The 57,671-nt window shown below is 53.0% G+C and carries 42 protein-coding genes (1 of these 42 only partly in view); 11 read left to right on the top strand and 31 right to left on the bottom strand.

Going from position 1 to position 57,671, the window contains the following annotated elements:
* The 7 genes from BLT02_RS02080 to BLT02_RS02110 form a co-directional block, all read right to left on the bottom strand.
* A protein-coding gene (locus tag BLT02_RS02080) for a DUF1934 family protein (RefSeq protein ID WP_175453646.1) crosses the window boundary here: on the bottom strand, positions 1 to 351 show its 5' portion. Its footprint begins 105 nt before the window's first position; 351 of the gene's 456 nt are visible here — the first part of the coding sequence; the start codon lies at positions 349 to 351; its stop codon lies off the left edge, out of view.
* 189 nt (positions 352 to 540) lie between these two features.
* Entirely contained in the window at positions 541 to 1,416 is an 876-nt protein-coding gene (gene murI, locus BLT02_RS02085) for a glutamate racemase (protein WP_175453647.1), read from the bottom strand.
* 72 nt (positions 1,417 to 1,488) lie between these two features.
* The gene (locus tag BLT02_RS02090; RefSeq protein WP_175453648.1) at positions 1,489 to 2,220 is read right to left on the bottom strand and encodes a GntR family transcriptional regulator; all 732 of its coding nucleotides are present in this window, start codon (positions 2,218 to 2,220) and stop codon (positions 1,489 to 1,491) included.
* A gap of 36 nt (positions 2,221 to 2,256) precedes the next feature.
* Positions 2,257 to 3,147, bottom strand: coding sequence for a 4-(cytidine 5'-diphospho)-2-C-methyl-D-erythritol kinase (ispE, locus tag BLT02_RS02095; protein WP_092991212.1), 891 nt, complete (start codon positions 3,145 to 3,147; stop codon positions 2,257 to 2,259).
* 220 nt (positions 3,148 to 3,367) lie between these two features.
* Positions 3,368 to 4,282: a dihydroorotate dehydrogenase gene (locus BLT02_RS02100; RefSeq protein ID WP_242869675.1), complete on the bottom strand. Its 915-nt coding sequence runs from the start codon at positions 4,280 to 4,282 to the stop codon at positions 3,368 to 3,370.
* Positions 4,283 to 4,347: 65 nt separating this feature from the next.
* Positions 4,348 to 5,151: a dihydroorotate dehydrogenase electron transfer subunit gene (locus BLT02_RS02105; RefSeq protein ID WP_092991213.1), complete on the bottom strand. Its 804-nt coding sequence runs from the start codon at positions 5,149 to 5,151 to the stop codon at positions 4,348 to 4,350.
* 103 nt (positions 5,152 to 5,254) lie between these two features.
* A complete protein-coding gene (locus BLT02_RS02110) occupies positions 5,255 to 5,995 on the bottom strand; it encodes a lysophospholipid acyltransferase family protein (protein WP_092991214.1) in 741 nt (246 codons plus the stop codon).
* 506 nt (positions 5,996 to 6,501) lie between these two features.
* Between BLT02_RS02110 and BLT02_RS02115 the strand changes: the two genes are divergently transcribed.
* Positions 6,502 to 7,833, top strand: a complete 1,332-nt coding sequence (locus BLT02_RS02115; protein ID WP_092991215.1) for a dihydroorotase — start codon at positions 6,502 to 6,504, stop codon at positions 7,831 to 7,833.
* Positions 7,834 to 8,095: 262 nt separating this feature from the next.
* Here BLT02_RS02115 and mfd read toward each other — a convergent pair whose 3' ends face one another.
* From mfd to BLT02_RS02140, 5 genes are all read right to left on the bottom strand, one after another.
* The gene (gene mfd, locus BLT02_RS02120) at positions 8,096 to 11,749 is read right to left on the bottom strand and encodes a transcription-repair coupling factor (protein ID WP_092991216.1); all 3,654 of its coding nucleotides are present in this window, start codon (positions 11,747 to 11,749) and stop codon (positions 8,096 to 8,098) included.
* A 1-nt stretch (position 11,750) separates the two neighbouring features.
* On the bottom strand, positions 11,751 to 12,368 hold the full coding sequence (gene pth / locus BLT02_RS02125) for an aminoacyl-tRNA hydrolase (RefSeq protein ID WP_092991217.1): 618 nt from the start codon (positions 12,366 to 12,368) through the stop codon (positions 11,751 to 11,753).
* 212 nt (positions 12,369 to 12,580) lie between these two features.
* The gene (gene spoVG / locus BLT02_RS02130; protein ID WP_092991315.1) at positions 12,581 to 12,862 is read right to left on the bottom strand and encodes a septation regulator SpoVG; all 282 of its coding nucleotides are present in this window, start codon (positions 12,860 to 12,862) and stop codon (positions 12,581 to 12,583) included.
* Between the two features lie 14 nt (positions 12,863 to 12,876).
* Entirely contained in the window at positions 12,877 to 13,995 is a 1,119-nt protein-coding gene (gene glgD, locus BLT02_RS02135) for a glucose-1-phosphate adenylyltransferase subunit GlgD (protein WP_092991218.1), read from the bottom strand.
* A 100-nt stretch (positions 13,996 to 14,095) separates the two neighbouring features.
* A complete protein-coding gene (locus BLT02_RS02140; RefSeq protein WP_092991219.1) occupies positions 14,096 to 15,373 on the bottom strand; it encodes a glucose-1-phosphate adenylyltransferase in 1,278 nt (425 codons plus the stop codon).
* 610 nt (positions 15,374 to 15,983) lie between these two features.
* Here BLT02_RS02140 and murC point away from each other — a divergent pair.
* From murC to BLT02_RS02165, 4 genes are all read left to right on the top strand, one after another.
* Positions 15,984 to 17,387: a UDP-N-acetylmuramate--L-alanine ligase gene (murC, locus tag BLT02_RS02145; protein WP_092991220.1), complete on the top strand. Its 1,404-nt coding sequence runs from the start codon at positions 15,984 to 15,986 to the stop codon at positions 17,385 to 17,387.
* 468 nt (positions 17,388 to 17,855) lie between these two features.
* Positions 17,856 to 19,010 (top strand): DnaD domain-containing protein, encoded by a 1,155-nt coding sequence (locus BLT02_RS16725; RefSeq protein WP_242869676.1) that lies wholly within the window; start codon positions 17,856 to 17,858, stop codon positions 19,008 to 19,010.
* Positions 19,011 to 19,147: 137 nt separating this feature from the next.
* Entirely contained in the window at positions 19,148 to 20,179 is a 1,032-nt protein-coding gene (locus BLT02_RS02160) for an ATP-binding protein (RefSeq protein ID WP_092991222.1), read from the top strand.
* 295 nt (positions 20,180 to 20,474) lie between these two features.
* Positions 20,475 to 21,671 carry a ribose-phosphate pyrophosphokinase gene (locus BLT02_RS02165; protein ID WP_092991223.1) on the top strand — a complete coding sequence of 399 codons (1,197 nt, stop codon included), beginning with the start codon at positions 20,475 to 20,477 and terminating at the stop codon, positions 21,669 to 21,671.
* Positions 21,672 to 22,148: 477 nt separating this feature from the next.
* On the opposite strand, the gene BLT02_RS02170 is transcribed toward BLT02_RS02165, so the two are convergent.
* The 4 genes from BLT02_RS02170 to BLT02_RS02185 all read right to left on the bottom strand — a co-directional run bounded on the left by BLT02_RS02170 (position 22,149) and on the right by BLT02_RS02185 (position 26,236).
* The gene (locus tag BLT02_RS02170) at positions 22,149 to 22,634 is read right to left on the bottom strand and encodes a deoxycytidylate deaminase (RefSeq protein WP_092991224.1); all 486 of its coding nucleotides are present in this window, start codon (positions 22,632 to 22,634) and stop codon (positions 22,149 to 22,151) included.
* 88 nt (positions 22,635 to 22,722) lie between these two features.
* The gene (gene upp, locus BLT02_RS02175; protein WP_092991225.1) at positions 22,723 to 23,352 is read right to left on the bottom strand and encodes a uracil phosphoribosyltransferase; all 630 of its coding nucleotides are present in this window, start codon (positions 23,350 to 23,352) and stop codon (positions 22,723 to 22,725) included.
* Positions 23,353 to 23,378: 26 nt separating this feature from the next.
* Complete coding sequence (locus BLT02_RS02180) at positions 23,379 to 24,428, bottom strand: L-threonylcarbamoyladenylate synthase (protein ID WP_092991226.1); 1,050 nt, start codon at positions 24,426 to 24,428, stop codon at positions 23,379 to 23,381.
* A 113-nt stretch (positions 24,429 to 24,541) separates the two neighbouring features.
* On the bottom strand, positions 24,542 to 26,236 hold the full coding sequence (locus BLT02_RS02185) for a glycosyl hydrolase family 18 protein (RefSeq protein WP_092991227.1): 1,695 nt from the start codon (positions 26,234 to 26,236) through the stop codon (positions 24,542 to 24,544).
* Between the two features lie 1,111 nt (positions 26,237 to 27,347).
* Between BLT02_RS02185 and BLT02_RS02190 the strand changes: the two genes are divergently transcribed.
* The 3 genes from BLT02_RS02190 (at position 27,348) to BLT02_RS02205 (ending at position 32,749) form a co-directional block, all read left to right on the top strand.
* Complete coding sequence (locus BLT02_RS02190; protein ID WP_092991228.1) at positions 27,348 to 28,163, top strand: adaptor protein MecA; 816 nt, start codon at positions 27,348 to 27,350, stop codon at positions 28,161 to 28,163.
* A gap of 551 nt (positions 28,164 to 28,714) precedes the next feature.
* A complete protein-coding gene (gene nifJ, locus BLT02_RS02200) occupies positions 28,715 to 32,254 on the top strand; it encodes a pyruvate:ferredoxin (flavodoxin) oxidoreductase (RefSeq protein ID WP_092991230.1) in 3,540 nt (1,179 codons plus the stop codon).
* Between the two features lie 324 nt (positions 32,255 to 32,578).
* Positions 32,579 to 32,749: a DUF362 domain-containing protein gene (locus BLT02_RS02205; protein ID WP_092991231.1), complete on the top strand. Its 171-nt coding sequence runs from the start codon at positions 32,579 to 32,581 to the stop codon at positions 32,747 to 32,749.
* 116 nt (positions 32,750 to 32,865) lie between these two features.
* On the opposite strand, the gene dnaB is transcribed toward BLT02_RS02205, so the two are convergent.
* The 7 genes from dnaB to BLT02_RS02240 all read right to left on the bottom strand — a co-directional run bounded on the left by dnaB (position 32,866) and on the right by BLT02_RS02240 (position 43,080).
* Positions 32,866 to 34,200, bottom strand: coding sequence for a replicative DNA helicase (gene dnaB, locus BLT02_RS02210; RefSeq protein ID WP_092991232.1), 1,335 nt, complete (start codon positions 34,198 to 34,200; stop codon positions 32,866 to 32,868).
* A gap of 85 nt (positions 34,201 to 34,285) precedes the next feature.
* Entirely contained in the window at positions 34,286 to 34,732 is a 447-nt protein-coding gene (gene rplI / locus BLT02_RS02215; RefSeq protein WP_092991233.1) for a 50S ribosomal protein L9, read from the bottom strand.
* 194 nt (positions 34,733 to 34,926) lie between these two features.
* A complete protein-coding gene (locus tag BLT02_RS02220) occupies positions 34,927 to 37,050 on the bottom strand; it encodes a DHH family phosphoesterase (protein WP_092991234.1) in 2,124 nt (707 codons plus the stop codon).
* A gap of 126 nt (positions 37,051 to 37,176) precedes the next feature.
* A complete protein-coding gene (locus tag BLT02_RS02225; protein ID WP_242869677.1) occupies positions 37,177 to 37,569 on the bottom strand; it encodes a hypothetical protein in 393 nt (130 codons plus the stop codon).
* Between the two features lie 112 nt (positions 37,570 to 37,681).
* Positions 37,682 to 39,634 carry an ABC transporter ATP-binding protein gene (locus BLT02_RS02230; RefSeq protein WP_092991235.1) on the bottom strand — a complete coding sequence of 651 codons (1,953 nt, stop codon included), beginning with the start codon at positions 39,632 to 39,634 and terminating at the stop codon, positions 37,682 to 37,684.
* Positions 39,635 to 39,741: 107 nt separating this feature from the next.
* The gene (locus tag BLT02_RS02235; RefSeq protein ID WP_092991236.1) at positions 39,742 to 41,490 is read right to left on the bottom strand and encodes an ABC transporter ATP-binding protein; all 1,749 of its coding nucleotides are present in this window, start codon (positions 41,488 to 41,490) and stop codon (positions 39,742 to 39,744) included.
* Between the two features lie 36 nt (positions 41,491 to 41,526).
* Positions 41,527 to 43,080 carry a leucine-rich repeat domain-containing protein gene (locus BLT02_RS02240; RefSeq protein ID WP_092991237.1) on the bottom strand — a complete coding sequence of 518 codons (1,554 nt, stop codon included), beginning with the start codon at positions 43,078 to 43,080 and terminating at the stop codon, positions 41,527 to 41,529.
* Between the two features lie 564 nt (positions 43,081 to 43,644).
* Here BLT02_RS02240 and BLT02_RS02245 point away from each other — a divergent pair.
* The gene (locus BLT02_RS02245) at positions 43,645 to 44,496 is read left to right on the top strand and encodes an AraC family transcriptional regulator (protein WP_092991238.1); all 852 of its coding nucleotides are present in this window, start codon (positions 43,645 to 43,647) and stop codon (positions 44,494 to 44,496) included.
* Positions 44,497 to 44,590: 94 nt separating this feature from the next.
* Here the strand turns inward: BLT02_RS02245 and BLT02_RS02250 are convergent, their stop codons facing one another.
* The 5 genes from BLT02_RS02250 to BLT02_RS02270 form a co-directional block, all read right to left on the bottom strand.
* Positions 44,591 to 45,598, bottom strand: a complete 1,008-nt coding sequence (locus BLT02_RS02250; RefSeq protein ID WP_092991239.1) for an ABC transporter ATP-binding protein — start codon at positions 45,596 to 45,598, stop codon at positions 44,591 to 44,593.
* Between the two features lie 11 nt (positions 45,599 to 45,609).
* Positions 45,610 to 46,599, bottom strand: a complete 990-nt coding sequence (locus BLT02_RS02255; RefSeq protein WP_092991240.1) for an ABC transporter ATP-binding protein — start codon at positions 46,597 to 46,599, stop codon at positions 45,610 to 45,612.
* 95 nt (positions 46,600 to 46,694) lie between these two features.
* A complete protein-coding gene (locus BLT02_RS02260; protein ID WP_242869678.1) occupies positions 46,695 to 47,648 on the bottom strand; it encodes an ABC transporter permease in 954 nt (317 codons plus the stop codon).
* A gap of 18 nt (positions 47,649 to 47,666) precedes the next feature.
* Positions 47,667 to 48,611 (bottom strand): ABC transporter permease, encoded by a 945-nt coding sequence (locus BLT02_RS02265; RefSeq protein ID WP_092991241.1) that lies wholly within the window; start codon positions 48,609 to 48,611, stop codon positions 47,667 to 47,669.
* Between the two features lie 217 nt (positions 48,612 to 48,828).
* Positions 48,829 to 50,508, bottom strand: coding sequence for an ABC transporter substrate-binding protein (locus BLT02_RS02270; RefSeq protein ID WP_175453649.1), 1,680 nt, complete (start codon positions 50,506 to 50,508; stop codon positions 48,829 to 48,831).
* A gap of 920 nt (positions 50,509 to 51,428) precedes the next feature.
* On the opposite strand from BLT02_RS02270, the gene BLT02_RS02275 reads away from it, so the two are divergent.
* Entirely contained in the window at positions 51,429 to 52,919 is a 1,491-nt protein-coding gene (locus tag BLT02_RS02275) for a DUF1846 domain-containing protein (RefSeq protein ID WP_092991243.1), read from the top strand.
* 225 nt (positions 52,920 to 53,144) lie between these two features.
* On the opposite strand, the gene BLT02_RS02280 is transcribed toward BLT02_RS02275, so the two are convergent.
* Positions 53,145 to 53,699, bottom strand: coding sequence for a TetR/AcrR family transcriptional regulator (locus BLT02_RS02280; protein ID WP_092991244.1), 555 nt, complete (start codon positions 53,697 to 53,699; stop codon positions 53,145 to 53,147).
* 442 nt (positions 53,700 to 54,141) lie between these two features.
* Here BLT02_RS02280 and BLT02_RS02285 point away from each other — a divergent pair, with 442 nt between their 5' ends.
* Complete coding sequence (locus tag BLT02_RS02285) at positions 54,142 to 55,221, top strand: iron-containing alcohol dehydrogenase family protein (protein WP_092991245.1); 1,080 nt, start codon at positions 54,142 to 54,144, stop codon at positions 55,219 to 55,221.
* Between the two features lie 227 nt (positions 55,222 to 55,448).
* On the opposite strand, the gene BLT02_RS02290 is transcribed toward BLT02_RS02285, so the two are convergent.
* Positions 55,449 to 56,801 carry a PrsW family glutamic-type intramembrane protease gene (locus tag BLT02_RS02290; protein ID WP_092991246.1) on the bottom strand — a complete coding sequence of 451 codons (1,353 nt, stop codon included), beginning with the start codon at positions 56,799 to 56,801 and terminating at the stop codon, positions 55,449 to 55,451.
* Entirely contained in the window at positions 56,798 to 57,520 is a 723-nt protein-coding gene (locus BLT02_RS02295) for a helix-turn-helix transcriptional regulator (RefSeq protein ID WP_092991247.1), read from the bottom strand. The genes BLT02_RS02290 and BLT02_RS02295 overlap by 4 nt, the downstream gene beginning before the upstream one ends.
* Positions 57,521 to 57,671: the final 151 nt, after the last annotated feature.

Here is a 57,671-nt window from a genome sequence, read left to right on the forward strand (position 1 = left end):
TCTCTCAAGAAGAGCGATCTTCTCCGTCCGGATCACCATAGGGATCCGGCCAAAAGGAGTAGCATAATCGCATTTCACTGCAGGCAGGGAAGGGTCAAATATCATCCTGGTCCTGACAGGGCCGCTGCGTTCCAGCTCGAGCAGTGTCCGCGACAGAAACAGGCTGATCTCTTCTTCCGGGTCTTCAAGGCTGCAGCAGCGGAATTCATAACCGTCCCCGCTGACAATCTGCACTCCCCTGTAAACAGAGATCATCTCCTGCGTATTCCCGTCCGGATCCGTCTGTCTCCCCTGAATGGTCAAAAGGACCTGACAGGAATCCGTTTTTTTATCAGAACCATCGGCTTTCATTCTGCTCCCCTGAACCAGACGCACATCCAGCGGGCACACTTCACGTCTTACACTCTGAAAACAAACGCATATCCCGCGGACACATTCCTCCGTCTTACACTCTGAAAACAGACGCATATCCCGCGGACATTTTCCCCCATCCCGCACTCTGAAACCAGACGCGTATCCTGCGGACATGCCGTCTCTGTTTCATCTTTTGTCCGCGCCAAAGCCCGGCTCCGGAGAATACTTGTAGATATCTATTTTTTCGGCGGAGAGAATCCCGTACTTAATGATGGAGTTGGCAAACTGTCTGAACTGGCCTGCCATGTCACTGACATAAAAACGATACTGGGGTTCGGAACTGCCCAGAGCAGGGCGTTCTCCTGCCAGCAGGGAGTGCTCTTCGAGAAGGCGGCGGAGCTCCACCGCAGTCTCATAGGCAGGGTTGATCAGCGTGACCCCTTCACCTGCCGCCCGCCCGATCGTTTTTCGGATCAGGGGATAATGTGTGCAGCCCATGATAAGGGTATCGATCTCCTGATCAAGGAGCGAAGCCAGGTAGCGGCGGGCGATCTCATCCGTCACGGGATCTTCCCACAGGCCCTCTTCCACAAGAGGCACAAAGAGGGGGCAGGGTTGTCCGAAGACCTTTGCTTCAGGCATGATCTGCCGGATATACTCCGTATATGTACCGCTCAGGACAGTGGCCTTGGTGCCGATAACACCGATCCGGCCGTTCCTGGTGCTGGAGACGGCTGTCTTGGCCCCCGGGCGGATCACTCCGATCACCGGGACCGGGCATTCCGGCTCTATTTCCGGAAGAGCATACGCGCTCGCCGTGTTGCAGGCGATAACAATCGCCTTGACATTCTGTTCAAGCAGAAAACGGACGATCTGACGGGAATAACGGGTAACAGTTTCCCTGGACTTGCTGCCGTAGGGCACCCTGGCCGTGTCCCCGAAATATACGATCTTCTCTTTGGGCATCTGGCGCATGATCTCTCTGGCCACTGTCAGCCCTCCGATCCCGGAATCAAACACGCCGATGGGCATTTCTGCATTCAGTTTTCTGTCTTTTTCCATATACGAACACTACTCTTCCAACTACGGAGATCCAGGTGCAGAAGCCTCCTGGCGGATTACTCTTTCATCTCCTTATTGCTGCATTTTGCGGATCTGGCTGAGGATGTAATCGCGCTGCCGGTCAATATGATCCCTGGCAGCTCTGGAGGCAGTCTCCGAGTCTCCCTCGAGGACGGCCTGACAAATCACCCGGTGTTCTTCGATAAGCTCTTCGTAATGAAGATCGTCCCGGATATACTCATAACGGAATCTGTAAATCGTATCGGCCAGACCTGTCATCACCTGATCGAGCCTCCTGTTTCTGGCGGCCGCTGCGATGACATCGTGAAAATGGACATCGTTCTCGGCGATTTCCTGCTGGTCTCCAAACCTGGTACTGGCTTCAAATGCGTCTCTGGACCGGATAAGCTCCTTTTTTTCCTCTTCCGTGATCCTCTGACTCGCCAGAGAAGCACACAGCTGGTCAAGAGCACTGCGCACTTCCATCACATCCTGCAGGTCCTCTTCCGTTATTCTTGCAACGCGGGCCCCGCTTCCCGGCGTGATCGCCACCAGTCCTTCCAGTTCCAGTTTGCGTATCGCTTCCCGGATCGGCGTTCTGCTCGTCCCCAGGATCTTTCCCAGACGTACCTCGGTCAGCCTCTCACCCGGATGCAGTTTCCCCGTCAGGATCAGTTTTCTCAAGGTCAGAAAAGCCGTCTCCCGTAAAGGTATGGACTGCTGATCATCCAGCGTCGGCATCGCGTCGGGAATCACAGCCAGAAATTCCTTTTCACTACTTCTCCTCTTTTTCTGCTCTGGCATAAGCACCTCCATCAGCAGCTCTTGCACAGCACAATATCACCGGACCGGCCTGCATACAAAGGTCCGGCATCCAGCTGCCATTTCTGTCTGCAGAAAGGCTCCCCTTGCCACTTCTGCCATCTGTTCTGTCTCAAAAATGGAATAGACTGTCGGTCCGCTCCCGCTCATACGAGATGCAAGAGCTCCGGCATTTATAAAATAGTCTTCAATCCTGCCAATGATTGGAAGACTCCCCCCTGTAATTATCTCCAGTACATTTTCACAGCGGCGCGCAAGCCCCCCCAGGTCGCCCGCTGCAAGGGCCTCGATCTGGCCGTCGATATCCGGATGCGGATAGCTCTCCAGGGCATCCAGAGCCCTGTAAACCTGAGCAGTCGAGGCGCCCGCTTCAGGCTTGACCAGTACAATGGCACATTCCGGCATGGGCGGCAGCGGTGTGAGGATCTCCCCGATCCCTTCCGCCAGCCTGGTCCCTCCGGCAATACAATATGGAATATCCGCTCCCAGCTTTACCGCCAGCTGCATCAGTTCCCGGTCTGTCACCTCCGGAAGAAGGAGGTCACGGACAGCACAAAAAGCCGCTGCGGCATCAGTGCTGCCTCCGGCTAGCCCTGCCGCCATGGGGATCCTTTTTGTCAGACGGATCTCCACATCTGCACACAGGTCATAGGTCTCCTTCATCATCCTGACGGCCCGGCAGATCAGATTGTCTCCGCCGGCAGGTGTAAGCCCGCTCTCATCACAAAGAACGATCACGCCGCCGCTGCCCGGGTCAACGGGTTCTTTCACAGTAAAGGTAAGGGTATCGTGCAGATCGATCTGCTGCATGATCATCCGAAGCAGATGATATCCATCCTCTCTGGTTCCTGTCACATCCAGACCGAGATTGATCTTCGCAAAGGCGTCCCTGGTCACTGTTTTTATCATGCAAACACCCCTTGTCTGCCGCGCAGCGGGCACTTATAGAAAGTTCATAAATACTTATACTTACAAATACTTATACTTACAAATACTTATAAATGCGTTTACATAAATGCTTTTAAAATGATTATAGAAAACTTATAAATAAATTTATAAATAACCTTTATAAAAAAGCTTATAAAAAGCTTGTGAAAAGCCTTGGAAGCCTGGAATCGATGGTACCCGCTCAGGAATGAACGATCCCTGTCAGATCTGCGGCGCGCTCTATACCATGGGAGGCGCACCATTCCTCCATCCCTTTTACGATCCTGACCGTCGTGCAGGGATCGTGGAAATTCATGGCTCCCACAGCGATCGCAGAGGCACCCGCCATCATAAACTCGATGGCATCCTCAGCCGTAGCGATCCCTCCCATGCCGATGACGGGGATCGATACCGCCTGGGCTGCCTGCCATACCATACGCACCGCGACCGGTTTGATCGCGGGTCCCGACAGCCCTCCTGTCTTATTGGCCAGGACAAAAGACTGCCTCTCAATATCTATTTTTATCCCGGTGATCGTATTGATCAGGGAAATCGCGTCCGCACCGCCGGCTTCCGCTGCTTTTGCCATCTGTGCGATGTCCGTCACATTGGGAGTCAGCTTCATGATCACGGGCTGCGCCGCCTCTTTTTTTATCCTCTGCGTGATGTCATACAGCATATCCGGATTCTGACCAAAAGCGATCGCTCCCTCGCGGACATTGGGACAGGACACATTGATCTCAAGCATGTCGACAGCTTCATTCCGGAGCCTGCGGACCACATCCAGATAGTCCTCGACGCTCCTGCCGCAGACATTGACGATCACCTTCGTGTCCACAGTGCTCAGAAAAGCGAGGTCGCGCTCCACAAATACCTCGACACCGGGATTCTGCAGTCCGATGGCATTGAGCATACCGGCACTCACCTCAGCGACACGCGGAGTGGGGTTTCCCGGCCAGGGGACATTGGAGACGCCCTTGGTCACGACCGCCCCCAGACACCCGAGATCGATAAATTCCGAATATTCCAGGCCGGAGCCAAAGGTCCCCGAAGCTGTGAGGACAGGGTTTTTAAAAGTGACGCCCGCAATGGTCACAGACATATCAGGTGCCTTCATTCTTGCTCCTCTCTCGGAAACTGTAAAAACGTGTATGTAATGAGGTTTTTTTTGTCAAAATCTCCTCAGTCCAGATCTACATCGTCCGCCATAAAGACAGGTCCCTCGACGCAGACTCTCGCATTATTCACGCGGGAATGGGCGTCTGTGCGGGTCGTCTTTGTCACACAGCCCAGACATACACCGACTCCGCAGGCCATTCTCTCTTCCAGGGACAGGTAAGCGGGGATTCCCTTTTCTCCGGCATATTTTTTGACAGCCCGAAGCATGGGAAGCGGACCGCAGGCACAGATCACATCCGCTGCAGTACCGTCCGCCCGGACCGCGTCCAGTACATTACCCTTTGTCCCGGCGCTGCCGTCCTCTGTGGCGATCAGGACACGGGCATAGCGTTCCATCTCCTCCCTGAGGAAGAAACTGCTGTCCCTGTATCCCAGTGCCGCGGTGACTTCTGTCCCTGTTCCTTCCCGGTCCCCGCTCAGACGGGCAGCCAGTTCCAGCATCGGAGGGATCCCGATGCCGCCTCCCAGAAGGAGCACCCGTTTTCCCTGAAGTGCGGAGAGATCATATCCGTTCCCCAGGATGCCGAGCATGTCGATCCGGTCTCCTTTCCTGAGATCCGTAAAGGTCCGGGTCCCTTTTCCTGCGGCGCGGTATACAAAGCGCAGAGCTCCCTTCTCCCCGTCCCACCTGCAGATGCTGATGGGGCGCATGAGCAGCAGGTCCCCGGCTGCGGGGTACAGCCCCGCAAACTGGCCCGGCAGGATCTTTTCAGGTATATCTTCAGGCGCATAGGCCAATTCAAGTGACCAGATCTCCCCGGTCAGCCTGCGGCTGTCCAGGACTGTCATCTCAGTCTTTTTTTTCATATGCAATCACTCCAGGATCTGTTCGATTCAGCACGGAACCCGGGGATCCTTCGCGGTTCCCTGTGCAAAAGTCTGAACGTGACACAGTCGGTCTTATACCTGTCTAAATCAATTCTTTATTGCGCGCATAGGTCTCCATCATGAGATTCCGGACCCTCTCTGAAAGCTCCTTCTGCTCATCCCGGCTCAGCGAGTCCGTCTCGATGGGAGCGCCGAATTCGATCACGACACGCGCCGCTTTTATTTTGGGGAAATGGTCTTCCAGAACATCCCCCATGCCCACGATCGTAACGGGAACGATCGGAGCCTTTGGCTTTGTAGCTATCTTAAAGCTGCCCGCATGGAAGGGAAGGAACTCCCCTTCTGTTTTAGAGCGGGTCCCCTCCGGGAAGACAAACATCGAATGCCCTTCCTTCATCAGCTCGATCGCGCGCAGGATCACCTTCAGGGCCTGGCGGTTATCCGTTCTGTCCAGAAAAAGACAGTCGATATCGGTCATCAGAAAGCCCAGCAGCGGGATCTTTTCCAGTTCGATCTTGGCGATAAACCCCACGGGAACCGGAATCAGGGATCCCGCCAGGATCACGTCGAGCAGGCTCCTGTGATTGCCCACAAAGAGGGCCGCTCTGTCTGTCGGGATATTCTCCGTCCCGATCACAGTCGCTTTGGCCCCGGTCATGAGCCAGGCCAGCTTCATCCCGCCCCTGACATAACCGCTGATCAGCTTTGTCGGTCTGCTCCCGCTGATCTTTTCTATGATCCATACGATCACATGCATAACAACGCCGAACAACAGCACCAAAAACACAACCGCCAGTGTCAGCACATCACGGATCACCCACATATTATTATTTCTCCATATACAATGTCCTGCCCCCGGGGCAGGAAAAGCTCAAATTTCAGTTAATTTCGGAAAAAGGATTGTGCGTAAAAACGCTTTTATTCATCAAAATAGTATACCACATGGACACATGATTTAAAACCAACAAAAATATCCTTCCATATTTGCTCAAATAGATTCAATTGTATATTCCATGTATATTCAATTTTCCTTTCCGGAAACAGGCGCCTCGTTCAGGACACTGGGCACCCGGATCCGGGGCTTTTTACAGGAAGCCGGGTCTCCACACCAACACGTTTATCTGCAGGTCCTTACGTTTTTCCAAACCTGGAAACCCGGGTGATTCATCTCACAAAAAAATGCAGGCCAGACCAGTTGTGGTATACTGGAAAAAACCTCTTTGACAGCCGGAAAGCGGCTGTGTTATTGACGCTGTTATTGACAATATTATTGACTATGCTATTTCAGTACAGTTCCTGACGAAAACAATACCGTGGAAAGGATTTGCCATGCTTGTGATCAAAAACGTGTATCTGTATGACCCCGCCTCCGGAATCGAGCAGGAGACCGACCTGTTTATCGAAGGAGGCAGATTCCAAAAAATCATAAAAAGCCCTGCGCCCGGCAGTGTTCCGGCTCAGGACAGCGATGCGGAAGCAGACCCCCGTTTCCGTTTGATCGACGGGCGGGGGCTGTGTGCGGCGCCCGGTCTGATCGACACCCACGCTCATTTCCGGGACCCCGGCTTCACTTATAAGGAAGATCTGCACACTGGTTCTCTGGCTGCTGCCCGGGGCGGCTATACCAGCGTCATTCTGATGGCCAACACAAAGCCTGCCGTGGACTGCGTCCCCGTCCTTCAGGATATTCTGGAGAGGGGAAAAAAGGAACAGATCCATCTCTACAGCTGCGCCAATGTCACCGTCGGAATGCAGGGAAAAGAAGTGGTCGATTTCGACGCTCTCGCCCGGGCCGGGGCGGCGGGCTTCACAGACGACGGCGTTCCCGTCATGGATGCGGCCATTCTGGAAAAAGCCCTGAAGCAGACTGCAGAACTGGGACTTCCGGTAAGCCTGCACGAAGAGGACAAGACCCTGATCTCCCAGAACGGGATCAACGGAGGCGGCACAGCGGCGCAGGCCCTGGGGCTTGCCGGCTCACCGCGCGAAGCGGAGATCTCCCTGATCCGCCGCGATCTGGAGATTGCCTTAAAGACCGGCGCGCCGCTCTGCATTCAGCACATATCGACCGCCGAGGGCGTGGAGCTTGTCAGGAAGGCCCGCAGGCTGAGTCCCCTCATCCACGCAGAGGCGACTCCCCATCATTTTTCCCTGACGGAGGAGGCGGTTCTGAAGTGCGGGACTCTGGCCAAGGTCAATCCGCCTCTCCGGACAGAAGAAGACCGGGAGGCGATCATCGACGGGCTTGCGGACGGTACGATCGACCTGATCGCCACGGACCACGCGCCGCATGCGGACGAGGAAAAGGCAAAGCCCTTTGTCAGCGCGCCCAGCGGAATGATCGGCCTGGAGACGGCGTTCTCCCTGGGCCTGAAAAACCTGGTACAGACAGGCCGCCTTGACATGCTGCGGTTTCTTGCCTGCCTGACCTGCCATCCTGCATCTTTTTATCATCTGGATGCCGGCAGAGTGACAGAGGGAGCTCCCGCAGACCTCATCCTCTTTGACCCGAAGGCATCGTGGACAGTGCAGAAACCCTTTGCCTCCCGGTCCTCCAACTCTCCTTTCCTGGGAGAGAAGCTCCCCGGTGTCATCCGGTATACGATCGCCGGCGGAGAGATCATCTATGAGGGCATTCCCGGGAATCAGGGTACCCTATAAACAGAGCTGTAAAAAACCCGCAAAAGGCTGCGGCAGAAAGCCGCATAAAAGGTTGCATAAATGGCTGCATATAAGTTGTATAAAAGCTGCATTCCGACCGCTTTATGTCAGAATGCAGCCGAATGCAGCAAAAGTGAAATACAGTAAAAGAAAACTACAGTAAAAGAAAACTACAGCAAAAGAAAACTACAGTAAAAAAAACTACAGTAAAAGAAAAATACAGCAATAGTAAAAATGCCGCAAGGCACCGGAAAGCAGCTGCTCAGCGCAGGATCAGGGCCATCTTTCTCAGAAGCTCCTCCGTCTCCTGGAGCAGGGTCTCTTCATCTTTGATCGTTTTTCCGGAGACAGGGTATCTGAGCTGAAACTGCGGCTTTTCCTTTATCATAAAGGAAAGGCGTCCCCTGTATTCTTTGACCAGGACAGGGATCTGGTCCGCCCTGATCCCTCTGGCCCGGGCCTGAAGAACGATCCTCAGAGATCCGCCTCCTCCAGTGAGCTCCTCGATCTCCAGCAGTCCCGCCACGGACCGGATCAGGGCCACGCGCAAAAGGTTCTGGGCAGGCAGGGGAATTTTGCCGAAGCGGTCCATGAGCTCCTCCCGGACATCCTCCACATCCGCTGAACTGCTGATGGAGGCGATGCGTTTATAGATCTCCAGCTTCTGTTCCTCATTGACGATATAGTTTTCTGGCAGGAAGGCATCCACCAGGAGATTTACCGTCACCTGGATCTCCTCCCGGGGCTCCTCTCCCTTCGCCTTCCGGACCGCCCCCTCCAGGAGCTTGCAGTAGAGGTCGTAGCCGACCGCCTGCATATGTCCGTGCTGGACCCGGCCCAGGATGCTCCCCGCTCCCCGGATCTCCAGATCCCGCATGGCGATGCGGTATCCGCTTCCCAGATCAGTGAACTCGCGGATGGCAGCAAGCCGTTTTACAGCCTGTTCTTTGAGGATCTGTCCTCCTTTGTACATCAGAAAAGCATAGGCGGTGCGGCCTGTCCTGCCCACGCGTCCCCGCAGCTGGTACAGCTGGGAGAGGCCCATCTTTTCCGCGTCGCTGATGATGATCGTGTTGACATTGGAGATATCCAGTCCCGTCTCGATGATCGTTGTCGAGACCAGGACGTCGATCCCTCCGCTGATGAAATCATACATGATCTGTTCCAGCTCGGATTCTTTCATCTGCCCGTGGGCATAGGTCACACGGGCCTCCGGGACCAGATCCTGCACTTCAAGAGCCGCCCGGGCGATGTCATTGACACGGTTGTGGACATAATAGACCTGGCCTTTCCTGGACAGTTCCCGGACGATCGCCTCTCGGACAAGCTCCTCATTGTACTCCATGACGAAGGTCTGGATCGGCACGCGGTCCCCCGGGGCCTGTTCCAGAACGCTCATATCCCGGATCCCCACCATACTCATGTGGAGGGTGCGGGGGATCGGTGTCGCCGACAGGGTCAGGACATCCACATCCTCCTTCATCTTTTTGATCTTTTCCTTGTGGGTCACGCCGAAGCGCTGCTCCTCATCGACCACGAGCAGTCCCAGATTTTTGAATGTCACATCCTTTGAGAGCAGGCGGTGGGTGCCGATCACAATGTCCACCGCACCCGTCTCCAGCCCGTGGATCGTCGCTTTCTGCTCTTTGGACGTTCTGAATCTCGAGAGAACTTCAATATTGACGGGGAAGCTGTGCATCCTCTCCGTAAAGGTATTGTAATGCTGTTGTGCCAGGATCGTCGTGGGGACGAGGACAGCGACCTGCATGCCCTCCTGGACCGCCTTGAAGGCGGCTCTGACTGCGATCTCCGTCTTGCCGTAGCCCACATCTCCGCAGATCAGGCGGTCCATGATCCGCCCGCTCTCCATATCCCGCTTCGTATCCTCGATGGCTGCCAGCTGGTCCTCAGTCTCCTCAAAGGGAAACATCTCTTCCAGCTCCCGCTGCCAGACCGTGTCTTTTCCATAAACATGTCCCTGCCTGGCCTGGCGCTTTGCGTACAGTTCCACAAGGTCATCCGCGACCTCCTCGACGGATTTCTGCACGCGGCTGCGGGTGCGGGTCCACTCCTGTGTTCCGAGTTTATTGAGTTTTGGCTTTTTGGCCCCCTCCGCCGCCGCATATTTCTGAAGCGTCGACAGCTCAGTGGGCATAATAAAAAGCACGCCGCCTGCGCCGTACTCGATCTTCAGATAGTCTCTGGCGATATGCTCCACAACGATCTTTTCCACGCCCCGGTAGATCCCGATGCCATACTGCTCGTGAACGACATAATCGCCTACCTTGAGCTCGGAAAATTTCCTGATCTGCTCCCCGCCGTCATAGCGCCGGACTTTTTTCTTTTTCTTTTTCTCCTCTCCAAAGATCTCCGATTCTGTCAGCACGGTAAATCCGATCTCCGGATAGGCAAAACCCCTGCGCATTCTCCCCGCGAAGGTCATGACTTCACCGGGCAGGAGTGTTTTCAGTGTGTTCTCCCGGTAAAACGCCGTGACTCCGTCTGCCGTCAGATCCTGGGCCAGACGTTTTGCCCTCGTGCGGGAGGGAGATACTATGATCGTACGTTCCTTCTTTCTTCTGAGGCGGTCGAGCTCCTCCCGAAGTTTTTCATAGCTCATCCCGGAGAGCGAGGCCTCCCGCGCATGGATCTGCACTGCCTTGTCAAAGCGCAGAGAAAGCCTGCTGCCATTGCCGGCAGTCCCATGAACAAAACCGCTGTCCGGAAGGGTGATCTGTACGTCCTCTTTTTCCGGCGCGCCTGCCAGGACGGCCAGTCCCGCCCTGCGGTACCGTTCCAGATGGACGATCACATCCCATGATTCCCGGATCAGGTGCTTCTGGCCGGGCAGGATATATCCCTTCAGGGCTCTGCCGGCCATGCTCTCGGCGAACTCCTCCTCCACCGCAGACGCATGCTGGAGGATATGTATCGGCTCGTCAAAAAAGACCATTGTGTTTTCCAGAGGAAACAGGTCGAGAAAGCTCTCTGTCATCGGATAGAAATATTGGATAAAGCTCTCCAGGCCGGTAAAGGACCTGAGCTCCCGCGCTTCCTCCGAGATCCTGTCGATCTCTGTCCGGAGCCGGTGAGCCTTCTCCGGGTCATTCTTCTCCCTGAATCCGGCACAGACCTGGTCTGCCTCTTTCTTTATCCTCTTAAGCCCGTCGAAGAGCCGCCTGTCGTCCAGGACCATTTCCGTCGCCGGAAAGACCCTGATCACCTCCAGCTGCTCCACAGAGCGCTGGCTCAGGACGTCGAAGCTGCGGATCGTATCGACCTCATCCCCCCACAGCTCTACGCGGATCGGATTTTCCTGGGTCAGATCAAAAATGTCCAGAATATCCCCGCGCACAGCAAACTGACCGGGGCGCTCTGCCTGGTAGTTTTTTTCATATCCCATGGAGACCAGCTGTCTGATCACAGCCTCCAGATCCACTGTGTCCCGTCTCGCGATCTCCAGGATGTTGTCCCGGAAGACCCAGAGCGGGATCTGGGGTGTCAAAAGAGCCGCAAACGTCGTGATGACGGTCACTGGCTTTCCCTCCAGGATGCGTCTGAGACACCGGAGCCTCTCCCGGTCCACCTCACCTCCTCGCAGGTCTGCCTGATAAAAAATGAGATCTCTGGCGGGAAACAGGGCAGTGTTGCGGTCATACAGGGCGCAGTCCTGGGCGATCTGTCTGGCGCGAAGGTCGCTGTAGGTGAGCACCAGGCGGAAACGAGCGCTGTCCTTCAGGCTCTCCTCCCTGCTCAGCGCAAAGATCAGATGCGCCTTCTGTGAATCCACGCAGCTGTCCGCGAGGGCGCCCGGCAGGTGCCGGTCAGTCTCCCCCCCGGTTTCTCCCTGTTCAAGACATGTTTTAAGCTCGATATAGGCTTTTAAATCCTCAAGCGGATCTGTAAAAACGTTCATGTCACTCCTCATCCAGAGCCGGCGTCTTCTTTTTCCTGTTTTTAGGTGTATTGTAGCGGTTCATGGCGATGTCGACGCCGTCTGAAACCATGCAGGCCACGGCTTCCGCCGCCTTCCCGACCGCTTCCTCCATCACCTTTTTTTCTTCCGATGTAAAATGCCCCAGCACATAGTCCGCCAGGTCGAAGGAGGGATCCGGTTTTGCGCCGACGCCAATGCGGATCCTGGGAAAGTCCCCGGTTCCGAGATGCTGGACGATATTTTTGAGTCCGTTGTGGCTGCCTGCGCTCCCTTTTTTGCGGATCCGCAGATGCCCGGTCTCCAGATCGATATCATCCGAGATGACCACCAGGTCCCGGGAAGGATCCGCCTTATAATAATGCACGATCTCCTGCACAGCCTCCCCGCTCAGATTCATATAGGTCATGGGTTTGACCAGGATCACCTTCCGGTCCCCGATCCTGCCCTTGCCGATCATGGACTTGCCAAAGCGGTCCGGTCCGCCTATATGCCAGCGGTCCACCAGCTCATCGATCACATCAAAACCGACATTGTGTCTGGAGCCGTCATATTTTCTGCCCGGATTGCCCAGGCCGACAATGATAAAAAAAGAATCCATCTGTACCTCTGTTTTCAGAAATAGTCTGAAAATGCTCTGACGAAATATTCGAAAACATTTTCAGAGACAATCCGGAATGACCCGGACATACAGTAAGGAGGGAGCGCCCAGGGCGCCCCCTCCGGAATGTGTGCCGCCAACCGCGGCTGTTGATTTGTCATCTCAGTGGTGCCTGTTGTAAATGCTATGCTGTCTGTACCGCAGCCCCCATCCTATTCTGTCAGTGCGCCTTCCTCCTGAAGTGCGCTCTCCTCATAACTCTTTAAAATTATCTCCTCCAGCATACTTCTTGTTTCGGAGTTGATCGGATGCGCGATGTCTCTGTATTCGCCGTCTGCCGACCTTTTACTGGGCATTGCTATGAACAGACCCTTTTCGCCTTCGATCACCTTGATATCGTGGACGACGAATACATTGTCAATCGTGATAGAAACGACTGCTCTCATCTTGCCTTCTCTGGCAATTCTTCTCACTCTTACATCTGTAACATGCATAGCGTTCTCCATTTCTAAATGGTATATCGTTCTCCCTTTTCTATTACGATCTTTATACCATTTTCACCTCTGTAACAGGAATTAGCCTGAATGGTGCCGCCGCTTTCCACGATGCAGTTTTCTATAACAGTGTTGTCTCCGATGTACACATCATTCAAAATTAAAGAATTCCTAATTACACAATTATTACCAACATATACCTGCTGGAACAGTATAGAATTCTCTACCGTGCCATTAACGATACAGCCGCTTGAAAGCAGACTGTTTCTGATTTTAACACCGACATTGTACTTTGCCGGAGGGAGATCTGCTGCGCGGGAATGAACATCAGGATACTGCCGGAAAAAATAATCCCTGATCTCCGGCTTCAGGAAGTCCATATTGGTCCTGTAGTAATCATCAACAGAAGCGATGTTGCTCCAATACTCTTCCATACGGTATCCGTAGATCTTCTTCAATCCCCTGTAACGGATCAGTATATCCTGCACGAAGTCATAACGGTTCTCATCAATGCATCTCTCCAGAAGCTCGATCAGGAGACGCCTGCGGATCACATAAATACCGCAGGAAATCGTGCTGTACTGTGCGACGACAGGTTTTTCAACAAAATCCTGGATCCTGTCGTCCTCATCCATACGGACTACTCCATATCTCTCCACATTAAAATCATCGGGCATTTGTTTGACTACAACAGTAATATCCGCTCTCTTTTCAACATGCCAGGAAAGCACTTTATTGTAGTCCATCTTGTAAATACAGTCCCCGGATGCTATGACCACGTAAGGCTCATGGGATGTCTTCAGAAAACTGATATTCTGTGCGATCGAGTCTGCCGTGCCTCTGTACCAGTTACTGTCCGCATCTGCAAAAGAAGGTGTGAACAGGAACAGACCGCCCTGCTTGCGCCCGAAATTCCACCACTTCGAAGATGCCAGATGTTCATTGAGGCTTCGTGAGTTGTACTGAGTCAGTACCGCAACCTTCTGGATGCGGGAATGCTCCATGTTGCTGAGGGCAAAATCTATGCTGCGATAGCTTCCCGCCACCGGCATGGCACAGACTGCTCTGCTCTGTGACAACTCCTTTAACCGTTTACTGTTTCCGCCTGCCAGTATAATGCCTATTGCTCTCATATCGCGTCGTCCTCCTCCAGAGAGTTCCGCAGTTGTCATTCACAAGTTGCTGAGCCCCGGGCATATTGCGCCTTCCGCGCAATCCGACCGGGCGGCCGTGTCAGGGCATCTGAGCCTCGACCTGCAGTGTTTTACCGCTGGCAAGCCTTCCGCCGGGGTAATCCTCCTCCCTAGTCTGTCCGGAGATCATGACATTCTTGCCGATCCGGACACCTGCAGGGATCACCGAATTCTCCCCGATCGTGACCAGTCCGCCGCAGTAGATATCCGGTCTTGACTCATTGGGAGCTTCCTCCCCCTCTCCAAGAACAGCACCATCGCCAATAACCGAATTCTCTGCGCAGATGACCTTATCCAGGATACATCCGGCGCCGATGACCGCACCATTCATAATAATGGAATTGCGGACAACGCTTCCCTCTCCGATAGTGACATCGCACCCGATCACAGAACTGTAGACCTTCCCATAAACTTCCGTCCCCTCTCCCGCGATCGTCCTTTCGATCTCGCTGTCGGGCCCGAAAAACTGGGGTGTGATAGATGTGCTTTTTGTATAGATCTTCCAGTACTCTTCGTACAGGTTGAACTCAGGTACAATGTCGATCAGCTCCATATTGGCTTCCCAGTAGGAAGTGAGCGTACCGACATCCTTCCAATAACCGTTAAACTCGTAGGCATACAGGGGATATCCTTTCTCCCTGCAGTACGGAATAACATGTTTGCCGAAATCAAGGCCTTCCTCATGCCTGTTCGCAAGCAGAGCCTCTTTCAGTGTCTTCCAGGTAAAAATGTAAATGCCCATGGAAGCCAGATTGCTCCTGGGATGCTCCGGTTTCTCCTCGAAATCCGTGATCCTTCCCTCTTCGTCCGTGATCATGATACCGAACCGGCTTGCTTCCTCCAGCGGCACGGGCATGACAGCGATCGTCACATCCGCCCCGTTCTCCTTGTGAGACTCAAGCATCGCTTCATAGTCCATTTTATAAATATGATCGCCGGACAGGATCAGGACATATTCCGGGTGGTAGCTCTCCATATAAGAGAGATTCTGATAAATCGCATTGGCAGTCCCGGTATACCACTCCGTGTTCTGGATCTTTTCATAGGGCGAGAGCACAGAAACACCGCCGAGATTCTTGTCAAGATCCCAGGGAATACCGATCCCGACATGGGCATTGAGCCTGAGGGGCATGTACTGAGTGAGGACACCCACCGTGTCGATCCCGGAATTGATGCAGTTACTCAGCGGAAAATCTATAATTCTGTACTTGCCGCCAAAAGATACAGCAGGCTTTGCCACATCCGATGTCAGGATGCCCAGCCGGCTTCCCTGTCCGCCAGCCAGCAGCATGGCGATCATTTCTTTTTTTACAACCATCTTAATCCTTCCTCTCCTGTTTCCAGTGCATCGCTCAGAAAATATATATGAATAACACGCCTGATACTCCCCTGGTTCTGCGGAAATATCCGAGAAAACGGAGGTCATGGAATTGGAATTCACATGAATCTTCTGAATGAAGCACTGCTATGTCATTCCCGGTTTGCTCAGGGACGGACTAAAAAAGCGACAACCCGGCCGCTGCTGCCCGGAACCCTTCCGGGTTCTGCGCGCCTGCAGCCTGAAACATTCACATGTTATCATCAAACATGAAAATATCAACATGTAAATGATGAAAAGTTTAAATAAAATTCACAATAATGAATAAAAATGTTCGCAAATAAAATTATACCACAGTGTGAATGGAAATGAAACCGCACATTATTAGATACATTTTATTTTTTGTCTCGATGAGTTTCAGGATGTGTATTACAGGATTAACTTGCGCGAGGGAAAAATGTGGTGTACATTTGTTACGCGGCTGCAGGCCGCATTATCATACAGCATTTTTATGAAATGCTGTGATTGCTGTGGATCCTTAAGATCCGTACATCCCTTATCCGGCTGCAGATCACAATATCCACAATATCATCCTGTAAGGAGTTTATTTATGTATCAGATCGATTTCAACCACCCCGTCCACGTCCATTTTGTCGGAATCGGAGGAATATCCATGAGCGGCCTGGCGCAGATCCTTGCCAGCGAAGGCTTTACCGTCTCAGGATCTGACAGGGCCGCTTCCGAGATCACCCGTACCCTGGAAAACTCCGGGATCCGGGTCATGATCGGACAGCGGAGAGAAAACATCACGAAAGACATCGACCTGGCGGTCTTCACCGCCGCCATTCATCCGGACAATCCGGAGTATAAAGCTGTGCAGGAAATGAAGATCCCGGCCCTGACAAGGGCGGAGCTTCTGGGTCAGCTCATGCGCAACTACCGCCTTCCGGTCGCTGTCAGCGGCACACACGGCAAGACGACCACCACCTCCATGCTCTCCGAGATCCTGCTCGCCGCAGGGACGGACCCCACCCTGTCCATCGGAGGGGTCCTGCCGTCTATCGGGGGCAATGTCCGGGTCGGCGGCGGAACTTATTTTGTTGCAGAAGCCTGCGAATATACCAACAGCTTCCTGCAGATGTACCCCCTGCTGGGCATTATCCTTAATATAGAAGAAGATCACCTGGATTTCTTCAAGGATCTCGACGATATCCGGCACTCTTTCCACCGCTTTGCCCGGCTCATTCCCGGTGGCGGCGCTCTGGTCATCAACACGCAGATTGAAAACTGGCAGGAGATCACGGAGGATCTTTCCTGCGAAGTGGTAACCTTCAGCGGGGCGGTTCCGGAAGATGCCGGGACACCCGCCGCACAGTATTATCCCTCCGACATTCATTTTGACGGCCTGGGGCATCCATCCTTCACCCTGCACGGGCCGGCACAGTACGGGGAGCCTGCGCAGATCCGTCTGCACGTCCCCGGCCTGCACAATGTCGGCAATGCCATCGCGGCCGTCGCGGCGGCAGACAGGATGGGGATCTCCCGGACCGCAAGCGCGCAGGGGCTCGCCGCTTTCGGAGGGACCGACAGGCGCTTCCAGTACAAGGGGACCAGGAACGGCTTTACGATCATCGACGATTACGCCCATCACCCGACAGAGATCGAGGCGACCCTGCACGCGGCACAGGCCTGCCCCCACGAGAGGATCGTCTGCATTTTCCAGCCCCACACCTATTCACGCACCAAATCGCTCCTGCACGGATTTGCCCGCGCCCTCTCCCTGGCGGATACCGTCATTCTGGCGGACATTTATGCCGCCAGAGAGACTGACACCCTCGGCGTCAGCTCCATGACTCTCAGGGACGAGCTCCTGAGCCTGGGCAGCGACTGCCTGTATTTCCCCACTTTTGAAGAAATCGAAAAATATATTCTGGCAAATTGCCGAAAAGGAGATCTGGTGATAACTATGGGAGCCGGAAACATCGATCAAATAGGGACAAACCTGCTCTCCTGAAACAGTTATCAACATCTTTCACATCTTCCACCCTCCCGGCTCCCGTTTTCCATTGTGGATAACAGGCGGCCGGGAGGGTTTGATTTAACTGTTTTTCCCCGATTATCCACATTTTCATCATTTTCCACATTTTCAGGAGTCATCCGGAGCCTTTCCTGCCGCCGGAATTTTATCGTCAGATTGTCCATTACCAGAGGGCGAAACCTGTGTTATAGTAAAGCTCCACGAGTTCTACAGACAATATTGGTCCATTTGTTACAAGTCACACCAACGCCAGCCTCATAACAGGTGTTTTCACGCGTTTTTTGCGTGAAAGCCCGGGTTAAGCGGCGAATGCCCATCCCCGAAGGGGATTTTGAACGGGCATTCGCAACGTCACATGGCCACAGCCTGGACAGGTTGTGACCAGTAACGTCCACTTCACCAACAGACACAGAAATCTCATCATCTGACCGGAGGGTATCAGACGTGTTCACAGTATACAGCGACAGCAGATCGGATTCGACAATGGTTTCGAACCTCTTCATAGACGAATATATGAAAAACGCAAACGATGCACAGATCAAGGTGTATCTCTATCTGCTGCGCATGACCGGGGCACACCGGACGACAAGCATCTCCGATATGGCGGATCTGTTTAATCACACAGAAAAGGATGTCGTCCGCTCTCTGCGCTACTGGGAACAGAAGGGGCTTCTGGATCTCACTTTCAAAGGGGAGGACGACCTGGTGTCCATCCGCCTGTGCCGGCCTGCGGCCATTCGGGAAACCCCGGATCCCGCCCTGCGGGTCCTGCCCTTTTCCTCACAGTCCGGAACTTCCCTGACCCTGGACCGGCAGCTGGCAGCCGGCGGCAGCACACTGCAGATCGGCAGCCGCTCCGCTTATGCAGCCTGCAGTTCAGGGAGCCCTGTTGTCGGCAGGCCAGACAGCAATACCTCCCGCAATTCAGGCGGCATTACAGCCCGCAGGTCAGGTGGTATTGCAGGCAGCAGCCGGGAAGACCGTTCCGGCTCTTTCAGAAAACAGCGCCCCGCTGAAGGGGGAACACCTGCCGGAGAAAAAAAGCCCGCAGATCTCCTTGCCCTGGAGAGCTTCCGCCTGAATCCCGGGCGGAAACAGCTCCTTTTCGTCATAGAACAGTATATCGGAAAGCCTCTTTCCATGAATGAGATCCGGGTCATTTATCATATTTCCGAGGATCTGCGCTTTTCCGACGACCTGATCGATTACCTGCTCCAGTACTGCGTGGACAGGGGAAAGAAGGATTTCAGATATATTCAGGGCGTGGCCGAAAACTGGGCAAAAGAGGGAATCCTGACACCCGCCCAGGCGGAGTCAGCCACTGCTGCCGGAAATGCCGCCGCAATGGACGGCACTGCCGGAACGGGGAAAAAGGGCTCCGGTATGCAGGGCGCGGACAGGAAGACCCCTGACAGGAAAAAGGAAGGATCTTCCCTGCAGACACAGCAGAGAAAGACTGCAGGTTATTCCCGGGCCGCGAACAGCTTTAACCAGTTTGAACAGAACAGTTACGATTTTGACGCCCTCGAGGATGAACTTCTGGGTGTTTCCGCCTCCGGCCTGCCCGGGAACAGCGTCTCAGAGACCGCCCAGAGATAACAGGAATAACAGAGATAACAGTTCAACAGTGCACCCGGGGGTTGGCGACAGCGTTTCACGAGCCACAAGACCCTCTCGGGGCCGGTCACCGATTGACTGATTGCGATTGACTGATTAACGAAATAGCAGGAGCAGACGTGTCATTAAACAAAGATCAGTACGACAATATCATGGCGGATTATGCCCGGATCCGGGACCGGCACCGCAGGGAACTGGAAAAGCGCCGCACACAGGCCTATGCCCGCATCCCTGCTCTGCAGAAACTGGAGGAGCAGACACCGGCCCTGGCTGTGGACCAGCTGCGCAGGCGGCTGAGATCCTCCGCGGGGTCATCCGGGCCTGGCAACGGCGCGGGCAGCATCCCGGGAGCCCCCGCAGACCGGAAGGATCAGAAGACTTCCTTTAGGGAAACAGCCGCACAGATCACCGCCAGGCGGATCCGCCTCCTTACAGAGAACGGTTTCCCGGCGGATTATCTTGAAATGAAGTGGGACTGCCCGGACTGCCGTGATACCGGTTATATCGGCCGTGAAAAATGCCACTGCCTGAAGCAGCGGGAAATCTCCGTTCTCTACAATCAGTCCCGCCTGGAGACACTGGCTGCCGGGGCGGACTTCTCCCTTTTGTCCGAAAAATATTATACCGGAGAAGATCTGGACCGCTTCAGGAACGCACTGCGGGTCTGCAGAATTTTTGTTGAGCAGTTCGATACTGTCCACCGCAATCTGTACCTCTACGGCACTGTGGGGACCGGTAAGACCATGCTCTCGGTCTGCACCGCAAAAGCTCTGATCGAAAAGGGCCGGTCCGTCCTGTATTTCAGCGCAGCCTCTCTTTTTGACCGCCTGGCGGACTGCACCTTCAGCAGCGGTTCGAGGGACGGACTGCGCGGTTTTCTGGATGACCTATATACCTGTGATCTTCTGATCATAGATGATCTGGGAACAGAATTCACCAATGCTTTCGTCGCCTCTCAGCTCTTTACCTGCATCAGCGAGCGCGAGCTCAACAGGCATTCCACGATCATATCCACAAACCTTTCTCTCCGGGAACTCCAGGCCCGCTATTCGGACCGTGTCTTTTCGCGGATCACGAGCACCTATGAGATCTGCAAGATCACCGGAAAGGATATCCGGCTCCAGCGGCGGAGACGCGGCCGATACGGCTGATATTTATTCATACATGTTTGCGGGCACCCGCCCATGGCCACAGGTATAAACAGCCTGATAATTTATGTTTATGCCGCTGATTTATGAATAAAAACCAGTACTTTTTGCAACTGTCTTGTAATAAGTACCTGATTTTGTTATTGTAGGCACAAAGCAGGAATTCCTGTCAGGAACTGTTAATGAACAGATCGGAGCACCTGTCACTTCAGCATCTGCTGCCGGAGTATTCTCTTAAGTATTCTCCAGAGCATTCGCTCCAGATTGCTTAAGGATTAAGGAAAGGACAAAACCAGAGATGGAATCTAATCAGAAACACGACAAACTGATCCTCAACAATGCTCCTTTTGGTCAGCTCGGCCTCATTCCCGTTTCCGGTTGTGAAAAAATGGGGAGAGAAATTGACTACTATTTGAAACAGTGGCGCACCGAGCGCCAGCACGAACATGAAGACAGCCCCGCATTCGCAGGCTATCAGCGCCCCACTTATATCATAGACTCCAAGGTTCCGCGTTTCGGGACCGGCGAGGGAAAGGGCGTCCTTTACCAGTCTGTCCGCGGAATGGATCTGTACATCCTCGTTGACGTTGTCAACTACAGCGAGACCTATCGTATGTTCAGTTTTGACAACCACATGTCTCCCGATGATCATTTCCAGAACCTGAAACGTGTGATCGCCGCTGTCGGCGGCAAAGCCCGCAGGATCACAGTGATCATGCCCTATCTCTATGAGAGTATTCAGTCCAAGCGTACTACGAGGGAATCTCTGGACTGCGCGCTCGCTCTACAGGAGCTCGTCCGTATGGGAGTCGATAACATTCTCACCTTCGACGCTCATGATCCCCGTGTCCAGAACGCGATCCCGCTCAATGGATTTGATACCGTCCAGCCTGCTTATCAGTTTATCAAGGGTCTCCTGAATGCCTACAAAGACCTGCAGATCGACAGCGACCACATGCTGATCATCAGTCCGGATGAGGGCGGTATGAAGAGAGCCGTCTATTTTGCCAATGTCATGGGACTGGATATGGGCATGTTTTATAAGCGGCGCGACTACACGAAGCTCGTCAACGGCACCAATCCCATTGTTGCCTTTGAATTCCTCGGTTCCAGTGTAAAGGGCAAGGACATGGTCATCATCGATGACATCCTCTCCACCGGAGACAGCGCCCTTGAGGTTGCACAGGCCCTGAAGAAACGTGGGGCCAGACGCGTCTTTTTCTTCGCTACGTTCGGTCTGTTCACCCGCGGCCTTGAAAAATTTGATGATGCCTACAAAAACGGCACGATCGACAAGGTCTTTACGACCAATCTCACCTATCAGCCGAAGGAACTGCTGGAGAAACCCTGGCACTACAGCTGTGATATGAGCAAATATATTGCCTATCTCATCGATACTCTCAATCACGACAGTTCCATCAGCAAGCTCATCGACCCGGCTGAGCGCATCTTCAACGTTCTGGAGCGCTACAATGCCGGTCAGTACATCGACTGAGCCCTCCCGGTCATCGGAAGGTCCTTGTAACCACAGCCTGAACCACAGTTGCGCACAGCCGCACATATCTGCGGGCCGTACGCGCCGGTGAACCTGATCCAGAGCCCCACAGTGCTTTATCGAAAATACTGAAAAGCGCTTTTTCGAAAAATACTGAAAATAAATACTGAAAATAAAGAAAGAGCCCGCACAGGGCGGCAGAAGCCGGAATCAGGTTCCGGTCCCCCCGTCCTGTGCGGGCTTGTTTTTCGTCTGTTTTTCACGATGGAAAATCAGTTCTAAAGCTCTGCAAATCTCTAATGCGGCCCCTCTATTCAGGCTCTCTGCTCAGACTCTCTATCCAGCCAATCTGCAAACTCTATATACAGTCTTCTTTTCAAACTTTCTCTTACAGACTCTCTGTGCTGACTCTGCAGGGGAATCGTGTGCAGCAGGCAGCGGCTTTCGGCAGCAGAAGCCCTTCAGGCTCTGCTATGGTCAGAGGTCGATCTGGATAGTCCTGCCCGTTCTTTCGTACTGCCGGTAGGTCACGCCTGCCGCGTCAAACATCCTCTTGCTCGCGATCGTGCTGTCCGCCTCCGCATACTTGTCACTGTCATAAACGACATTGCGGATCCCCGACTGGATGATCGCCTTGGCGCATTCGTTGCAGGGAAAGAGAGTGACATACAGGGTTGCTCCTTCAAGGCTGCCTCCCCTGTAATTGAGGATCGCGTTCAGTTCACTGTGGGTCACATAGGGATACTTGGTCATCAGAGGCTTTCCATCTCTGCCCCAGGGGAAATCGTCGTCTGAACATCCTGTCGGAAGCCCGTTGTATCCCATGGAAAGGATCTTGTGCTCATCGCTGACAATGCAGCAGCCGACCTGCGTGCTGGGGTCTTTGGAACGCATCCCGGAAAGCTGTGCGACTCCCATAAAGTATTCATCCCAGGAAATATATCCTTTTCTTTTTCCTGTCATTTTTCCCCCTTTCCGCTGTTCGTTTAATCGGCATAGTGATATTGCGGAATTCTTTACGTTGTTTCTTTACGCTGTCAACCGGCTGTTTTTATTTTGTCCCGAAGATCCTGTCTCCCGCATCTCCCAGGCCGGGGACAATATATCCGTGTTCATTCAGGTGGTCATCCAGCGCGCCAATGTAGAGGTCTACATCCGGATGGGCTTCCTGAAACGCGCGCACGCCTTCCGGCGCCGCGATAATGCACAGAAAGCAAAGCTTTTTGCACCCGTGCTCCTTGAGCATCTGGACAGCCGCGATGGCGGATCCGCCTGTAGCGAACATGGGATCTACGACGAAGATCTGTCTCTCCCCCACATCCGCGGGAAGCTTGCAGTAATATTCCACAGGCTTGAGGGTCTGGGGATCCCTGTAAAGTCCGATGTGACCGACCTTGGCTGCGGGGATCATCGCCAGCATGCCTTCCACCATTCCCAGGCCCGCCCGGAGGATAGGCACGACAGCAAGCTTCTTTCCCTTGAGCTCCTTGGAGACAGTCCTGCAGATCGGAGTCTCGATCTCCACGTCCTCCAGCTCCAGGTCTCTTGTCGCCTCATAGCACAGGAGCATGGCTATTTCCGAGATGTTCTCCCTGAATTCCTTGGTCCCTGTTTCCTTTTTCCTGATGATACCGATTTTGTGTGAAATCAAAGGGTGATTCATGATAAATGTTTTTGCCATTGTTTCCTCCTGCCACTCCTATGGCCTTATACATGCACGATGCGGCTGCCCGCTGCCTTGAGCAGGCGGTTCATGACCGCCCGTCCCACTCCGCTGGTATCAAATGCTTCTGCGTAGATCTCCTCAGCTCCCTCATCGTCAAATTCCCTGAGGATCCTGAAAAGTTCTCCGGCGACTGCCTCCCTGTCCTGTCTGGAGCCTGCGCTCCTTACGATATCCGCTTCGTATCTGTCCTTTGTCTCGTCGGTACAAATCACGCCTGTCCGGATCCCCGATGCCCTGCACCTGCGGATCCGGTCATTGACATAAGCCGTGACCGCCTCTCTCGTGCCGTCCACGACTGTCAGAGTCCCCTTCGGCGCGTAATGGCGGTATTTCATCCCCGGGGCTTTGGGTGCGGTATCATCGTCAAGACCCGGCACAAGACTGCCTGCATCCACGTCTCCCAGGAGCCCGGAAAGGTTTTCCCATGTAATAAATCCCGGACGCAGAATGACCGGAGTCTCCTCCGTCAGGTCAATGATCGTGGACTCCAGTCCCAGACCGACCTTTCCGCCGTCAATGATCATATCCACCCGGCCATCCAGATCCTCCCTGCAATATCTTGCCAGCGTAGGGCTCGGCCTCCCCGAGCGATTCGCGCTGGGCGCGGCAATAAAACCTCCGCCTGCTTCGATCAGGGCCTGTGCGATCCTGTTGGATGGAAAACGGACCGCCACCGTATCCAGTCCTCCCGTCGTCTCCGGGGGAAGCTCCGGCTTTTTCGGCAGGATCATTGTGAGCGGTCCCGGCCAGAAGGTCTCCGCCAGCCGCCAACCTGCGGGAGGCACCTTCAATGCCACCTTTTCAAGATCCTCAAGCCTGTAGATATGGACGATCAGCGGATTGTCCGAGGGTCTTCCCTTCGCCGCGTAAATCTTTCTGGATGACTCCGGATTAAAAGCATCCCCGCCAAGACCGTAGACAGTCTCCGTCGGAAAGGCGACCAGCCCTCCGCCGCGCAGGATCTCACCGGCCTGCAGGATCACGGGTATGTCGATCTTCTCTTCTGTCATCTTTACATAAATAGTCTTCATACCGTTTCTGTCCTGCCAGCCTTGTCCTGTTTTTGTCCCTTCAGCCTGTCTTTTATGTCTGTCATTTTTTCTGTTTTTTTGCCTGTTATTTTCTGCCTGTCATTTTTGGTCTGTCATTTTTTGATATAGTCCTCGATCTTGTCCCAGACATCATTTGTCTCAAGACCAAGCCTCCAGACAGCCAGGCCGTGGATTCCGTTTTCTTCCATTACATCGAGCTTGCACTTAACGGATCTTTTGTCCTCGAGCCAGATCTGGTAAAGCGTATCTCCGGACTGTTTCTCGGCATAGTACTGACCGGCCGTGCTGTTCCATTCCTTTTTCATATCATGCTCGGCCATAAAGGCCTTCGCTTCGACCATATCCAGCATCTGGGAACTGACCTTTCCCTTTTTTGTCTCCCAACCTCTGGTATAGAAGGGAATGGCATTGATCAGGCGGTCGGCAGGGACCTCTTTGAGCATCTCCTGGATCCCGTACTCGACGTAGCCGATCGAAGCGACGCTTCCGGCCTCCTCGCTCCCCGCAAAGTGTTCATCATATCCCATGAGGATCACATAGTCCGCGTATCTGGCCTGCTCCTCCAGATCGTAGAAGTCATTGAAATTGTAAGGAACATAATTGTTGACGGAAATAAACAGGCCTGCATTGCGGCAGGCAATGCCGATCTCCCGGACAAACTCCACAAAGTCCGGTCCCTCAGCTTCGGTCAGACCCTCAATGTCGACATTGATTCCTTCGATCCCGTATTTCAGAGCTTCCTCCACGACCGTCCTGATCACCTTCTGCCTGCCGGCATAGGTTTCAAGGAACTGTGTATAGAGCCTGCCGTCGTGATTCTGGAAATTATCCAGGACTCCCCAGACCTGCATGCCGTTGTCATGCGCGGTCTTTATATAGTCACGGGAGGCCTTGTTGTCGATATCCCCGTCTTCACTGTCCAGGGTAAACCAGGTCGGGGCCAGCACATTGATCGCCTTTGTCCCCACCAGCATCCCGGGCATAAATTCATTGCTTTCTTTGAAGCTGATGACATTCCAGGCCAGACAGACGCGGCCGTCCATTTTCCTGTATTCTATCTCCGGCTCCACGACATCAGTCACAGGTTCCAGCTCCTGTTCGCGGGTCTCCGTCAGATACTTGTTCTCAATATAACCGTAAAACCCGTCTGCTGTCTCAATGCGCGTCCATTCATCCACTGTCTCAAGGACCAGGACATCTGTTCCCTGCTCCACAGCGGCGATGATCGGCGCCTTGACCCCTCCGAGCGTCCGCATATTTGTATCGCTCTTGAGGGTCGCCATCTGTTCCTTACCCCAGGCGGTGCGGAGAACGACGCGGTTGGGACCTGTGTAAACAGCATAGTAGAAATTCGTAAACTTCCTGATATATTCAAGAGCGATATAAAGAGTGTCCCCCTCCAGGACAGCCGGCGCGTAAGCCGTCTCCTGAGCGCCGCTTTTGCTGCTCACCCAGCCAGTATTCCCGACCGTTGCCACGATCTGTTCATCGGGGTAGCAATAGCTCAGCGTGCCGTCTTTCTTTCCATAATAAAAGCGGTCATTCAGGAGACTTTTGACAGTCTCAAAGTCGAGATAACAGGTGTCCCCGAATCTCCGCGCATGCATTTCCGAGACAAAATTTTCGTAGATCACCGGAAAATCGTCCCCGTCCTGTACGCCGTAATATTCATCCAGATTCTGGCGCTCATTTGTATACATGTAATGATCATAATAAAGTTTACAAAAGGCTCCTCCCAGAACCGCAATGAGGATAACAGTGATAATAAAGGGGACAGCTTTCTTCATTCCTCGCCTCTTTTCCGATCTCTCTTTTCTGATAGGAGGACACTCCCGAAAAACGGGTCATCCTGCCTGTCTCGCATCCTGTCTGTCTCATTTGTTTAAGTCCGGAACCCGATCCCGCTGTTCCGCTCATCCGGGAGCAGGTCTGAATTATTATAGCACAAGAAAGAAGCATAGAAAAGACGGAGCCTGCCCGCCGGTCCGGTACCTGCGCTGCCGCACAGGCAGAGCACACACAGTCAGATCAGTCTGTTGACCGGAGCCGAAAGCGGCACAGGCTCTCCCGAAGATATGCCCGAAAGACCTGGTATCGAGAAGCATTCAGACAGCCGGTCTCCGGGGTCCTCCTGGAACAGGGGACAATGCCGGCCGGCTGATAGAAAAGTGGCTGCGGAGCTTGTAAAGGATGTAGAATCATACCGTGAGATGAATCCCCATGCTCCTGATCCCGCCGGATCACATCTGAATTACATTCCAAATTACTGTCAAAATCATTGTATCTTTTCATACAGACAGGACAGGCCCTGCTTCACTATGGAATATTTGGCGCGAATATTCAGGTGTACTTGTATGACAAACAGTGAGCAGATAATCTCAAACAGATAATCTCATTATGCTGAACTATCAGTCGAAGTATCCCTAAAGTTCCGTCAGGCAGCCTTCCCCGCGAAATCCTCTTCCCTCCTTTCTGAATCAAAAATTCTGAATCTGAAATAATCCGGTGCGGGAACAAGGCTATTGTAAAAGACGCCTTTTTCGCACACAATAGCCCCGGCCTCCTTAATTCCTTAAACCGGGATTTTAGTGATTTTCGCACAAACCGCTTAAGTGATTTTCGGAGTTTAAGTTGTTTTCGTAGTTTAAACGGTTTTCGCAGTTTAAGCGGTTTTCGATACTTTCAGAATTTTCGTGACTTTCGCAGTTTTCGATATTTTCGGGGCTTAAGGGGCTTTCGATGCTTTCGGACTGAATGCTTTGACCACAGAGTTATGTCATGCTATGATGATATTGCCGAGGCGATGATACCGGCCTGCGAAGCCGGAACCCCCGGACTTTCCGACCGTACAGTTCGAATCATTTAACAGTCGAAAAATAATTGAGGAAATCCTACACAATGAAGATTGAAAAAATAAATGAGAACCAGATCCGCTGCTTTCTCTCAAAACAGGAGCTGGACTCCCGGCATCTCCATCTCAAGGAACTCGCATATGGAACGGAAAAAGCAAGGGCTCTGTTCCAGGAGCTGATGGAGGAAGCCTTCCGCCAATATGGTTTTATTGTGGAGAACATGCCGGTCATGGTAGAAGCCGTGCCGCTGCAGGACGACAGTCTGGTCCTGATCATCACCAGGGTGGAAAATCCGGAGGAGCTTGATACGAGGTTTTCGAATTTCGCGCCGTCTGTCAAAAGCGGAGGGGAAGACGAAGGAGCAAAAGACTCTTCATCTGTTCTGAGCCAGCTTCTTGAGACGATCCGGCGGGAGCTGGGAGAATCCCCGGAGAAATCTGCGGAAAAAGGATCCCCCGCCTCCGGCGTCGATCCTCAGCCCGGGACCGCACGCTCTTCGGGACAGGACAGCAAAAATCCCCCCGCCCCGGAAAGCAGAAAAGCTCAGGGAGTACTCCATCCGGATCCTCAGCTGTACACCTTTCACTCGCTCGGAAGAGCTGCGGATGCCGCCTGCATGGTCCCGGATTTCTCAGGAAAAAGCTCCCTCTACCGCGACCCTGCTGACTCAAAATATTATCTGTTTCTGCTTCCTTCGGAAGATACCGACGCCGCTGTCTTCAGCCGGGTGCTTTCCACCTTCTCCGAATTCGGCAGGTCCGAATACATCACTCCGGCGCGCGAACAGTATCTGAAGGAGCACTGTGAGGTGCTCTGCGCCGCCGACGCTGTCGCAAGACTCACGGCGCTCGGGCAAAACTGACTGCCCTGATCCGCCCTCACAGACTTTGATTCCCCGATTCTCAAAAATCACCCCGCGGTCCGTCCGGTCCGCGGTTTTTTTTATGGAATTCATCCAAATGTTAGTTTTTATTAACCGCTTTTTTCATACATTTGTAATGAATATTTTCTGATACAATCCCTAAAATCGCATTGCAATTTGCACAATGCGATGTTAACATAAATATGCTGGATCCACTATGAAGGTTTTCTGTACTTCACGTTCACCGGTCCCTTTTTGTGGGGGGCGGGGAACCTGATCCTGTACCATCGGGGTTCGCGCGGATAAATTCTGTCTGTTTCGCGTTCTCTATCATGAAGGCGTAAACACGGAGCCGGATTCCTGCGCCGCAGGATCTGAGGGGGATCCGTACAGCCAGGCCTTGTTTCAGGTGGTATGCATGGTGGTACCGGCATATCCGGAACATGCGTTTGCTGCATCTTTTGAGCAGCCGTAACCTGTCCGGGATCGCAGGACAGTTACATATAGTGTCAAATGCGGTAACCGCTTCACATTTACAGGAGGACAATGTAATGGCAAGAAAGTTTCTCACCATGGATGGTAACGAAGCTGCTGCACACGCCGCGTATGCGTATACAGAAGTAGCTACCATCTATCCCATCACTCCTTCATCCGTCATGCCTGAGCATGTCGATGAGTGGGCAACAGCCGGCAGAAAGAATATCTTCGGCCAGAAGGTTCGTGTCACGGAGCTGCAGTCCGAGGCAGGCGCTGCTGCTGCAGTTCACGGCTCCATCGCCGCAGGTGCGATGACCTCCACCTTCACGGCTTCCCAGGGTCTTCTTCTGATGATCCCGAACCTTTACAAGATCGCCGGTGAAGGTCTTCCGGCAGTCTGCAACGTCTCTGCACGTGCTGTATGTTCCCACGCGCTGAACATCTTCGGCGACCACTCCGACGTCTACGCTGCCCGTCAGACCGGCTGCGCGATGCTCTGCGAGTCCAGCGTACAGGAAGTCATGGACCTGACCCCCGTTGCTTACTGCGCGGCAGTCAAGGGCAAACTTCCTTTCATCAACTTCTTTGACGGCTTCCGTACCTCCCATGAAATCCAGAAGATCCAGATCTGGGATTATGAAGATCTCGACGACATGATCGACCACGAAGCGATCGCCGAGTTCCGTAACAACTGCCTGAACCCCACACATCCCCGTGAGATGGGCTCCGCGCAGAACCCCGACATCTTCTTCCAGACCCGTGAGGCCTGCAACCCTTACTACGATGCAATGCCCGCGATCGTCCAGGGTTACATGGACAAGGTCAATGCCAAGATCGGCACAGATTATAAGCTGTTCAACTACTACGGCGCTCCCGATGCCGAGAAGATCATCATCGCCATGGGTTCCGTCAATGAGACCATCGAAGAGACTGTCGATTATCTCATGGGCAAGGGCGAGAAGGTCGGCGTAGTCAAGGTCCGCCTGTACAGGCCTTTCTGCACCGAGGCATTCCTCGCAGCCATCCCGGATTCCGTGAAGCAGATCTCCGTCCTCGACAGGACAAAAGAGCCCGGCTCCATCGGCGAGCCTCTGGCACTGGATGTCAAGGCTGCTCTGGCTGATTCCAAGTTCAAGGATGTTCCCGTGTTCTCCGGCCGTTACGGCCTGGGTTCCAAGGACACCACACCTGCTCAGATCATCGCTGTTTACAAGAACAACGAGAAGAAGACCTTCACCATCGGTATCTATGATGATGTCACGAACCTGTCCCTCGACGCAGGCAAGGAAATCGTCACAACTCCCGAAGGCACGATCTGCTGCAAGTTCTGGGGCCTTGGCGCTGACGGTACTGTCGGTGCGAACAAGAACTCCATCAAGATCATCGGCGACAACACCGACATGTATGCACAGGCATACTTTGATTATGACTCCAAGAAGTCCGGCGGCGTGACCATGTCCCACCTCCGCTTCGGCAAGAAGCCCATCAAGTCCACTTATCTGGTACGCCAGGCGAACTTCGTCGCATGCCACAACCCGGCATACATCCGCAAGTTCAACATGTCCCAGGAGCTGGTCGACGGCGGCACGTTCCTTCTGAACTGCAGCTGGGGCACACCTGAAGGCCTTGAGACCCACCTTCCTCCTCAGGTCAAGCGCTTCATCCACGACCACAACATCCAGTTCTACACCATCGACGGTGTCAAGATCGGTATCGAGACCGGCATGGGCCCGACCAGGATCAACACCATCCTGCAGTCCGCATTCTTCAAACTTGCCAACATCATCCCTGAGGAAGATGCCATCAGGCTTATGAAGGAAGCTGCTCAGAAGACCTACGGCCGCAAGGGTCAGGACGTTGTCGACAAGAACTGCGCCGCTATCGACGCAGGTGCCAAGAACGTCGTCAAGGTTGATGTTCCCGACAGCTGGGGCAAGTGCGAAGGCGAAGAGTATGACATCGCTGTCGCTTCCGGCGACCGTAAGGACGTCGTTGACTTCGTCAACAACATCCAGGCTAAGGTCAACGGACAGGAAGGTAACAAGGTTCCTGTATCCGTCGTTTCCACATACTATGAAGGCTCCACACCTTCCGGCTCCGCCGCATTCGAGAAGCGCGGTATCGCCGTCAACGTTCCTGTATGGAACAGCGCAAACTGCATCCAGTGTACATTCTGCTCTTATGTCTGCCCTCACGCCGCGATCCGTACGATGGCTCTGACAGAAGAAGAAGCAGCCAAGATGCCTGCCGGCACTGTCTGCCTGAATCTGAACGGCATGCCCGGCTACAAGTTCGCGATCGTTGTTTCCTCGCTCGACTGCACGGGCTGCGGAAGCTGCGCGAATGTCTGCCCTGGCATGAAGGGCAACAAGGCTCTGGTCATGACCCGTCTGGAAGAGGGCATGGCTCAGCCCAACGAGCAGGAAGCTTTCAACACCGCCGTCAAGTTCCCGATCAAGAAGGACGTCGTTGCGAAGTTCAAAGAGACCACCGTCAAGGGTTCCCAGTTCAAGCAGCCTCTGCTTGAGTTCTCCGGCGCATGCGCAGGCTGCGGCGAGACTCCTTATGCTAAGCTGATCACTCAGCTGTTCGGCGACAGGATGTTCATCGCGAACGCTACCGGATGCTCCTCCATCTGGGGTAACTCCTCTCCTTCCACTCCTTACACGGTTGACGCGAACGGCCACGGTCCTGCATGGTCCAACTCCCTGTTCGAAGATGCTGCTGAGTTCGGTTATGGTATGTTCCTGGCCAACGAAGCACTCCGTGAGAGCCTCAAGGAGAAGGTCGAGGCCATCAAAGAGACTGCCGGCGACGCCGTGAAGGCTGCTGCTGACAAGTGGCTCGAGACCTATTCGATCGGCGCTGAGAACGGCGCTGCCACCGACGCTCTGGTCGCTGCTCTCGAGGCAGACGGCTCTGACGCCGCAAAGGCAATCGTTGAGCAGAAACAGTTCCTGGCCAAGAAGTCCCAGTGGGTCTTCGGTGGTGACGGCTGGGCATACGATATCGGCTACGGCGGTGTCGACCACGTCCTCGCTTCCGGCAAGGATATCAACGTCTTCTGCTTCAACACTGAGGTTTACTCCAACACCGGCGGTCAGTCCTCCAAGGCTACCCCGATCGGTGCTGTCGCACAGTTTGCTGCAGGCGGTAAGGAAGTCAAGCAGAAAGACCTCGCAGCCATGGCAATGAGCTACGGCTACGTCTATGTCGCTCAGATCGCTATGGGCGCTAACATGAAGCAGTGTATCGATGCTATCGCAGAGGCTGAGGCATATCCCGGACCTTCGCTGATCATCGCTTACGCTCCTTGCATCAACCACGGCATCAAGAAGGGCATGGCCAAGGTTCAGGACGAGGAGAAACTCGCAGTGAGCACTGGCTACTGGAACCTGTTCCGCTTCAACCCTGCCGGCGGCGCCAAGAAGTTCACCCTTGATTCCAAGGCTGGCACCGGCGATTATCAGGAGTTCCTGAAGGGCGAGGTCCGTTACATGTCCCTGCAGAAGGCAAATCCTGCCAACGCAGCCAAGATGTATGCGGAGAACGAGGCCAATGCAAAGGCCAAGTTCGAGTACCTGAGCAAACTTGGAGCTCTGTACAACGAATAATTCAGACAATTGATCAGGATCTGCGGCAGGCAGGCTCTCCTGTCTGCCCTCCTGAAAAGCGGCTCTACCGTAACCGGTGCGCTTGGCGCCCGGCACCTGGATATAAAAGGATACAATACAAAAAAACCTGTTTTGTGTCCAATTAGTATCTTGACGGTATAAGTAAAAGCCGTTATGATGTAAGCAACAAGCCACAGGCAGGCACGCAAGTGCTTCCTGTGGCTTGTATCAGGATTAGGTTATTTAGCACTCGCTAACTCCAACCCGGTTCTGTTATGTTTTATGCTTATAGCAATTCTTTAAGATTGAAAGGAGAACTTCAAAATGGCACGTGTTATTAATGATACCTGCATCAGCTGCGGAAGCTGCGCTTCCTCCTGCCCCGTCGACGCTATCAGCCAGGGCGATTCCCAGTACGTCATCGACGCTGATACCTGCATCGATTGCGGTGCTTGCGAAGGCACATGTCCTACAGGCGCGATTGTTGAGGCATAATCTGTATATCTGATTATTATCTGAATGCAATCTAAAGAGAGAGCAGAAGAGGTATGGATACTTCTTCTGCTCTCGTTTTTTCATTCTGTTCGTTTATATCTGGATTCTATTCGTTTTTATCTGGCCAGATTTGCAAATTTAGTCAGCTGAGGCTGCCAGCTGAGCTCCACCGTCCCGATCGGGCCGTTTCTCTGCTTTGCGATGATGATCTCTGCTATTCCCTTCTTCTCGGAATCCTCATTATAGTAATCATCACGGTAAATGAACATCACAAGATCCGCGTCCTGCTCGATCGCTCCGGATTCACGCAGGTCGGAGAGCATGGGGCGATGATTCGGACGTGATTCGACCGCCCTGGAAAGCTGCGAGAGGGCTACAACAGGTACATTGAGTTCTCTGGCAAGTGCTTTCAGAGACCGGGAAATATCCGAGATCTCCTGCTGTCTGGAATCCCCGCTCCTGCCTGACCCGCTCATCAACTGCAGATAATCGATGATCACCATCTCAAGGCCGAATTCCAGCTTGTATTTACGGCATTTGGAGCGCAGCTCAGGCACTGAAATCGCAGGAGTATCATCAATGATCAGCCGGCTCTCTCCTATCCTTTCAGCGCTCTCTATGATCTCCGCCCACTCAGTCTCTGTCAGGTCACCGGTACGTATCTTCTGGGCATCGACATGGGACTGCATGGCTATGATCCTGTTTACCAGCTGTTCCTTTGACATTTCCAGAGAAAAGATTCCGATACACCTGTTTTCTCTGAGCGAGGCGTGTTCAGCTATGTTCAGGACCAGTGCTGTCTTTCCCATGGAAGGTCGGGCCGCGATCAGTATAAAGTCTGCGGGCTGCAGGCCCGCTGTCCGGTTGTCCAGGTCTGTAAACCCCGTCGACAGTCCGGTCACACTGCCTTTGATCCTTGAAGCCGCCTCGATCCTGTCCATGGCATTAAGCACGATCTCATTGATCGGAACGAAGCCGGAGGCTGTCCTTCTCTGAGAGATCTCAAAGATCCTCTTCTCTGCCCTGTCGAGCAGGGCCTCCATATCTTCATTCTGCGCATAGCAGTTTCCCGCGATCTCCTCATTCGCCCGGATCATGGTGCGGAGCAGCGATTTTTCCGCCACGATCTCCGCATAAGATTTAATATTGGCGGAGGAAGGAACAGCTGTGATCAGCTCGCGCAAAAGCTCATCCGAATACATCTCCGGAGGAAGATTCTTCTCACGAAGCCTGGTCTGCAGAGTAACGGGGTCGATCGCCGTCCCCTTCCTCGTCATATCAAGCATAGTCTGGAAAAGAATCCCGTTCTGTCTGGCGTAAAAGTCCTCCTCCTTAATGATTTCGGCAGCTGTCTCCACTGCCTCCGGATCGATCAGCATGGCGCCCAGAACAGAACGTTCTGCTTCCAGGCTGTGGGGCATCACTCTGCTGATCACATCTTCCTGTGCCATTTTCCCTCCTGAGGATCTTTAAAGCTTCATCGCTCCGTTCTTCCTTACGGGGTATCGGAATATAAAGCCTGAAGCATTACGTTAATTAGGCCTGCGTAACTTTGAGCATGAATTTTGCAGTCACCTGGGGATGCAGCCGGATCGGGATCTCGAAATTCCCGAAGGATTTAATGGGATCGGAAAGCTGGATCTTTTTTTTGTCCAGATCCAGATTGTACTGCTTTTTGGCTTCCTGGGCGATCTCTTTGGCACTGACAGAACCGAAAACACGGCCTCCCTCTCCGGCTTTCATGGTGACTACGACAGTGACCTTCTCCAGGTCCTTAGCAAGCTTCTGTGCATCGGCAAGGCGCTCAGCCGCCTCTTTGGCCTCACGCTGTTTTTTGAGCTTGAGGTCATTTTTATTTTTGTCATTTGCTTCTACACCCAGCTTTTTGGGGATCACGTAATTTCTTGCATACCCGTCGCTGACATTTACGATCTCACCCTCTTTTCCGAGAGACTTCACATCCTGCAAAAGAATCACTTTCATACTCTTACCTCCTGCGGAGCTGTCAGGAGAGCTCATCTCCGACACGCTTCCAATACTTATTTGTTTCCAGCTTCCCTGTAACACATGTGATTTCGGGAAGCCGTTAAGGAACATTTCCGGGCACTGTTAAGGAACAGGTCCTTATACCAGACTGCCTTAGAATTACATTGGGATTATTTTTTCTCATTGTATTCTCAGGCGTCAATTTCACCGCCTTCAATCATCTCATCGATGACTTTTTTGACCTTCTCGATACACTCCTCAACAGTGATATCCGTCATCTGGCACCCGGCCATATTGATGTGGCCTCCGCCGCCCAAATGTTCCATAATGATCTGAACATTGATCTCATCGATTGACCTGGCACTGACAAATATCTGTCCGTTGTACTGGGTCAGCACAAAGCTGGCTTTCACTCTGTCAATATTGAGCAGCTGGTTGGCCGCCTGGGCCGCTACGACGGTAGGGCTCCGAAGCCCCTCCCCATTGCAGACAGAAAAGGCAAAGAAATCCCTGTAGATCTCCGCCTGGGAGACCGCATCTGCTTTTGCCTTATAATCGGCTGCCTCCTCGCGGAACATCTTTCTGACTCGAACGACGTCGGCTCCGCTGCGCCGCAGAAATGCCGCCGCCTCAAAGGTCCTTACTCCTGCCTTGTTAACAAATCCGTCTGTGTCTACGACGATCCCTCCGTACATCGCATCCGCTTCTTCCGGGTGCAGACGGATATTTTCTCCTGTATACTGGACGATCTCCGCGACCATTTCACAGGCAGAGGAAGCAAAGGCTTCCACATAGGAAAGCGTGGCGCCCTCGATCACGTCCTTGCCGGCACGGTGGTGGTCCAGAACGACAATGGACTTGGAATGGGTGAGAAGTTCCGGGCACTCGGTCCTCGCCGGACTGTTGACATCCACGACTACAACACAGGCATTGTCCGTGACCGCTTCCAGGGCCTGAGCACTGGTAAGGATAAAATCCTTCCCGTATTCCGGATTATTGTCAAACAGACGCAGGACCTGTTCGATGGAGATCGTGCGCTCATTGATAACAATGTACGCCTTCTTTCCCAGAGTCCTGGCGATCCTGTAGATACCGACAGCAGCGCCGAAGCTGTCCGGATCACCCATTTTGTGGCCCATGATGAAAACGCTGTCCCTGGCGCGTATGATCTCCTTGAGGGCCTGAGCCTTGACACGGGCCTTGACACGGGTGTTTTTCTCGACCTGACGTGTCTTGCCGCCATAATAGACAATATTATCAGGCGATTTCACGACCGCCTGATCACCGCCCCTGCCCAGGGCCAGATCGACCGCATTGCGGGCAAACTCATAATTCTGCGCATAGGCAAGCCCGTCTACGCCGAAACCAAGGCTCAGAGTGACCGCTATTTCATTTCCGACACTCACCTTTTTGACGTCCTCCAGAACGTCAAAATGTCCGGCCTGAAGTTCATGCAGAGACTTTTTGCGCAGAACGACCAGGAACTTGTCTTTCTCGATCTTGCTGCAGATGCCGTCGATGGAGCTGATATACTGGTTGACCCTCCGGTCGATCAGCGCGATCAGCAGAGCCTTTCTGACCTCCTCAACCGTCTCAATGACCTCCTCATAGTTATCGATATAAAAGAGGCCGATGGCGAGGCTCTGGTCATCCACTTCCCTGACTGCAAGCCTGACTGCCGTATTATCCACCAGGTTCAGCGCAATAACCGCTCCGCTGACCTTGTTTCCGAACATCACCTGACTGCCGGCCAGATATTCCGACTTCACACGCCGCATCTGGGCGGAATAACTGTTTCCGACCAGCTCGACGGGCACCTTGACTGTTTTATCATCCGTAGGAAAAACATCCCTGGTCAGGGCAGGAATAACGGTCGAAATAGGGCGCTTATAATTTCTGTCCCTGCTGATCGCCTCCTCAAAGGCGGGGTTCATCCACAGGATATGACCGCCTTCATCCAGCATTGCATACGGCATATCCAGCTCCTGCAGCAGGAGATCCTCAAAGTTGTGGAATTCCTCAGTATAATTTGACATCTCTTTGAGGTACATCGCCCGGCTGTTCACATATCCCCAGACCATGACCACCGTATAGATCACACAGAAAAAAGATAAGGCCGCAAAAGAATGCCAGTCCAGAAACAGGATCAGAAAATCCACCAGCCAGAGTATGATTCCCAGAATCAGTGAGATCCGGAAATAGCCCTGCATCCGTCCCTTTCTCTTCTTTTCCGTTTCCTGTGCATCCTTGGAATCCCCCAGCTCTTCATCAGGCGCAAAAGGATCCAGCTGCTCAGCACTATTGCTTGTATTCATGAAGTACTCCATTTATCTGTTTGTATGCCCGGCCAGACATCTGGTCTGTCCGCCGCATGCGGTCCGCTGACCGGCAATGCAATCGACAAAGGTTATTGTACCATTTCATGGGTGTCTCTGACAACATCATGGCTGTCTCTGACAGCAAGTGGAACTAATGAAACTATTCAGCCAGTCCGCGGCCTGCTCCATCCCCTCCTGAGTAAAAGGAAAATCCCGAACCGTCTTGAGGGTATCCTCTGTCGCCGCGTAACTGTAGGGCTCCGGCCAGACAACCGCGCGGAGAGAGGCCTCTCCCCGCTTATCCGGCGGTGTAAAGTGGACATTCTTCAGCGGTTCACGGGCGATGCGGAAACGCCATCCGCTCCGGCTTCCGTAATATGCCTCTCCATATTCATAATGGACAAAGGGAAAAAGCTCTTTCACGGAGATCAGGTCCGGTGCATCACCGGCATTCTTCCCATCCTGTCTGACTTCTTCCCTGCCGTCTTCAGTTTTTTTCCCTGCATCCAGTTCCATATTGACTGCCCTTCCGATTCCTCCCGCCCGGACATACTCCAGTATATAAATATTAATATCACTGGTCACCTGTTGACCAGGCCCGGGGGGATAAGAAATAATTGATAAATGCTTAGACCGCCTCTGTCTCTGGCGCATTTCCCGTATACAGGTGGTAGTACCGTTTTCTGAGAGCGATCAGCTCATCGTGGGTACCCTGCTCAATGATCCTTCCCTGCTCGAGAACGATGATCAGGTCGCTGTTACGGATCGTGGACAGCCGGTGGGCAATGACAAAGGTAGTCCTTCCCTTCATCAGCTGATCCATTCCCGCCTGGACGATCTTTTCTGTCCGCGTATCGATGGAGCTGGTCGCTTCGTCGAGGATGAGCGCAGGAGGATCCGCTATGGCCGCGCGGGCGATCGCCAGGAGCTGGCGCTGGCCCTGGGAGAGGTTTGCCCCGTCTCCTGTCAGCATGGTGTCATAGCCATCAGGCAGACGCCGGATAAAGCTGTCGGCATTGGCGAGCTTTGCCGCGCTGATGATCTCCTCCTCCGTGGCATCCAGCTTACCGTAGCGGATGTTATCGCGCACGGTGCCGGTAAAGAGGTGGGTATCCTGCAGGACAATGCCCAGAGAACGGCGCAGATCTCCCTTTCGGATCTTGTTGACATTGATATTATCATAGCGGATCTTTCCGTCCTGAATATCATAGAACCGGTTGATCAGATTTGTGATCGTAGTCTTTCCTGCACCGGTAGAGCCGACAAGGGCGATCTTCATGCCGGGTTTTGCATGGATCCAGATGTTGTGAAGGACGATTTTGTCATCCCTGTACCCGAAATCGACGCCGTTAAAGGTAATATCTCCCTCCAGCGCCTGATAGGTGGTGCTGTCTGTCGCCTTGTGATAATGCTTCCAGGCCCACTTCCCGGTGTGTTCCTGCACTTCGACGATCTCCCCGTTTTCGTCCTGCCGGCAGTTGACCAGCATGACGTAACCGTCATCCGTCTCCGGGTCCGCATCCAACAGGGCGAAAATACGCTCCGCGCCCGCGAGAGCCATAATGATACTGTTGAACTGCATGCTCACCTGGTTAATAGGCATGGTAAAACTGCGGTTAAAGGTCAGAAAGCTGGCAAGAGATCCGACCGTAAATCCCGCAAAGGTATTGATCGCCAGTATACCTCCGACGATCGCGCAGATCACGTAGTTGGCATTTCCCAGCTGACCGTTGACAGGCGCAATAATGTTCGCGAAACCGTTTGCTTTGGAAGCACTCTGAAAGAGTTCCTCATTGAGCTCATCAAACTGACGGATCGCATCCTTCTCATGACAGAAAACCTTGACGACTTTTTCCCCTGTCATCGTCTCTTCTATGAAACCGTTCAGCCTGCCCAGGTTTCTCTGCTGCGCGATAAAGTTCCGGCCCGAAAGAGCGGTCACCCTGGCAGAAGCCAGCAGCATAACACCGATCATGAGGATGGCCACAAACGTAAGCGGAACACTCAGGACCAGCATCATGGAAAAGATGCTGACGATCGTGATGGAGCTGTTGAGGAGCTGGGGCAGACTCTGGCTGATCATCTGGCGCAGGGTGTCGATGTCATTGGTATAGACAGACATAATATCCCCGTGCGCATGGGTGTCAAAATATTTGACCGGCAGGCTCTCCATATGTTCGAAAAGTTCGATCCTGAGCCGCTTCATGGTCCCCTGCGTGACAAAGGCCATCGTCCTCGCCTGAAAATAGGTGGCACCAATGCCGATCATATAAAAACAGGCGACCCGGGCCATTGCATGCAGCAGAGGAGAAAAATCAGGAGCCTGCTCCCCCGCCTTTACCTGCTCTACCATCGGAGTGATGTAGCTGTCGATCAGTGTCCGGGTGAACATAGTTCCCTGAATATTCGCAAGAACAGCCACCACTATACAGACTGCCACCAACGCGATCTGGATCCCGTAAAAGCGGAATACATAGGAAAAAATCCTGCGAAGGAGCTTTCCGGGGTTTTCCACCTTTGGCCGGGGTCTTCCCCTCATTCCCCGCGGGCCGTTTCCGACCTCCTTAACCTTTTCTGCCATTTCATTCCCTTTACTTTAAAAAATGCTTCGAAAATATTTAATATTTGAAAAGTGGTATGCTTCGGTCCATCCGGCCAGTCTGTCCGGGATCCGTGAAAAGACCCCGGTTACGTAAGCCTGTCAAAATCGGCGTCCGCCCCTTCTCCGGTCTGGGATTCATAGACTTCCCGGTAGATCCGGTTTCCTGCCAGCAGCTCTTCGTGGGACCCGAATCCGTTGACACGGCCGTTTTCCATTACGATGATCCTGTCACAGGACTGGACACTGGAGATCCTCTGGGAAATGATCAGTCTGGTGGTATCAGGGATCTCTTCAGCAAAAGCTTTACGGATCTTTGCGTCCGTAGCTGTATCCACGGCGCTGGTGCTGTCGTCCAGAATCAGGATCCTGGGTTTCCTCAAAAGGGCGCGGGCAATGCACAGGCGCTGCTTCTGCCCACCGGAGACATTCGTCCCGCCCTGTTCGATATAGGTATTATAGCCCTCCGGCATTTTTTCAATAAACTCATGCGCACAGGCAAGAACGCAGGCCCGGCGGCATTCCTCGTCCGTGGCGTTCTCATCCCCCCAGCGCAGGTTTTCATAGATCGTCCCGGAAAACAACACATTTTTCTGAAGGACGACCGCGACCTGCCTGCGCAGAACATCCAGATCATACTCCCTGACGTCAATTCCGCCCACGAGAATACGCCCTTTCGTGACGTCGTACAGGCGGCTGATCAGGTTGACCAGACTGGATTTCGCGCTTCCGGTGCCGCCGATGATACCGATGCTCTCACCTGCCCGGATCTCCAGGTCAATATCCTTGAGCACAGGTTCCGACGCCTCAGGATCATAGGAAAAATCCACATGCTCGAACCGGATGCTGCCGTCCGGAACCTCCATGACCGGGTTTTCCGGATTTGTCAGAGAGCTCTTTTCATCAATGACTTCCGCGATACGCCTGGCGCTGGCCTCCGACATGGTGATCATGATAAAAATCATAGAGAGCATCATCAGGCTCATCAGGATGTTCATGCAGTAGGTCAGAAGGCTCATGAGATTGCCGGTCGTCAGCGTATCGGAGACGATCATATTGGCGCCGAACCAGCTGATCAGAAGTATGCAGGAATAGACTACGCCCATCATGACCGGGGAAATGCTCACGATCCGCAGCTCCGCCCGGATGAACATCTCGTAGATCTGTTCCGCCGCGTTCCTGAACTTTTTATTTTCATAATCTTCGCGGACATAAGCCTTGACCACGCGGATGGCAGAAACATTTTCCTGCACGCTCTCGTTCATGAGGTCGTAGCGCTCAAAGACCTGCTTGAAATACCTGGTCGTCGTGCGCATCATCACAACCATGAACACAGCCAGAAAGGCCACGGCAATGAAATAAATGCTCGCCAGGCGCGGACTGATGATCACGGACATCACCATGGCCACGATCATCGTGGACGGTGCCCGCATAGCCATTCTGAGCGTCATCATAAAAGCAGTCTGTATATTGGTGACATCTGTCGTGAGCCTGGTCACCAGGCTGGAAGTCGAAAAGTGATCGATATTTAAAAAAGAAAATGTCTGGATGTTGTCAAACATTGCCTTGCGCAGATTCCTGGCCAGTCCCGCTCCTGCCTTTGCGGCAAAAAAACCGCCCAGGATCCCTGCGGTGAGCCCCAGCAGGGCCACCACGATCATCACTGCTCCGGTCCGGATAATGAATTCCACATTCCCCGCCATCACACCGTAATCCACGATCCTGCCCATCAGGATCGGGATGATCATCTCGCAGATCACTTCCCCAAGCATACAGACAGGTGTAAGGATCGCGACCAGCCTGAATTCCTTCACCTGTGCCAATAGTGTTTTTATCATAAAATTTCCCCTGTCCTCCGGGTTTATACCGGTCCGTCAGGCAATTCCCTCCATTCCTTCGTTTATCATGTCATTCATTTCGTCATCCATCCCTTCATCCGCCGGGACCTCCTTTTCCGGTTCCGCTTCATTCCCGGATCCCGAATCCACCGGATCCATGTACAGGGTCTCAATATCCAGCGACTGCACAGGACTGTAACTCTTTACAGGGTTCTCCCGCACATCCAGATATTCCAGAGCCGTCAGAGAGGCGAGAGGTTCCAGATCGCTGATCTCGTTGTTCTGCAGTTCAAGTACCTTCAAAAGGGAAAGACCACGGAGCGGGCTGATATCCCTGACCCGGTTATCGGATATATACAGCTTCTCCATCTCCGGCATATTTTCCAGAGCGGACAGGTCTCTCACCCTGTTGCTGCCGATCATCAGCAGGGAAAGACCGCTCATCCCGGCCAGGGGACGGAGGTCCCCAATCTCATTGTTCCAGAGATTGAGCTGCTTCATATTTACAAGACCTGTGAGGGCGGAGAGGTCAGAGACCCCGTCGCTGTACAGAGTCAGTACTTCGAGACCGGAAAGCTCCGAGAGCGGACTGATGTCCTCCAGCTGGTTTCCGCCCAGATGCAGAATGCCGAGATGGTGCAGGTTCTGCAGGGGACTGATGTCCGAGATCCGGTTCTCCTCCAGATACAACTGTGTCAGTTCTGTCAAAGTAGTCAGTGGTGTGAGATTGCTGATCTGGTTATTCTGCAGATAGAGCCGCTGCAGCCCTGTCAGATTTCTCAACGGGAGCAGGTCAGTGATCAGATTGTTATCCAGGCACAGGCCCTCCAGCCTGGTCATCCCGGCAAGAGGCGTCAGGTCGCTGATCCCGTTCCCGGACAGATCCACACTGGTAAGCGCAGGAAACCGGTCGAGCACGGACATATCTTTAATGCCCGTGCCTGACAGATCCAGATACGTGACTCCGGCGATATCTTCTTTGGTGATCTCTCCCGCTGAAATTCCGGCAGCTTCACGTACGGCCTGCTCCACCGCTTCGTTCTCCCAGCTGAGTCCCTCCGGCTTTGGAGCCGGTTCAGGCTCAGAAACCGGTTCCGGATCTATTTCCTCCTTTTGGCCCTCTTTGTTTTCAGGCTGATCTGCCTTCTCCTCTGACTGTTCTGTTTTCCCCGACTGTACGGGGACAAAATCATAACCGTTCAGCGAAGGATCCGGCAGCCGCTTCACGATCCTGGGAATGATAAGGATCAGGAGGACCACAGGGATCGCCGCGAGCAGCACAGGAAACAGTCCACCCCGTTTCCTGCCGCCTGCCTTCGTAGACTTGTCCGCACCGGTCTGTTTTACCGCGCTTTTCTTTCTCTTTTTACGGGGTGGATCCTGAATCTCCTCGAACTCATCATCCAGCTCATCCCAGTCATCTTCAGCAAAATGATCATCCTGCTCCGTTTCCTGTCTGGAAGGAGAAAACTGGCGTCTCCTGCTTCCCAGCATGGGAACGCTGTTGTCCCTGCCGCAGCGGGGGCAAACCGGGATCCCTTCTGTCAGCTCTGTTCCGCAGTAGCTGCAGAACCGAATTTGATCCATCATTTCTATTACCTCCCCGCCCTCAACAGGGCAGAAAAAGCCTTCAAATCATCTGGTTGAATTATAAATCTTCTGTCCAAAGATGGCAATCCAATATGGGAAGAGGAGACAGATGTTCACTAACTGTTCACTCATTGGAAAACGGGGTTCAGCGAATTGAAAAAGAATCGAAAAAGAATTGAAAAAGAAAAACACCCGGCAGCGGGATAAACTGCCGGGTGTTCTTCAAGGGATGTTACAAGATGCTTAGGGGGGTAATATATTAGCAAGATGCTTTCGCACCGTACTAATTTTTTTAAAAAGCCTGCTTTCCGCTTATGCGAAGGAGACTTTGACCAGAAAGGAATCTTTGTTATTTTTTTATCTTTCTTTCTGACAATAGTATGATAGCACTTCACAGAAGGAATGAATAGATAATATTTTGACAAACATTTTACTTTTTTTGTCTTTTTTCTGTTTCTATTGCACAACCGGCTTGCAGTTCCTGCTTTCTTCTCCTATGATAATACAAAACCGAAGCGATCCATCAGAAAACCTGATTCCTGACCAGTAAAAAAGGAGGACCTTATGCCCGGATCCAATGTCTATATCCCAAAATATGAGCTGATCAACAAAAATTTTTCTGTGGATTTCCGAAGCAATGGCGCTTATATCCCTGCCCATTGGCATTCGGCTCTTGAGATCACCTATCTTCTCGATGGTCAGGCAGAATACAGCACAGAAGGCGTCAATCACACCATGGTCAAGGGTGAGTTCTATGTCGTTGATTCAGGGAAGATCCACGAATTCAGATGCCCCCAGGACTGCATGCTGATGGTCATCCATATCGATGATGAATATATTTCCTCTTTCATGGAAAACCAGCGCAACTTTATGATCCTCTGCGACCGGACTGAGCTCACAGAGGAGCTGGTGGAGGTATATCTTCGCCTGTGTGATTCTCTTCAGGAGCTCGTCCAGCTGTGTATCGACCAGCCTTACGGCTTCAGGATCCAGAGCGAATCCCTGATCCTGCACATCCTCTTTGAGCTGGTCTCAAATTTTTCTTTCCAGCTCTATCGGGACGACCTGCCGGAGCCCGCCAAGGATCAGCGCCGAATCAAGGATATCGTGTCTTTCATTGCCACTAATTATGACAGGCCGATCTCACTTGATGAGATCTCTGCCCATTTCGGCCTGAGCAACGAGTACTTCAGCCGTTTTTTTACGAACAAGATCGGTATCCCCTTCAAAAAACATCTGAATCAGGTCCGGATGTCCCACATCTATCACGACCTGTGCACAACAGACACCCCGATCATGGAAATCGTAGAGAGACATGGTTTCTCCAACTACAAACTATTCAACCGGATGTTCAGGGAGATCTATGGCACGACTCCCCGGGAACTGCGCAGGAGGATTTCCCGCAGGAACACATAAAATTAAACCGCCTGTACAGCTGACCATTTGTCCGGCCAACTGTACAGGCGGTTTTCCTTATGCATTTTAATACATATTAGATGTTTTTATACTATCAGCCCTCATCCGGGGCTTCAGGAGCCTTCCCGTCCCTGACGGGATTGTGGCACCGCACGAAATGCTCACCCTTTTCTCCCGGCGAAAGGACATTTTTCAGTTCCGGCCAGGTCCGGCAGGCGTCAGTGGCGTAGGGACAGCGATGGTAAAAATCACAGCCGTCCGGAACAGATTCCCGGCGCGTCTCGGTAAAAGCGTACCGGCTGAGTTCGTCTGCCTTTTCAATTTCCGGAATGGCCGACAGCAGCATCCTGGTATAGGGATGGAGCGGGTTGTTGTACAGGCTCTCCGCATCCCCCTGCTCCACAATGCTCCCGCGGTACATGACCGCGATCCTGTCACAAAGATAATACACCACGTTCAGATTGTGGGAGATGAAGAGCATCGCAAAGTCCTTGCGGTCGTGGATCTCCTGAAACAGGTTGAGGATCTGGGCGCCGACCGAGACATCAAGGGCGGATGTCGCTTCATCCGCGATCACGAGCTCAGGATCGATCATCAGTGCGGCGCCGATGCAGACACGCTGTCTCTGTCCTCCAGACAGCTCGCGGGGCAGGCGGTCCGCATAGGACTCATCCAGTCCCACCAGCTTGAGCATCTCGATCACTTTCTGCCGGCGGGATTCCTTTGTCCCCATGCCGTGGGCGAGCAGGGGTTCCTCCATCGTCTGCGCGATCGTCCGCCGCGGATTCAGCGCGCTGAGGGGATCCTGAAAGACCGCCTGGACGCTCCTGGTGAATTCTTTGCGGTTATTGCGGGAATACTTCATCCCTGCGACACGGATCTCTCCGTCAAAGGGGATCATGCCCAGCACAGCCTTTCCCAGTGTGGATTTACCGCAGCCGCTCTCTCCCACAAGACCGAAGATCTCATCTCTGTGGATCGTCAGGCTCACATCATTGAGCACGCGGGTCATCTTATCTTTTGAAAAAAAGCCCGCTCCGCTGTCCCGGTACCTGTTTGTCACATGTTCTATTTCCAGGATCTCTTTACACTTGTTTTCCATCTGACCAGCCCTTACTCCGCATTTGTTCCATAGTGGTGACACCACAGGATATGCTCATCCGAGATCGTTTTCCGCCCGGGATACTCCGTAAAACACAGCTTGTCCGCACTCTCGCAGCGCGATGCAAAAGGACACGGAGGCTTCTCCTCGGTAACAGGAGGAACACGGCCCGGAATGCTCGCAAGGGGAGCGCCCTTCATACGGCGGGTCGGAATGGAAGAAATCAGGCCCTGGGTATAGGGATGGACAGGATTTTTCAAAATATCCTCCGTGCGGCCCTGCTCCACGATCTTTCCCGCATACATCACCAGCACACGGCTGCAGATCTTGTTGATGACTCCCAGGTCATGAGAGATCAGAAGAACAGCCGTACCGGTCTGCCGGTTGACCTCCTGCAGGAGCTCCAGAACATGAGCCTGCGTCGTCACATCCAGAGCTGTCGTCGGTTCATCCGCGATCAGCAGCTTGGGACGGGCTATGATCCCCATGGCGATCATGACACGCTGCCGCATGCCGCCGGACAGCTCATGAGGGTACATGCGCATGGCCTTTTCAGGATCAGGCAGTCCAACCATCTGCAAAGCTTCCAGGGTCCGCTTTTCGATCTCTTCGCGGGAATGACTGCCGTGAAGCAGGAGGACCTCTCCTACCTGCGTCCCGATCCTCTGAAGCGGGTTGAGGCTTGTCATAGGCTCCTGAAAGATCATGGTCATATCGTTCCCGTTGATCTCCCGGCGTTCTGCCGCCGAGATCGTCCGCAGGTCCTTTCCGTCAAAGATCATACTGCCGTCAGTCACCTTGATATGGTTCTTGAGCAGATCCTGAAGGGCCAGGGCCGTCATGCTCTTGCCGCATCCCGACTCACCGACGATTCCGACGATCTCTCCCTTTCCAACCGTGAAACTGATACGGTTGACCATCTTGTAAGACGTGCCGCCCTCGTACAGCGTGATCGTCATATGTTTTACTTCGAGAATATTCTCATCCATACTGGCTGTCATCTGCCGTTTCCCCTTTTTTATCTCAGGAACTGTACATAAGTGTACTAAAGGAAGAAAGATCTGCCTTCCTTCCCCTTCGCTCAGCCCGGTTACTATCAGCTCAGGTATTTCTTCCTGAGCCCCTCGCCGATGCAGTTGAGCCCGACGATCGTCATGACGATCATAAAGCCCGGCGCAAGCGCCGCCCAGGGCGTCGAGAAGATAATGTCCTGCGCCTCCTTGAGCATGCGTCCCCAGCTGGGGATCGGGGGCTGAATGCCCAGTCCCAGATAGCTCATGCTGGACTCCGCCAGGATCGCGTTCGAAAGACCGATGACGATCGAGGAGAGCAGCAGCGGATAAATATTCGGCAGAATGTGCACGAAGAGGATGCGGAGATCAGAATCCCCGAACACCTTATTGCTCAGGACGAAATCAGCATTTTTGTACTGCAGAGTACCTGTGCGCACGATCCTCGTGAAGCTCGGAATGAACATAATGACCAGTGCGGGTATGATCGTGAGCTTCCCATAGTTCAGGACACTGACCATGACAAGGGCGATCAGAATGCTGGGGAAGGAATTGACCGCATCCATGATACGCATGACCACCTCGTCGACCATTCCCCCAATATAGCCGCACGCAAGACCCAGCAGAATACTGATCCCGGTCGCCAGCAGAATAGTTGAAGCGGAGACCAGGAGGGTGAAGCGGGCTCCCACCATTGCCCTGCTGAACACGTCCCTTCCAAAGTTGTCCGTCCCGAAGAAATGGGTCAGGGAAGGTGCCTGTGACCTCAGAGAGGTGTTCATTTCATAGACATCATGCGGTGTATAAAAAACACTCACGATTCCCAGCGCCAGTACTATGCCCACGATGATAAAACCGATCCTGAGCTCTGTATCACCTGTCGTCCAGCCGCTTACTGTCAGGGTCTCCTTTTTCATAACTTCCCTTTCCCCGCCTTTTCCCGCAGCCAGGATCCGCCTGAACAGGCGTCCTGCCCCGCGGCCGGCATCTGTCTGCAATACGCTCGTTTCAGCTGCTTTTGGATTGCCAGCGTTGATCATGATAATGAACCTCTTTCGCTATCTTGCGATCCGGATACGGGGATCCAGGATCTGAATAAGGATATCTACGATAAAGTTGACGATCAGGATCACGATCGCAATATACATGACAAGCGTCTGGACCGTCGGGTAATCTCTGGAGGTGACAGACGCGATCAGAAGACGCCCTATTCCCGGAATGCCGAAAACCTGCTCGATCACGATCGATCCGGAAAAAATACCGCTTACGATCATACCGATCAGAGGGACTACAGAAACGATCGCATTTTTCAGGACATGCACGTACATGATGCGGTTTTTGGTACTGCCCTTGCTGCGCGCCGTCCGGACATAATCCGCGCGCACTTCTTCAATGACCGCAGTCCTGATGTACTTGCACAGGATACAGGTCTGAGGGATCGCGATCGCGATCGCGGGAAAGATCATGTAACGGAAAAACCCCGCGGGATCCCTCTCCATGGTGACAAATCTCCCCGGCGCAAACCAGTGCAGGATCAGGCCGAACACCCAGATCAGCAATATACTCAGAAAGAATCCCGGAACGGAGATCCCCAGGATATTGAGAAAATTCAGGATCTGCTCGGAGACAGCATGCTTTCTTCCCGCCGTAAATACTCCCAGAGGGATGCCGATCACTATGACAAGAGCCAGGGCCAGGGCTCCCAGGATCAATGTGATGGACAGCTTTCCCTTCAGCAGATTGGCCACGGGCTTTCTGTACATGATCGACGTGCCGAAATCTCCGTGCAGGGCACCGCCGACCCAGTCCGTGTACTGCTCAGTCATAGGCCGGTCCAGTCCCAGTTCTTTCCGCAGATCCTCCAGCTGCTCCTGCGAGGCGCTCGTCCCCAGCATCATGGCCGCGGGATCTCCGGGCACGATATGAAAGAGCCAGAATGTGACGATCGATATGACAAAGAGTGTCAGCACCAGGATGCCGACTTTCCTGACGAAGTACCGCATGGCAATCTCCTGTGTTCCTGTCAGCGGGGAAAACCCCGGTTTAACAAAAATATCCCGGACCGGACGGGGAGGCGGTAAAGCCCGCGCCCGTCCGGCCGGATGATCTTTTTCCCAGTCTTTCCGCGCAAAGCACGCGAAAACATCTCAAGTCCGGTCAAGGGACAGCCGGTAAAGACAATTCACTCATCCGCCCCCTGATCGTTACTGATCACTGTGATCACTGGACCGAATACAGAGCCGAGTAATCATCGACATAAAGCGGATAGGACGCAAAGCCTCCAAATCTGGGACTGTTGACGACGATCATGTCGATATCCTGCAGATAAACGCTGGCGCACTCATCGCTGATGATCTTCTGCGCTTCCTTGAAGAGCTTGACCTGCTCGGCGTCATCTGTCTCCAGGATCGCCTTAGCGTAGACGTCATCAAATGCCTTGGAATTGAAACGGATAAAGTTGTCACTTGCCGTGGACACATATCTGTTCAGGAAAGCAGTCGGGAAGGCGATCCGTCCGTCAACGGAGACAACAGTTGCCTCATATTCGCTCTTCTGATAGACACGGGTCAGCCAGGTGTTCCAGTCAACAGACTCGATATCGACTGTGATGCCTGCCTTTGCGAGCTGGTTGGCGATGACCTGAGCGGTGTCCACATGGACCTGGTAGTTGGAAGGAACACGGATCGTGAAGCTGAGGTTCTCCTGTCCCGCCTCCTTGAGGAGTTCTTTTGCCTTTTCCACATTGACATCATAGACTGATGTCAGTTCATCGTTAAAATACTTCTGCAGTCCGGGAGTGACAGGTGTTCCCGCCTTGGTTCCCATGCCGTAGCTTACTGTCTCAATGATCTCGTCCGAATCCACTGCATAGGCCACAGCCTGACGGACACGCACATCCTTGAAGGGACCGAAATCATTGTTGAGCGCCAGCACCTGCACAGCGTTGGCATGACGGACATTCTGAACATAATCCGTTCCTTCGAGCTCTCTCCAGCCGCCGGAATTGGAATTGAATCCGTCGATCGCGCCCGCCAGATAGTTGGTCGCCAGCTCGGCGGTGTTCTCATAGTACTTGAGCGTGACGGAATCAAGATGCGCAGGCTCTCCCCAGTAATCCTCAAATTTTGTCAGCAGGGTGTGGTCCTGCTCCATGAACTCCTCCATCTTGAAGGGACCGGTTCCGATCGGGTTCGTCGCCAGGTCCTTTGCGTCCTTGGGGACAATGGGATTTGTGATGATGGCAAGGAAACCGCTGTCGGGTGTATTCAGATGAATCACAAGTGTTTTTTCATCCGACGGTGCGTCGGCAGAATCCGCAGCTGCGATCTCGGCCGTCTGTATCTCCTTTCCGTCCTCGTCCTTATCGGTCTTGTAAGTGACCGTGTAGGCCTTTCCGCCGGCCATATACTGGTCGATCTCGTTGTAGCCCGTGATCGGAGCTGTAATGGCCTTTTCAATGGAATAAAGAACATCTTCCATCGTGAGGTCGCTGCCGTCGTGGAATTTCACGCCCTCGCGCAGGACAAAGGTATAGGTCTGGAGATCATCGCTGACTTCATAGGATTCAGCAAGGGCGGTTTCAAAGCTTCCGTCCGTTCCAGTGCCCATCAGTCCTTCGTAAATGTTAAAAAAGATACTTCTTGCTTCCGCTGTCTGAATGGTGAAGGGGTCAAATCCGGGGGCTTCCGTGGAAACACCCTTGATGAAATCTCCGCCTTCCACCATCTGGCCGGCAGATTCGCTGCCGGCGGACTCGCTGCCTGCTGCTGTACTGCCTGCGGCAGGAGTGCTGTCTGTACTCCCCGTACTCTGGGTGCCGGCGGATTTACCACCGCAGCCTGCGATCAGTGAAGCGGTCAATGCCAGCCCCAGAACCAGTGCCATGAATTTCTTTTTCATTTTCAGTAATCCTCTCCTTTTTTTTGCTGAAAGCAGCATCAAAAGACGCAGACCGCCTTTTTAAGGAGCTGCCTGAAAACGGTCCCTGCCCATAGTGCAGGTCATTTATCAACAGATCCTTATCGTCTGCTTCCACATGCGCAGATTCCTGACGTCTGCAGGACACAACAAAAAAACTGCAGACAGCAGGAACACATTATAAAGTATTCAAGCATTTAGGGAAAAACAGGGCGAACGCCCCCATCAGAATCCATGAATCAAGAGTATGGAAAAGTCTCTGTGTCAAAAGCGATCTGCCTGCCAGGAGATTTACGCCTGAAAACAGAAAGAGAATTGCATGGATCAATTCCCGGTCAGATGCTTTTAAATAAGACCGCAGAAACCCTGCCCGCAACAAAAAAACGTTTTCAAACCGCGCCGGCCTCGAACAGATCCTCCCATTACACGCTCCCTTCAAAGTCGCATATGGGCACAGCTTTTATGTCCGGGTCCTGCCGGTTGTCTGCCGCATGCCTTTCTCTATTTGCCCTGCGGCAGCCGCCTAATTGACTGCAGAATCATCATGATGCATTTTCCTGCGAATAATGCTCAATTGGAAAATATCACATTCGCATACAAATCGCAATGACCTCAGCATGATTTCTTTGAAAGAATTGAAAAAAGTACAAAAGTCAAAAGAAGGCTACTGTCCCTTCGTCGGAAAGACATGGCCGCAGCACCGGCAGCCGCCCCCTCCCTTATTCAAAATAATTCTCTTGCCTGCACTTCCCTTCCGAATTATAATTAGGAATGTTTTTATTTTATTCTTCAACTTTTATTCTTCATCCCTTAAACAAAATGATATCGCCCCGTTTACAAACCCGGCTTTCGTTCCGGAAGTACGAAGCCCAGGTTTTCATCACTTCAGAAGGAGGGACAGCATGCAGATCGGATTTGACAACGAAAAATATCTTCAAACCCAGTCGACTCACATCCGTGAGCGGATCGCGCAGTTCGGCGGCAAGCTCTATCTGGAATTCGGCGGCAAGCTTTTTGACGACTACCACGCTTCAAGAGTTCTGCCCGGCTTTGCTCCCGACTCAAAAATCACCATGCTCAAGGCGCTCAGGGACCAGGTCGAGATCGTGATCGCCATCAACGCGGCAGATATTGAAAAAAACAAGGTCCGCGGCGATCTGGGCATCACCTATGATATGGATGTGCTGCGCCTTGTGGACGCCTTTACTTCCAACGGACTCCTGGTCGGGAGCGTCGTTCTGACCCGCTTCTCCGCCCAGCCCTCCGCCATCGCCTATGAAAAGAAACTCCAGGCCCTCGGTCTGCGGGTCTACCGACACTATCCGATCCCCGGATATCCCTCCAACATCCCGCTGATCGTCAGCGACGAGGGGTTCGGCCGCAACGACTATATTGAGACCTCAAAGCCCCTGGTCGTCGTCACCGCGCCGGGACCCGGCAGCGGAAAAATGGCCACCTGCCTCTCCCAGCTCTACCACGAGAACAAGCGCGGGATCAAGGCGGGCTATGCCAAATTTGAGACCTTCCCGGTCTGGAACCTGCCTCTGAAGCACCCTGTAAACCTCGCCTATGAGGCTGCGACCGCGGACCTCGACGACATCAACATGATGGATCCCTTCCATTACGATGCCTACAAAGAGACTGCAGTCAATTACAACCGCGATGTCGAGGTCTTCCCTGTCCTCAATGCCATTTTTGAAAAGATCCAGGGGACTTCTCCCTACAAATCCCCCACGGATATGGGCGTCAATATGGTGGGCTTCTGCATCAGCGATGATGAAGTCTGCAGCAACGCCGCCAGACAGGAGATCATCCGGCGTTATTGTCAGGCGCTCTGCGAATTTCGCAAGGGAAATGCCTCCGATGCCCCCGTCTTTAAGATCGAGCTTCTGATGAAAAAGGCCGATATATCTGTGAGTGACCGTCCGGTCATCATGGCCGCCAATGTGCGTCACGAAGAGACCGGGGGCCCCGCGGCAGCCATGCAGATGCCGGACGGCACGATCCTGACAGGACGTACCACTTCGCTCCTGGGGGCCTCCAGCGCCCTGCTGCTGAATTCACTGAAATACCTGGCAAATATTCCGGAGGATGTCAAACTTCTCTCTCCTGTCATGATCGAGGCCAGCCAGAGTCTCATGGTCCGCCACCTGGGAGAACGCAATCCCCTTCTCCATCTCAATGAGATCCTCATCATTCTGGCCATAACCGCCGTAGAGGACAATGATGCCAAAAAAGCCCTTGACGCCCTGCCTCTTCTGGCCGGGCTGGATGCCCACTCCTCCGTCATTCTCTCCCAGATCGACGAAGGCGTCTTCAAAAAACTGGGCGTTAACCTGACCTGCGAGGCGCGTTACGAGAGCAATAAGTTTTATCACAAAACGATCCGCTGATCTTTTCACCCGTTTCCGCTCTGCTGTATGCATAACATGCTGTATGGACCAGCTGCAGGAAATGGCCGCATGAAAACAGCTGAACAAAAGTTGCTGCATAAAGGCTGCTGCATGAAAAAGCTGCTGCATGAAAGAGCTGCATAAAGGTTGCTGCATGAAAAAAGTCCCGGGTGCGCTGTACCGCATCCGGGACTTTTGCTGACAATATCTAAAAAACGCTGACCCCTATTTCTGTACAGAAAAGGCTTCCAGGGTTGTCCGTTCCAGAATGTTACTGATCCGGATAAAGCTCTCCGAGGAATCCGTCTCCATGCCGTCTTCCACCCAGTCTGTCCATACCCCGACCAGGCCTGCTGTATAAAAGCGGGTCATGATATCTTTATCGTGCCTGCTGATTCCTGTCTTTTCAGTCACATTGTCAATGTAGCGTTCAATTGAAAATTTGCAGATCTGGCGAATATAATCCATAAGAATAGGTCTGGCTTCTGAATTATATACGTGCAGGATAGCCGTCCTGTTTGCTTTAGAATAACGGACCAGGGGAAGGATGCAGTCGGCCGTGGATTGAACATCCTTATAAAGCACAAACATCTTTGCAACCATTTTTCTGCAGATCTCCCCCAGCATAGCCGGTATACTCTGATAGTGATAATAAAATGTATTCCTGTGGACACCCGCCTCCTCAACAATATCGTTTACTGTGATCTTTGCAAAGGGCTTCTCCATGATCAGTTTCAAAAACGCGCTTTCAAGCTTTGTATTTGCATCTCCTACAGTCATTATTGTACCTCCAGCTTCCGATTAGCCTACGGCAGCTCAATGGCTGACTATTAACTATATCATTATCGATTATAAAAAAAAGCAAACTCTTTGAACATAGACAATGTATTAACTATAAACAATGCCATCCACAAAAATGTCACAATCAATTAAATAGATGAGGTTTTTCGCAACTGTAGACAAAGCACTCGGAATACATGTATTTTATTGTTTAAATGCATGGTCGATTTATAAGTATTGTTTATGGATTATCATTGATAATTATAAAATTACTGATAATTATAATCAGAACATCCGGCGTAAACAACCATGCCTTCGTTAAAAAAAACAGTTCCTGTGGACCACCTTGCGAACAAACCGGATTCTGTTACAATAAAAAACAGGAAACAAGGCCGGAGGCCGCCTCAGAGCCTCTACTGGAATTAGTGAAAGGAGAATCCCGATGTATTTTTATATGCCTGCAAAAGTGTACTGTGAAAACAACTGCGTCCGCAAACATGCAAAAGAACTTGCCTCTTTCGGAAAAAAGGCCCTGATCGTGACCGGTAAGCACAGCGCTTTCCAAAACGGCTCTATTGCCGATGTGCAGGCTGCTCTCGATGATCATGGAGTGGCGTCTGCTGTCTTTAACGAAGTCGAAGAAAACCCTTCCGTGGACACTGTCATGAAGGGACGGGACAGGGGCATAGCGGAAGAAGCGGATTTTGTCATCGGGATCGGCGGAGGTTCCCCCATGGATGCTGCCAAGGCGATCGCCCTTATGATCCGTCAGAAGGATGCAGGTGCCGATTATCTCTATGACAGCACTGCTCTGACAGACGCTCTCCCTGTCGTCTGCATTCCCACGACCTGCGGAACCGGCTCGGAAGTGACTGCAGTCTCTGTCCTCACGCGCAGCAATCTCCGCTCCAAGGGATCGATCCCCCACAAAATCTTTCCCCGGCTCTCCCTTCTCGACGGCAGATATCTGCTCTCCGCCCCCAGGCGGGTCATTGCAGACACCTCCTATGATGCCCTCTGCCACCTTTATGAAAGCTGGCTGAACACCAAGGCTACCGACTGCAGCCGTATGTGCGTAGATGCCGGCCTGAAAGTGTGGCGCCGCAGCCGCAAGGCTGTCTACAATGGAACAGACCTGACCCTTGAAAACTGCAATGACATGCTCCTCGCCTCCATGTTTGCAGGCATTGCCATCGCGCACACCGCGACCACCCTGCCCCATGGAATGAGCTATCCGGTGACTGTTGAGACCGGCATGCCGCATGGCAAGGCCTGCGGCTACTTCCTGACAGGATATCTTCGTGAAACAGATCCCGGTGAGACCGCATATCTTCTGAATGCCGCCGGATTTGCGGATATTGATGCTCTGGAGGATCATTACAGGGCAACCTGCGGCAGAGATGAAGTTCCCGTCCCGGTACTCCTGAAATCCATCTCCTCGACTCTGGGAAGTCCCGCAAAGCTTGCTCTTGCTCCATTCGGCGTCACAGAAGCTGCTCTCTACAGAATCGCCGGGCTCTGATTTTCAGGCAGGATAACAGCCCGGCCGGCCCCACAGGATCCCGGCATCGCGGGCAAAATCCAGGCTCGACGAACAGGGTCCGGACTGAACGGAAATAATCGTAATAATCCATCAGAAGACAGCAAAACCGGCACGGCTCTGTATCGTATCTGTACAGACTCCATGCCGGTTTTTATGTCGTTTTCACCTGGGTCACACGCCGGTCAGGAAAAGTCCCCGTCTATCGTCTACCGGAACTCCGGATCCGTCGTCACCGGATCATTCGGCGGGTTCTGGTCATCCGGTCCGCTCAGGTCGTCAGGTTCCTGCAGATCCTCCGTGTCCAGTAAGCCGGATTCCGAAGCACTCTGCAGGCCGTCATCCGTTCTTTCCTCTGGATCCGCAGATCCGAACTCCAGAGGGCTGTAAGGACTGCCGTTCCCGGCTTCTGCGTCCTTGTCCCAGGGCCCCGAAGAACTCGCCTGATCTCCGGCTCCCGTCTCTGTGTCTGAGAAGCCGGTTTCCATCGCTGTGTCTGAAGCGCCGGTTTCCATCACTGTGTCTGAAAAGCCGGTTTCCATCGCTGTGTCTGAAGCGCCGGTTTCCATCGCTGTGTCTGAAGCGCCGGTTCCCGGGCCCGTATCCGCATCTGCATACTCCAGAAGGTCCTGCTGGCCGCTTCCTTCCAGTGCTGCAACGGGACTCCCCTCTGCTTCCGCAGCAGACATTCCCTCTGCTTCCGCAAAATCCGCAAACTCTTCGGAATCCGCAAACTCCACCGGAGGTTCAGGTTCATCCTGTCCCAGAGCAGCTTCAAGAGACGAATCACGGACGGCGACAAGAGCAGACGCCATGAGAAAGGCGAGCAGAGCCTCGGCGGCAAAACCAAGGATCAGCCAGAGCTTCTGCCCGGTGACAAAGCCGTAACCAACCAGGGATTCAATCACCCCGTGCACCAGCACTGCCAGCAAGAAACTGACAGTGAGCATAAAGCCCGCTCTGCCTGCGTGTTTTTTCTGTTCCGAACCCTTTGCGAAACCATAAAGAACACCCATCAGCCCCGCGTACCCGAAATGAGAGGGGATGAACAAAAGCGCATGAATAAATGAGGCGACAGGTCCTGCGCTCAGAAAGTCAGGCATGGCACTGCGCAGTATCTCAAGATCGGGAGGGAGCACATGATAAGCTGCCTGCCAGGCCAGATAGAGCACTGCGGAAAAGGCAGTCCCGACAACTGCGGCAGCCGCAATACCATCTCCCACAGTCTCCATCGTCATCTGCTTCCAGGTCGATATACGCAGTATAAAATGTTTCCAGGCCTCTTCGATCAAAGCTCCTGCCAGCACATAGCGCAGAAGCACTGAGAACAGCGCAGCCTGTTTTCCCTCCGCATTTTCCGGAAAAAGGCGGAAAATAACAGCTGCTGCGCCCAGCCCTCCGGCTGCCATCAAAAATGCCGGGACAGCTGCCAGAAGTCCCAGGAAAAGCAGCTTGAAGAAAATCCTCCGGCTTCCCTTACCAAAGGATCGTGATCTCAAAATAAGAAACAGAAGGGGGAAAAGCGGAAGGTAGGCAGCGATCAAAATAATAGTCAGATTCATGACAACATCTCCTGCACAAAGCTCTCTGATTTAAAGTTCTTTGGTACCGGAACCGCTGCAGCCTCCAGAATGACCGGACTGACAATACGATTCACCTCATAAAGAAGGGTTTTTTCCTCTGTATCTGACCAGGCAGTCAGATAAAAGTTCTTTCCATCCCACGCCAGGTCAAACGGAGAACAGACAGTCACTATCCGTTCATCTGCATTTTTCCTGCGGCGGCCGGCTTTTACGGCATCGGTCTCACTGTATTGAAAGCTGATTTTTTTGCCCTGATTGATGGCGTCATTGATGGTATTGACCATCTCATACACCCGGGCATCCCCGCCCGTCTGCGGTTCTACTGAGATCAGGTGGCGCTCCACACTCTCCGCCTGATATTTGCTGCAGAACCTCTTCAGTTTTTTAAGGATCGTATTTTTCTGTTTTTTACTGATAAAGCGGGAAGAGAGGACTGCGTCTCCGATCATGCGGAGCTCTTCCAGAGAAAACTCCCGGTCCCGGAAATAGTAGAAATTTCCGGAGCTGACGACTGTCTCGATATCATACCCTTCTTTTGAAAGCGTATCTATATCATCCCTTACTGTCTGCCTGCTATAGATCGTCTCCTCGTCCCTGAGAGCGTCCATGATCTCCGCCTTGGTGGTAAAATGATCTTCATCCGTGTTGACGTAAAGATAGCGGTAAAGCCTGAGCAGCCTGCTCTTGTTACTGACCATGTTTCACCTCCCTTACAGGTGACTATTGCAGTCTGTGAAAGCCTGGGGCAGCATTTCCGCCCCGTTAAACCCGCCGGAAGCACTTCGTACCTCCCATATATTATATTATGCCGTAAAAAAAATTTTTCGTCAACAGCGATGTCCGGGGCGC

Origin of the sequence: Sarcina sp. DSM 11001 (assembly GCF_900101015.1) — a bacterium.
Taxonomy (GTDB): Bacteria; Bacillota; Clostridia; order Lachnospirales; family Lachnospiraceae; genus CAG-791.

Excerpts from the sequence above, each read along its gene's own strand:
- BLT02_RS02220 (WP_092991234.1), bottom strand. The coding sequence starts at position 37,050 with ATGAATACAAGCAATAGTGCTGAGCAGCTGGATCCTTTTGCGCCTGAT.
- BLT02_RS02270 (WP_175453649.1), bottom strand. The coding sequence starts at position 50,508 with ATGAAAAAGAAATTCATGGCACTGGTTCTGGGGCTGGCATTGACCGCT.
- BLT02_RS02255 (WP_092991240.1), bottom strand. The coding sequence starts at position 46,599 with ATGACAGCCAGTATGGATGAGAATATTCTCGAAGTAAAACATATGACG.
- ispE (WP_092991212.1), bottom strand. The coding sequence starts at position 3,147 with ATGATAAAAACAGTGACCAGGGACGCCTTTGCGAAGATCAATCTCGGT.
- murC (WP_092991220.1), top strand. The coding sequence starts at position 15,984 with ATGTATCAGATCGATTTCAACCACCCCGTCCACGTCCATTTTGTCGGA.
- BLT02_RS02105 (WP_092991213.1), bottom strand. The coding sequence starts at position 5,151 with ATGAAAAAAAAGACTGAGATGACAGTCCTGGACAGCCGCAGGCTGACC.
- BLT02_RS02190 (WP_092991228.1), top strand. The coding sequence starts at position 27,348 with ATGAAGATTGAAAAAATAAATGAGAACCAGATCCGCTGCTTTCTCTCA.
- glgD (WP_092991218.1), bottom strand. The coding sequence starts at position 13,995 with ATGAGAGCAATAGGCATTATACTGGCAGGCGGAAACAGTAAACGGTTA.
- BLT02_RS02180 (WP_092991226.1), bottom strand. The coding sequence starts at position 24,428 with ATGAAGACTATTTATGTAAAGATGACAGAAGAGAAGATCGACATACCC.
- BLT02_RS02230 (WP_092991235.1), bottom strand. The coding sequence starts at position 39,634 with ATGGCAGAAAAGGTTAAGGAGGTCGGAAACGGCCCGCGGGGAATGAGG.
- BLT02_RS02290 (WP_092991246.1), bottom strand. The coding sequence starts at position 56,801 with ATGAATCTGACTATTATTTTGATCGCTGCCTACCTTCCGCTTTTCCCC.
- pth (WP_092991217.1), bottom strand. The coding sequence starts at position 12,368 with ATGGATTCTTTTTTTATCATTGTCGGCCTGGGCAATCCGGGCAGAAAA.
- BLT02_RS02260 (WP_242869678.1), bottom strand. The coding sequence starts at position 47,648 with ATGATCAACGCTGGCAATCCAAAAGCAGCTGAAACGAGCGTATTGCAG.
- BLT02_RS02250 (WP_092991239.1), bottom strand. The coding sequence starts at position 45,598 with ATGGAAAACAAGTGTAAAGAGATCCTGGAAATAGAACATGTGACAAAC.
- BLT02_RS02100 (WP_242869675.1), bottom strand. The coding sequence starts at position 4,282 with ATGAAGGCACCTGATATGTCTGTGACCATTGCGGGCGTCACTTTTAAA.
- BLT02_RS02225 (WP_242869677.1), bottom strand. The coding sequence starts at position 37,569 with ATGGAACTGGATGCAGGGAAAAAAACTGAAGACGGCAGGGAAGAAGTC.
- rplI (WP_092991233.1), bottom strand. The coding sequence starts at position 34,732 with ATGAAAGTGATTCTTTTGCAGGATGTGAAGTCTCTCGGAAAAGAGGGT.
- BLT02_RS02285 (WP_092991245.1), top strand. The coding sequence starts at position 54,142 with ATGTATTTTTATATGCCTGCAAAAGTGTACTGTGAAAACAACTGCGTC.
- BLT02_RS02280 (WP_092991244.1), bottom strand. The coding sequence starts at position 53,699 with ATGACTGTAGGAGATGCAAATACAAAGCTTGAAAGCGCGTTTTTGAAA.
- BLT02_RS02165 (WP_092991223.1), top strand. The coding sequence starts at position 20,475 with ATGGAATCTAATCAGAAACACGACAAACTGATCCTCAACAATGCTCCT.
- BLT02_RS02170 (WP_092991224.1), bottom strand. The coding sequence starts at position 22,634 with ATGACAGGAAAAAGAAAAGGATATATTTCCTGGGATGAATACTTTATG.
- BLT02_RS02265 (WP_092991241.1), bottom strand. The coding sequence starts at position 48,611 with ATGCGGTACTTCGTCAGGAAAGTCGGCATCCTGGTGCTGACACTCTTT.
- BLT02_RS02140 (WP_092991219.1), bottom strand. The coding sequence starts at position 15,373 with ATGGTTGTAAAAAAAGAAATGATCGCCATGCTGCTGGCTGGCGGACAG.
- mfd (WP_092991216.1), bottom strand. The coding sequence starts at position 11,749 with ATGAACGTTTTTACAGATCCGCTTGAGGATTTAAAAGCCTATATCGAG.
- BLT02_RS02235 (WP_092991236.1), bottom strand. The coding sequence starts at position 41,490 with ATGATAAAAACACTATTGGCACAGGTGAAGGAATTCAGGCTGGTCGCG.
- upp (WP_092991225.1), bottom strand. The coding sequence starts at position 23,352 with ATGGCAAAAACATTTATCATGAATCACCCTTTGATTTCACACAAAATC.
- BLT02_RS02185 (WP_092991227.1), bottom strand. The coding sequence starts at position 26,236 with ATGAAGAAAGCTGTCCCCTTTATTATCACTGTTATCCTCATTGCGGTT.
- murI (WP_175453647.1), bottom strand. The coding sequence starts at position 1,416 with ATGGAAAAAGACAGAAAACTGAATGCAGAAATGCCCATCGGCGTGTTT.
- BLT02_RS02090 (WP_175453648.1), bottom strand. The coding sequence starts at position 2,220 with ATGCCAGAGCAGAAAAAGAGGAGAAGTAGTGAAAAGGAATTTCTGGCT.
- BLT02_RS02115 (WP_092991215.1), top strand. The coding sequence starts at position 6,502 with ATGCTTGTGATCAAAAACGTGTATCTGTATGACCCCGCCTCCGGAATC.
- BLT02_RS02275 (WP_092991243.1), top strand. The coding sequence starts at position 51,429 with ATGCAGATCGGATTTGACAACGAAAAATATCTTCAAACCCAGTCGACT.
- dnaB (WP_092991232.1), bottom strand. The coding sequence starts at position 34,200 with ATGGCACAGGAAGATGTGATCAGCAGAGTGATGCCCCACAGCCTGGAA.
- BLT02_RS02295 (WP_092991247.1), bottom strand. The coding sequence starts at position 57,520 with ATGGTCAGTAACAAGAGCAGGCTGCTCAGGCTTTACCGCTATCTTTAC.
- BLT02_RS02245 (WP_092991238.1), top strand. The coding sequence starts at position 43,645 with ATGCCCGGATCCAATGTCTATATCCCAAAATATGAGCTGATCAACAAA.
- BLT02_RS02205 (WP_092991231.1), top strand. The coding sequence starts at position 32,579 with ATGGCACGTGTTATTAATGATACCTGCATCAGCTGCGGAAGCTGCGCT.
- BLT02_RS02240 (WP_092991237.1), bottom strand. The coding sequence starts at position 43,080 with ATGATGGATCAAATTCGGTTCTGCAGCTACTGCGGAACAGAGCTGACA.
- spoVG (WP_092991315.1), bottom strand. The coding sequence starts at position 12,862 with ATGCATGTTACAGATGTAAGAGTGAGAAGAATTGCCAGAGAAGGCAAG.
- BLT02_RS02110 (WP_092991214.1), bottom strand. The coding sequence starts at position 5,995 with ATGTGGGTGATCCGTGATGTGCTGACACTGGCGGTTGTGTTTTTGGTG.
- nifJ (WP_092991230.1), top strand. The coding sequence starts at position 28,715 with ATGGCAAGAAAGTTTCTCACCATGGATGGTAACGAAGCTGCTGCACAC.